This is a genomic window from Mycobacterium sp. (genome assembly GCF_002863225.1).
GTDB lineage: Bacteria > Actinomycetota > Actinomycetes > Mycobacteriales > Mycobacteriaceae > Mycobacterium.
The window spans coordinates 1-49,679 of sequence record NZ_PKEK01000089.1 but is presented as its reverse complement, the minus strand read 5'-3'; the positions used below and the strand labels follow the sequence as shown (position 1 = coordinate 49,679).

At 67.0% G+C, this 49,679-nt stretch carries 51 protein-coding genes and 1 pseudogene; 17 read left to right on the top strand and 35 right to left on the bottom strand.

The features are described 5' to 3' along the window. Positions 1-170: 170 nt before the first annotated feature. Positions 171-1,010 carry an alpha/beta hydrolase gene (locus CYU59_RS25255; RefSeq protein ID WP_293004022.1) on the bottom strand — a complete coding sequence of 280 codons (840 nt, stop codon included), beginning with the start codon at positions 1,008-1,010 and terminating at the stop codon, positions 171-173. Here CYU59_RS25255 and CYU59_RS25250 point away from each other — a divergent pair. The 5 genes and pseudogenes from CYU59_RS25250 (at position 958) to CYU59_RS25230 (ending at position 6,068) form a co-directional block, all read left to right on the top strand. Then, a pseudogene (locus CYU59_RS25250) lies at positions 958-2,047 on the top strand (sigma-70 family RNA polymerase sigma factor). The gene CYU59_RS25255 and the pseudogene CYU59_RS25250 sit on opposite strands and share 53 nt — an antisense overlap. Before the next feature lie 75 nt (positions 2,048-2,122). Next, on the top strand, positions 2,123-2,704 hold the full coding sequence (locus tag CYU59_RS25245) for a dihydrofolate reductase family protein (protein ID WP_293004021.1): 582 nt from the start codon (positions 2,123-2,125) through the stop codon (positions 2,702-2,704). 93 nt (positions 2,705-2,797) lie between these two features. Continuing rightward, a complete protein-coding gene (locus tag CYU59_RS25240) occupies positions 2,798-3,520 on the top strand; it encodes a pirin-like bicupin family protein (RefSeq protein WP_293004020.1) in 723 nt (240 codons plus the stop codon). A gap of 26 nt (positions 3,521-3,546) precedes the next feature. Beyond that, positions 3,547-4,872 carry an ABC transporter permease gene (locus CYU59_RS25235; RefSeq protein WP_293004019.1) on the top strand — a complete coding sequence of 442 codons (1,326 nt, stop codon included), beginning with the start codon at positions 3,547-3,549 and terminating at the stop codon, positions 4,870-4,872. A gap of 107 nt (positions 4,873-4,979) precedes the next feature. Further along, complete coding sequence (locus CYU59_RS25230) at positions 4,980-6,068, top strand: phosphodiester glycosidase family protein (protein WP_293004018.1); 1,089 nt, start codon at positions 4,980-4,982, stop codon at positions 6,066-6,068. On the opposite strand, the gene CYU59_RS25225 is transcribed toward CYU59_RS25230, so the two are convergent. From CYU59_RS25225 to fadD5, 13 genes are all read right to left on the bottom strand, one after another. Beyond that, the gene (locus tag CYU59_RS25225) at positions 6,065-6,841 is read right to left on the bottom strand and encodes a mammalian cell entry protein (protein WP_293004017.1); all 777 of its coding nucleotides are present in this window, start codon (positions 6,839-6,841) and stop codon (positions 6,065-6,067) included. The genes CYU59_RS25230 and CYU59_RS25225 overlap by 4 nt on opposite strands. Next, positions 6,808-7,413, bottom strand: a complete 606-nt coding sequence (locus CYU59_RS25220) for a mammalian cell entry protein (RefSeq protein WP_293004016.1) — start codon at positions 7,411-7,413, stop codon at positions 6,808-6,810. Before CYU59_RS25220 ends, CYU59_RS25225 begins: the two co-directional genes overlap by 34 nt. Next, on the bottom strand, positions 7,410-8,465 hold the full coding sequence (locus CYU59_RS25215; protein ID WP_293004015.1) for an RDD family protein: 1,056 nt from the start codon (positions 8,463-8,465) through the stop codon (positions 7,410-7,412). Before CYU59_RS25215 ends, CYU59_RS25220 begins: the two co-directional genes overlap by 4 nt. After that, a complete protein-coding gene (locus CYU59_RS25210; protein ID WP_293004014.1) occupies positions 8,462-9,175 on the bottom strand; it encodes an Mce protein in 714 nt (237 codons plus the stop codon). Before CYU59_RS25210 ends, CYU59_RS25215 begins: the two co-directional genes overlap by 4 nt. Beyond that, positions 9,145-10,710 carry an MCE family protein gene (locus CYU59_RS25205; RefSeq protein WP_293004013.1) on the bottom strand — a complete coding sequence of 522 codons (1,566 nt, stop codon included), beginning with the start codon at positions 10,708-10,710 and terminating at the stop codon, positions 9,145-9,147. The genes CYU59_RS25210 and CYU59_RS25205 overlap by 31 nt, the downstream gene beginning before the upstream one ends. Continuing rightward, positions 10,704-11,909: a virulence factor Mce family protein gene (locus CYU59_RS25200; protein ID WP_293004027.1), complete on the bottom strand. Its 1,206-nt coding sequence runs from the start codon at positions 11,907-11,909 to the stop codon at positions 10,704-10,706. Before CYU59_RS25200 ends, CYU59_RS25205 begins: the two co-directional genes overlap by 7 nt. Positions 11,910-11,911: 2 nt before the next feature. Further along, a complete protein-coding gene (locus CYU59_RS25195; protein WP_293004012.1) occupies positions 11,912-13,564 on the bottom strand; it encodes a virulence factor Mce family protein in 1,653 nt (550 codons plus the stop codon). Beyond that, the gene (locus CYU59_RS25190) at positions 13,561-15,144 is read right to left on the bottom strand and encodes an MCE family protein (RefSeq protein WP_293004011.1); all 1,584 of its coding nucleotides are present in this window, start codon (positions 15,142-15,144) and stop codon (positions 13,561-13,563) included. Before CYU59_RS25190 ends, CYU59_RS25195 begins: the two co-directional genes overlap by 4 nt. Next, the gene (locus tag CYU59_RS25185; RefSeq protein WP_293004010.1) at positions 15,141-16,181 is read right to left on the bottom strand and encodes a virulence factor Mce family protein; all 1,041 of its coding nucleotides are present in this window, start codon (positions 16,179-16,181) and stop codon (positions 15,141-15,143) included. The genes CYU59_RS25190 and CYU59_RS25185 overlap by 4 nt, the downstream gene beginning before the upstream one ends. Then, entirely contained in the window at positions 16,178-17,479 is a 1,302-nt protein-coding gene (locus CYU59_RS25180; protein WP_293004009.1) for an MCE family protein, read from the bottom strand. Before CYU59_RS25180 ends, CYU59_RS25185 begins: the two co-directional genes overlap by 4 nt. Before the next feature lie 7 nt (positions 17,480-17,486). Further along, positions 17,487-18,356: an ABC transporter permease gene (locus tag CYU59_RS25175; RefSeq protein WP_293004008.1), complete on the bottom strand. Its 870-nt coding sequence runs from the start codon at positions 18,354-18,356 to the stop codon at positions 17,487-17,489. Between the two features lies 1 nt (position 18,357). Further along, positions 18,358-19,137 carry an ABC transporter permease gene (locus CYU59_RS25170; protein WP_293004007.1) on the bottom strand — a complete coding sequence of 260 codons (780 nt, stop codon included), beginning with the start codon at positions 19,135-19,137 and terminating at the stop codon, positions 18,358-18,360. Between the two features lie 236 nt (positions 19,138-19,373). After that, complete coding sequence (gene fadD5, locus CYU59_RS25165) at positions 19,374-21,038, bottom strand: fatty-acid--CoA ligase FadD5 (RefSeq protein ID WP_293004026.1); 1,665 nt, start codon at positions 21,036-21,038, stop codon at positions 19,374-19,376. Between the two features lie 122 nt (positions 21,039-21,160). On the opposite strand from fadD5, the gene CYU59_RS25160 reads away from it, so the two are divergent. Beyond that, the gene (locus tag CYU59_RS25160) at positions 21,161-21,850 is read left to right on the top strand and encodes a GntR family transcriptional regulator (RefSeq protein WP_293004006.1); all 690 of its coding nucleotides are present in this window, start codon (positions 21,161-21,163) and stop codon (positions 21,848-21,850) included. A 15-nt stretch (positions 21,851-21,865) separates the two neighbouring features. Here CYU59_RS25160 and CYU59_RS25155 read toward each other — a convergent pair whose 3' ends face one another. Continuing rightward, complete coding sequence (locus CYU59_RS25155) at positions 21,866-22,303, bottom strand: SRPBCC family protein (RefSeq protein WP_293004005.1); 438 nt, start codon at positions 22,301-22,303, stop codon at positions 21,866-21,868. A 42-nt stretch (positions 22,304-22,345) separates the two neighbouring features. Next, complete coding sequence (locus CYU59_RS25150) at positions 22,346-22,822, bottom strand: thioesterase family protein (RefSeq protein WP_293004004.1); 477 nt, start codon at positions 22,820-22,822, stop codon at positions 22,346-22,348. 14 nt (positions 22,823-22,836) lie between these two features. Here CYU59_RS25150 and CYU59_RS25145 point away from each other — a divergent pair, with 14 nt between their 5' ends. Next, positions 22,837-23,946, top strand: a complete 1,110-nt coding sequence (locus CYU59_RS25145; protein ID WP_293004003.1) for an alcohol dehydrogenase catalytic domain-containing protein — start codon at positions 22,837-22,839, stop codon at positions 23,944-23,946. A gap of 22 nt (positions 23,947-23,968) precedes the next feature. On the opposite strand, the gene CYU59_RS25140 is transcribed toward CYU59_RS25145, so the two are convergent. From CYU59_RS25140 to CYU59_RS25100, 9 genes are all read right to left on the bottom strand, one after another. After that, positions 23,969-24,862: an alpha/beta hydrolase gene (locus tag CYU59_RS25140; protein WP_293004002.1), complete on the bottom strand. Its 894-nt coding sequence runs from the start codon at positions 24,860-24,862 to the stop codon at positions 23,969-23,971. Next, positions 24,859-26,322, bottom strand: coding sequence for an NAD(P)/FAD-dependent oxidoreductase (locus CYU59_RS25135; RefSeq protein WP_293004001.1), 1,464 nt, complete (start codon positions 26,320-26,322; stop codon positions 24,859-24,861). The genes CYU59_RS25140 and CYU59_RS25135 overlap by 4 nt, the downstream gene beginning before the upstream one ends. Further along, a complete protein-coding gene (locus tag CYU59_RS25130) occupies positions 26,304-27,032 on the bottom strand; it encodes an SDR family oxidoreductase (protein ID WP_293004000.1) in 729 nt (242 codons plus the stop codon). Before CYU59_RS25130 ends, CYU59_RS25135 begins: the two co-directional genes overlap by 19 nt. Next, on the bottom strand, positions 27,029-27,778 hold the full coding sequence (locus tag CYU59_RS25125; RefSeq protein WP_293003999.1) for an aldolase/citrate lyase family protein: 750 nt from the start codon (positions 27,776-27,778) through the stop codon (positions 27,029-27,031). The genes CYU59_RS25130 and CYU59_RS25125 overlap by 4 nt, the downstream gene beginning before the upstream one ends. Further along, complete coding sequence (locus CYU59_RS25120) at positions 27,775-28,746, bottom strand: zinc-binding dehydrogenase (protein ID WP_293003998.1); 972 nt, start codon at positions 28,744-28,746, stop codon at positions 27,775-27,777. The genes CYU59_RS25125 and CYU59_RS25120 overlap by 4 nt, the downstream gene beginning before the upstream one ends. A gap of 1 nt (position 28,747) precedes the next feature. Further along, positions 28,748-29,962, bottom strand: a complete 1,215-nt coding sequence (locus tag CYU59_RS25115; RefSeq protein ID WP_293003997.1) for a cytochrome P450 — start codon at positions 29,960-29,962, stop codon at positions 28,748-28,750. Next, positions 29,959-30,663: an NIPSNAP family protein gene (locus CYU59_RS25110; protein ID WP_293003996.1), complete on the bottom strand. Its 705-nt coding sequence runs from the start codon at positions 30,661-30,663 to the stop codon at positions 29,959-29,961. Before CYU59_RS25110 ends, CYU59_RS25115 begins: the two co-directional genes overlap by 4 nt. After that, positions 30,663-31,220, bottom strand: coding sequence for a hypothetical protein (locus tag CYU59_RS25105; RefSeq protein WP_293003995.1), 558 nt, complete (start codon positions 31,218-31,220; stop codon positions 30,663-30,665). Before CYU59_RS25105 ends, CYU59_RS25110 begins: the two co-directional genes overlap by 1 nt. A gap of 99 nt (positions 31,221-31,319) precedes the next feature. Continuing rightward, a complete protein-coding gene (locus CYU59_RS25100) occupies positions 31,320-32,501 on the bottom strand; it encodes a CoA transferase (protein WP_293003993.1) in 1,182 nt (393 codons plus the stop codon). 46 nt (positions 32,502-32,547) lie between these two features. On the opposite strand from CYU59_RS25100, the gene CYU59_RS25095 reads away from it, so the two are divergent. Next, positions 32,548-33,234: a DUF427 domain-containing protein gene (locus CYU59_RS25095; protein ID WP_293003991.1), complete on the top strand. Its 687-nt coding sequence runs from the start codon at positions 32,548-32,550 to the stop codon at positions 33,232-33,234. On the opposite strand, the gene CYU59_RS25090 is transcribed toward CYU59_RS25095, so the two are convergent. Genes CYU59_RS25090 through CYU59_RS25080 form a run of 3 tightly spaced genes read right to left on the bottom strand, consistent with a single transcriptional unit; the run spans position 33,213 to position 36,270 of the window. Next, positions 33,213-34,412, bottom strand: a complete 1,200-nt coding sequence (locus CYU59_RS25090) for an acyl-CoA dehydrogenase family protein (protein WP_293003989.1) — start codon at positions 34,410-34,412, stop codon at positions 33,213-33,215. The two genes, CYU59_RS25095 and CYU59_RS25090, sit on opposite strands and share 22 nt — an antisense overlap. A 5-nt stretch (positions 34,413-34,417) precedes the next feature. Further along, on the bottom strand, positions 34,418-35,299 hold the full coding sequence (locus CYU59_RS25085) for an acyl-CoA thioesterase domain-containing protein (RefSeq protein ID WP_293003987.1): 882 nt from the start codon (positions 35,297-35,299) through the stop codon (positions 34,418-34,420). A 50-nt stretch (positions 35,300-35,349) separates the two neighbouring features. Beyond that, the gene (locus tag CYU59_RS25080) at positions 35,350-36,270 is read right to left on the bottom strand and encodes an LLM class F420-dependent oxidoreductase (RefSeq protein ID WP_293003985.1); all 921 of its coding nucleotides are present in this window, start codon (positions 36,268-36,270) and stop codon (positions 35,350-35,352) included. 124 nt (positions 36,271-36,394) lie between these two features. Between CYU59_RS25080 and CYU59_RS25075 the strand changes: the two genes are divergently transcribed. The 3 genes from CYU59_RS25075 to CYU59_RS25065 are packed head-to-tail and all read left to right on the top strand — an operon-like array spanning position 36,395 to position 38,515. Beyond that, entirely contained in the window at positions 36,395-36,883 is a 489-nt protein-coding gene (locus CYU59_RS25075) for an SRPBCC family protein (protein ID WP_293003983.1), read from the top strand. Next, the gene (locus CYU59_RS25070; RefSeq protein ID WP_293004025.1) at positions 36,876-37,706 is read left to right on the top strand and encodes an SMP-30/gluconolactonase/LRE family protein; all 831 of its coding nucleotides are present in this window, start codon (positions 36,876-36,878) and stop codon (positions 37,704-37,706) included. Before CYU59_RS25075 ends, CYU59_RS25070 begins: the two co-directional genes overlap by 8 nt. Continuing rightward, positions 37,703-38,515 (top strand): thioesterase family protein, encoded by an 813-nt coding sequence (locus tag CYU59_RS25065; protein WP_293003981.1) that lies wholly within the window; start codon positions 37,703-37,705, stop codon positions 38,513-38,515. Before CYU59_RS25070 ends, CYU59_RS25065 begins: the two co-directional genes overlap by 4 nt. 18 nt (positions 38,516-38,533) lie before the next feature. On the opposite strand, the gene CYU59_RS25060 is transcribed toward CYU59_RS25065, so the two are convergent. Then, positions 38,534-39,160, bottom strand: coding sequence for an SDR family NAD(P)-dependent oxidoreductase (locus CYU59_RS25060; protein ID WP_293003979.1), 627 nt, complete (start codon positions 39,158-39,160; stop codon positions 38,534-38,536). A 145-nt stretch (positions 39,161-39,305) separates the two neighbouring features. Between CYU59_RS25060 and CYU59_RS25055 the strand changes: the two genes are divergently transcribed. After that, complete coding sequence (locus CYU59_RS25055; protein ID WP_293003978.1) at positions 39,306-39,842, top strand: TetR/AcrR family transcriptional regulator; 537 nt, start codon at positions 39,306-39,308, stop codon at positions 39,840-39,842. On the opposite strand, the gene CYU59_RS25050 is transcribed toward CYU59_RS25055, so the two are convergent. Next, the gene (locus tag CYU59_RS25050; RefSeq protein WP_293004024.1) at positions 39,839-41,179 is read right to left on the bottom strand and encodes an FAD-binding oxidoreductase; all 1,341 of its coding nucleotides are present in this window, start codon (positions 41,177-41,179) and stop codon (positions 39,839-39,841) included. The two genes, CYU59_RS25055 and CYU59_RS25050, sit on opposite strands and share 4 nt — an antisense overlap. Before the next feature lie 110 nt (positions 41,180-41,289). Here CYU59_RS25050 and CYU59_RS25045 point away from each other — a divergent pair, with 110 nt between their 5' ends. Beyond that, a complete protein-coding gene (locus CYU59_RS25045; protein ID WP_293003976.1) occupies positions 41,290-42,192 on the top strand; it encodes an alpha/beta fold hydrolase in 903 nt (300 codons plus the stop codon). A 5-nt stretch (positions 42,193-42,197) separates the two neighbouring features. Here CYU59_RS25045 and CYU59_RS25040 read toward each other — a convergent pair whose 3' ends face one another. Then, on the bottom strand, positions 42,198-42,845 hold the full coding sequence (locus tag CYU59_RS25040; protein ID WP_293003974.1) for a TetR/AcrR family transcriptional regulator: 648 nt from the start codon (positions 42,843-42,845) through the stop codon (positions 42,198-42,200). A 140-nt stretch (positions 42,846-42,985) separates the two neighbouring features. On the opposite strand from CYU59_RS25040, the gene CYU59_RS25035 reads away from it, so the two are divergent. Continuing rightward, complete coding sequence (locus CYU59_RS25035) at positions 42,986-43,117, top strand: hypothetical protein (protein ID WP_156751530.1); 132 nt, start codon at positions 42,986-42,988, stop codon at positions 43,115-43,117. 78 nt (positions 43,118-43,195) lie between these two features. On the opposite strand, the gene CYU59_RS25030 is transcribed toward CYU59_RS25035, so the two are convergent. From CYU59_RS25030 to CYU59_RS25015, 4 genes are all read right to left on the bottom strand, one after another. Beyond that, positions 43,196-44,638 (bottom strand): NAD(P)(+) transhydrogenase (Re/Si-specific) subunit beta, encoded by a 1,443-nt coding sequence (locus tag CYU59_RS25030; protein WP_293003972.1) that lies wholly within the window; start codon positions 44,636-44,638, stop codon positions 43,196-43,198. Then, positions 44,635-44,970, bottom strand: a complete 336-nt coding sequence (locus CYU59_RS25025) for an NAD(P) transhydrogenase subunit alpha (RefSeq protein WP_293003970.1) — start codon at positions 44,968-44,970, stop codon at positions 44,635-44,637. The genes CYU59_RS25030 and CYU59_RS25025 overlap by 4 nt, the downstream gene beginning before the upstream one ends. Then, positions 44,971-46,083, bottom strand: coding sequence for a Re/Si-specific NAD(P)(+) transhydrogenase subunit alpha (locus CYU59_RS25020; protein WP_293003968.1), 1,113 nt, complete (start codon positions 46,081-46,083; stop codon positions 44,971-44,973). Between the two features lie 119 nt (positions 46,084-46,202). After that, complete coding sequence (locus tag CYU59_RS25015; RefSeq protein ID WP_293003966.1) at positions 46,203-46,664, bottom strand: nuclear transport factor 2 family protein; 462 nt, start codon at positions 46,662-46,664, stop codon at positions 46,203-46,205. Between the two features lie 67 nt (positions 46,665-46,731). Between CYU59_RS25015 and CYU59_RS25010 the strand changes: the two genes are divergently transcribed. From CYU59_RS25010 to CYU59_RS25000, 3 genes are all read left to right on the top strand, one after another. Continuing rightward, positions 46,732-47,943, top strand: coding sequence for an acyl-CoA dehydrogenase family protein (locus tag CYU59_RS25010; protein WP_293004023.1), 1,212 nt, complete (start codon positions 46,732-46,734; stop codon positions 47,941-47,943). 1 nt (position 47,944) lies between these two features. Then, on the top strand, positions 47,945-48,766 hold the full coding sequence (locus tag CYU59_RS25005) for a tyrosine-protein phosphatase (protein WP_293003964.1): 822 nt from the start codon (positions 47,945-47,947) through the stop codon (positions 48,764-48,766). 230 nt (positions 48,767-48,996) lie between these two features. Next, the coding region (locus CYU59_RS25000) for a PE-PPE domain-containing protein (protein ID WP_293003962.1) at positions 48,997-49,679 on the top strand (683 nt) is incomplete at its 3' end.

Sequence of the window (49,679 nt, the reverse complement as noted above, 5' to 3'; positions counted from 1 at the left end):
CTCCTCCCCATCGCTGCGCTCTGCATCGTCGCCGGCGGTCATACCTGCGCCGCTCCTCCCCATCGCTGCGCTCTGCATCGTCGCCGGCGGTCATACCTGCGCCGCTCCTCCCCATCGCTGCGCGCACGAGACCAATTTAGGTGAATCGGACGACCTCGCGGCTCCGCCATTCACAGGCGCGCGTCGAGCCAGGACACCACGTCGTCGAGCACCTGCTCCTGCTCCGGCTCGTTGAACACCTCGTGGTAGAGGCCCGGGTAGATCTTCAGTTCGACGTCGCTGCTGCCGACGGCCGCGACGAGCTGCCGGCTGCCCTCCGCGGGGATCAACCGGTCGTCCGATCCGTGCACGACCAGCAGCGGCGCGGTGAGCGACGGGGCCCGTTGCGGCATCGTCTCGCCGACCAGGAACAGCGCGCGGGCAACACCGCCGGGAACTTTGCCGTGATAGACCAGCGGGTCGGTGTTGTAGGCGTCCACCACGGCCGGGTCGCGCGATACGGCGGTGGCGTCGAGCGCCTGCAGCGGGAAGCCCGGCGCAACGGCCCCGACGGTCTTGGCGATCCAGGCCAGCGGCGCCGACACGGCGAGTTGCGCGGCCACCGCCGGTCCGGACAACACCATCAGGTCGTAGTCGTCCGGGTGCTCGACGCCGTAGCTGAACACGATGCCGCCGCCCATGCTGTGGCCCAGCACGATGCGCTTCAGCCCGGGGTGTTCCCGGGCGGCGATCCCGACCAGGGTGTCGAAGTCGGAGGTGTATTCGGAGATGTCGCGCAGCAGCACGCGCTTGCCGCCCGAGCGGCCGTGTCCGCGGTGATCGAGCGCGTAGGTGATCAGGCCCGCGCGACCGAACCGCTCGGCCACGTGGTCGTAGCGGCGGGCGTGTTCGCCCAGGCCGTGGGCGAGGATCAGCACCGCCCTCGGCGTGGTGTCGGGGGTCCACACGTCGTAGACGATGTGCACATCGTCGACTCCGTCGAAGGACCGTTCGGCACGCGTGATTGTCATCGAAGGCAGCGTAAACCCGCTGTCGAAATGAGTCGGACTCAGTCCGTAAGCTCTCTGCGGTGAGTGTGCTCGCCCCCGAACTGGATGATGACGGCCAGACGGACTTCTCCGCGACCGCAGAGCCGTATCGGCGCGAACTGCTCGCGCACTGCTACCGGATGACCGGGTCGCTGCACGATGCCGAAGACCTGGTGCAAGAGACGCTGTTGCGCGCCTGGAAGGCCTACGACCGCTTCGAGGGGAAATCCTCGGTGCGCACCTGGCTGCATCGCATCGCCACCAACACCTGCCTGACGGCTTTGGAGGGCCGCAAGCGGCGTCCGCTGCCGACCGGGCTGGGAGCGCCGAGTTCGGATCCCACCGCGGAGCTGGTCGAGGGTGCCGAGGTGCCGTGGCTCGAACCGTTGCCCGATGCGGCGGGTGATCCCTCGACCATCGTGGGCACCCGCGAGTCGGTTCGGTTGGCCTTCGTGGCCGCCCTGCAGCATCTGTCGCCGCGCCAGCGTGCCGTGCTGGTGCTGCGCGACGTGCTGCAGTGGAAGGCCGCCGAGGTGGCCGACGCGATCGGTTCCACCACCGCGGCCGTCAACAGCCTGCTGCAGCGCGCCCGCGCGCAGCTCGATGCGGCCGGCCTCAGCGCCGACGACCGGTTGCCCGCACCGGACTCCGCGGACGCCCAGCACCTGCTGACGCGCTACATTGCCGCGTTCGAGGCCTACGACATCGAGCGGCTGGTGGACATCTTCACCAGCGAGGCCATCTGGGAGATGCCGCCGTTCGTCGGCTGGTACCAGGGTCCGCAGGCGATCATCACGCTGATCCACCAACAGTGCCCCGCCGAGTTGTCCGGCGACATGCGGATGCTCCCGCTGACCGCCAACGGGCAACCGGCCGCCGCGATGTACATGCGCGACGGGGACGGTCACGTGCCGTTCCAGCTGCACGTGCTGGACGTGCGCGCCGACGGGGTGTCACGGGTGGTGGCTTTCCTCGATTCCGGGCTGTTCGCCAAATTCGGCCTGCCCGAGCGTCTCTGACACCGGCGATGACTTTCGCCGCGGCCGGCGGTCTGTATCCCTGACCAGTCACCACCGGCACGCGAGGAGACCACCATGACGGCTACCTACACCTTCGACGTCTTTTCCAGCCTGGACGGCTTCGGCGGCGTCAATGGCGGCGATTGGGGCGGTTACTGGGGTAAGCAGGGCCCGGAGCTCCTCGCACGCCGTCTCGCCCTGTATGACGAGACACAGCGAATGGTGTTCGGCGCCAACACCTATCGGTTGTTCGCCCAGATGATCGCCGAGAGCACCGAGGACTCCGACGTGCACGACCCGTGGGTCACTCGGATGAGACAGCTACCCGCGACCGTGGTGTCCTCGACGTTGGCCGAACCACTCGACTGGCCCGACGCGACCGTCGCGAAGGGCGACGCCGTCGAGGTCGTCGCCCGCCTGAAAGCGGAGTCCGAGGTACCACTGCGCTCGCACGGCAGCCTGGCGATGAACCGGGCGTTGTCGGCCGCCGGGCTGGTCGACTTCGTCCAGGTCACGCTCTTTCCCGTGATCACCGGTCAGACCGGTGACGACCCGATCTTCAAGGGCGCCGCCGACTTCGACCTCGAGTTGGTCGAAAGCCGGACGCTGGACGGCAACATCCAGGAGTTGACGTACCGGCCCACCCTGCACGGCTAGCGTGTCGAGCGTGAAGCTGGCTTCACGCTGGTGACCGAACGTGCGGCTACCTTCACGTTCGGCGTGCAGCGCGCCGCGGAGTAGCGTGACAGCGTGCCCGCCACCGTCCAGATCCGGCGTGCCGCCGACCGGCCGGTCACCACGACGTCGTGGCTCAACTCGCGGCACTCGTTCTCGTTCGGCGACCACTACGACCCGGACAACACCCACCACGGTGTGCTGCTGGTCAGCAACGACGACGTCGTCGCCCCGGGTGGCGGCTTCGACACCCACCCGCATCGCGACATGGAGATCGTCACCTGGGTGCTGCAGGGTTCGCTGGCGCACCGCGACTCGACGGGCCACAGCGGCGTCATCTATCCCGGTCTGGCGCAACGGATGTTGGCGGGCAGTGGCATCACCCACTCCGAGCGCAACGCATCGAGCACCGAGCCGGTCCGGTTCGTGCAGATGTGGGTGCAGCCCGACGTGGCCGGGGTCGAGCCCGGCTACCAACAACACGCGATCGCCGACGAGGCGCTGACCGGACGCCTGGCGCTGATCGCGTCCGGAATGCCGGGCCACGACGCGGCGGTCGGCATCCACAATCGATCCGCGGCACTGCACGCCGGGCGGCTGCGCCCCGGCGACGACCTGACGTTGCCTGCCGCGCCCTACGTGCACCTGTTCGTCGCCCGCGGTCAGATCGAGTTCCAGCAGACCGTGTTGGACGAGGGCGACGCGGTCCGCCTCACCGCATCCGAAGACGTGCGCATCGCCGCCCGAAGCCCCGCCGAAATCCTGGTCTGGGAGATGCACACAGGCCTCGGCGACTAGGGTGGTGCGGACGAACAGGAGCCGGCATGTCTGAACCGCACGAGCCTCACGAGCTGGCTGAGCACACGTACGGGGACGACGGTTCGGATTCCGTGCGTTATCCGCGGACGAAACCACCTGCCACAGTTCGATTTTGGGCCATACCGATCCTGCTCACACTCGCGGTCACTTCGGCGCTGGCCGCGTTCTGTCTCGGCGGCATTCTGCAGCCGATGACCAACCTGCGGCACTTTCCGATCGCGGTGCTCAACGAGGACGCCGGGCCGACGGGCGCGCAGGTGCTCAAAGGCATGCTGGCCGGGTTCGACCACGACGCCTACGACGTTCGCGTGTTGACCCACGACCAGGCCAAGACCCAGATGGATACCGCGCAGGTCTACGGGGTGGCCGTGATCCCGCCGAACTTCTCCTCGAAGTTGCAGGCCTACGCCAAGAGCGCGTTGACACCCGGACGGGTCGAGCGGGCCGTCATCGTCGTCTCGACCAATCCGCGGGCCGGCACACTGGGCGCGAACATCGCCGGCCAGACGCTGCAGCGCGCGGTGGCGGCGATCGATCAGCGTGTTGGACAACGGCTTTCGCAGGAGGTGGCGGAACAGACCGGCAAAGCACCCGAACCCGGTGCCGTCGCGCTGATGCTGGCCAATCCCGTCGAGGTCAAATCGACCGTGCACAACGCCCTGCCGAACGGCACCGGAAATGGGTTGTCCGCCTTCTACTATTCACTACTGCTGGTGCTGGCCGGTTTCATCGCCAGCATCGTGGTCAGCCGGTCGGTGGACACGACGCATCCCGAACGGTCGGCGGTCTCGCCCCTGCGCATCCTGTTCATCAAGTGGGCAATGGTGGCCGCGCTGGCGCTACTCACCTCGGCGGCCTACCTGCTGATCGCCATGCAATTCGGCATGCCCATCCAAAACAGCTTGACGCTGTGGCTTTTCGGGGTGCTGGCGATCACCGCGGTCGGTGTCGGATCGACGTCGCTGATCGTGGCCTTCGGCCCGGTCGGGACGTTGGTCAGTTTGTTCGCCTTCGTGATCCTCGGACTGCCGTCGGCGGGTGCGACCGTGCCGTTGCAGGCCACTCCGGCCCTGTTCGAGTGGCAGGCGAAGTTCGAGCCGATGCACCAAGTGTTCATGGGCGCAAGGTCTTTGCTGTACCTGGGCGGCCAGGCCGGTTCGGGTCTGGTGCAGTCGCTGGAATGGGTCACCCTCGATCTGATGATCGGCCTGCTGATCGGCGTCGCCGCCACCCGCATCCACGACCGGCGGGGAGCACGTCGCGAACCCGCGACAAAGCCGGTGGTGGCGACGGTCGACCCGTCCGGCGGCGTCCCCTACCCGGGGCGGTAAACGCCAAGCGGCCGAACGTCATTGGACTGCCGCCGAACCGTCATTCCGCTGTTATACGCGTTGCTGTGTAATACCTGAGCAAGGATACTCGGGCCGAAGGGGCAACCGTGCCACATCTCGCTGCCGCCTTTCGGCGCATCGCGGCCTGCTGCGCCAGCGGCGCACTGTGTCTGACGCTGGCCACCAGCACGGGCCAGCCGGTGGCCCGGGCGGAGGCCCGTGAATTGCTGGCCGGTGCCATCGCCAACACCCAGGGCTCGTATCTGGTGTACAACTTCGGCGGCGGGCACCCGGCACCGATGCTCAATGCCGCCGGCAACTGGTACGACGGCGGCAGCGGCGGTCACCTGATGATCATCAAAGCCGCGTCGCAGCGGCTCGAGCCACATCTGTTGGTGGACAGCCACACTGGATCTCAGTCGCGCTGCGAACGAAATCCGCACGCGCGCACCGGCGACGGCCTGATGCAGGCCTCGGAGACCTACACGGCGGTGCAGGCCTGGCAGGTGCTGGGCCGACCGACCATCGCGATCAACGCGAACTTCTTCGACATCCGCGGCCAGAAGGGCGGCTCGTGGCGCTCGACGGGTTGCAGCTCGCCCCTGGGTACCTACGTCGACAACACCCGCGGGCAGGGCCGGGCCAACCAGGCGGTCACCGGCACCGTCCCCTACGCCGGCAAGCAGGGCCTGTCCGGCGGGAACGAGAACTGGAGCGCGCTGGCCACCATGATCCTGCCCAATCGCGGCGCACCGTCGATGCTGTGGCCGCGCGGTGGCCGCGACGGCCACGACTACGACGCCGCCACCGCCCCGGTCACCGGGTTGGTCGAACGCGGCGAACGGTTCGTCGCGGTGAGCGGACTCGGACTGCTGGCGCCCGGAAACACCGGTCAGCTCAACGACGGTGGACCCAGCGCCGCCCGGACCGCGCTGGCCTACTCCAAGCCGCGCGACGAGATGTACGTGTTCCAGGGTGGCAGCTATACGCCGGACAACATCCAGGACCTCTTCCGCGGATTGGGCAGCGACAGCGCGGTGCTACTCGACGGCGGCACCTCGTCGGCGATCGTGTTGCGCCGCGACACCGGTGGCATGTGGGCCGGTGCCGGTGTGCCCAAAGGCAATTGCGACAACTACGACGTGCTTTGCGACGCCCACGAGCGCTCGCTGCCGGGCTGGCTCGCGTTCAACTAGAACTTCGGCGTCAGGTCCAGCGAGGTGATCGTGGTCATCTTGGTGACCAGCCACTGCGCGTGATCCCGTTGCAGCACAAGCCGATACGACAGGTACTTCAGCGACGGGACGTCCTTGGTGGCCGGGCTGGTCGAGGCGGTGTTGGTGTACACGATCGCGGTCGCGTCCGATCCGCTCAGTGATTCCACGGCGGCACCGACCACCTGGGTGCTGTTGGTGATCTTGGCCTGTTTGTTGGGCGCCAGGAGTGCGTCGAGGTATTTGCGGTAGGCGGCCCTGAAGTCCCCGCTGAGATACTGCGACGCCCGATCGGCGAGCTTGTCGATGTTCTCCGGGTTGTAGGTCCACAGCGTCGTGATCGCGTTGGCCGCGGTGCGGGCGACGGTCAGTTTGGTGGCCACGGCGGCGCGGTCGGCGAGATACGGCTGCATCATCGCACCGGCGAATGCGCCGGCGCCGATGAACAACGCGGCGGCCACCGCCGCCACGATCACCGACCATCTGGTCGCGGGCCGTCGCTCACGGAAACGGACGGTGGTCAGGCCGAGGTCGTCGTCTTCGGTTGTGGCTTCGACGTTTTCGTCGTCACTCTCAGACTCGTCGTCGCCCTCAGACTCCTCATCGCTGGCGGATTCCTCGTCGCTACCGAAACCCTCGGCGTTCGACTCGTCTGACACACCATCCGCCGATTCGTCCACAGACGCGGTCTCAGCGGCGGTGTCGTCGGCCGACTCCTCGGTCAGATCACCTGTTGCAGGCTGCTGATCTTCCACTGGTTACCTTCCCGCTGGGCGGTGACCACCCAGCGATTTGTCGTCTCGATCTTCTGCTTTCCGTCAGGAGTCTTGGACGAAACGTCAGTCGCCACCATGACATTGGCGCTGCCGTCGTCGTTCCACCGCTCCACACCCACGGCGAGTGTGGTTCCTTTGGTCGGCTCGGCCCGGGCGATCTGCACCAGGATCTCGTTCTGCTTGTCGTGATACTGCTTGGCGAAATCGCCTGTCGCGTTGGCCAATACCCGGTCGAAGTAGGCGTTGGCGTGAAACGGGTCCAGCGTGGTGAACCCGGTCATGAAGGCCCGGACGTAACCGAGCACATCGACTTCCTGCATGGCCTGCCGGTGATGCGAGCGCTGGTCGACCAGAACAAGTGACGACGTCGCGATGGCGCCCGCGGTGAGCACGGCGGCACCGGTCACCGCTGCGGGAAGCGCCCACGCCCGCGACGGTTTCCACCACTGCGGCCGCAACGTCGGTCGCCATGGCAATCGTGCCCACAGCGTCGGCTTGGGCGTCCTCAGCAGCGGCTCCTCGCCGGGCTGAATTCGTCTGCGGGGGCTCACTTCGGACCCTTCGGCGGTGCCGGCGAGGCCGGCGGCGCTGACTGCTTGGGTGGGGCCGGCGCGTTGGGCGGCTTGGGCTGGGCGGGCTTGGGCTTGGTCACCACGTCGAGGTTGTCGACCAGCCACTGGCCGCTCTCGGCTTTGTCGAACGACACCCGGACCGTGGCGGTGATGAACCGTTGTTCGTCGCCACCGCCGCGGTGGCCCTGCATGAACAACAGCATCGTCGCGGTGTCCCGAGTTGCCGACAGCACCGTGCTGTCGGTCACCCAGTACTCGTTGACCGCGGGATGACCCTTCTGCACCGACTCCTGCTGCTTGACCAACTCGGGTCGATATTTCGCGGTGGTCAGCGACCGGGCGTGCTCGAAGTCCTGCTGCAGCGATTTGGGGTCGTAGGTGAGCATCTGCGCGACGATCTTGGGGCCTTCCGCGTTGACGGCGGCCCGGGTCTGCTCGGCGGCCCGAGCGGGCAGGTATATCGCGAAGACACTGACGGCGGCGCCGACGACGCACAGCGACACCGCCACCCCGGCGGTGATCGCGGCGTGCCGGCGGATGTCTGCAGGGCGCCGATCGGCTGCCGCGTAACGCACTTCGGTGCGCACCAGCAGGTCCGCGAACGTGCGCCGGCGCGAATCCCACAGTGGCCAAAGCCATCCCACGAACACCGACAGGGTGTCGAGCAGGTGCGCGAGTTCGCGCAACGTCAGCCGGCCGACGCCGACCGCGTCTCCGTCTCGGTGCACGACCTCGATACCGAGCAACGCTCTACCCAGGCTCCAGCCCAGGGTCGCCGGCAGCACCGCCCGGTTGACCAGCGTCGCAAGGGTCGTGAAGACAAGGAGCGCGATCGACCCCCACCACCAGAGGCTCTGGGGCGGCGCCGCCAACCAGACCAGCCCCATCGTCACCGTGGCGGCGGCACCGGGCAGCACGTCCACCGCCAGCGCGGCGGCGCGAACCTTCCACCGCGCCAACCCTTCGTTCGGTGTCGGCTCGTCGACTGCCGTGGCTGGGTTATCCGTGGTCTCCTCGACCAGCACCGTCACCTCGCCACCTGGTCGAGCTTGGAAATTCGGTACTTGCCCTCGTCCAGCACCATCGTCACCCGCAGGCGATAGCCCGCTTCCTGGTTCTGCGTCTCGGAGTTGGAGACCTTCACCCGCAGCGGCACCAGAATCTCGACCGAACCGTCGGGGTTGTCGCGTTCGACCGCGGCGCGCAGATCGGACACCTGAACGTGGGCGTTCGCGGCCTGATAGGCCTCGACCAGCAGCCCGCTGTACAGGATCGCCTGCGACCGGAAGGCCCCGGCGCCGCACTCGACGATCTTCTGCGCGCTGGAGGCCATCGCCCCGATGTCCGGCGCCTGGGTGGCCCCCACGCAGTCCTTGGCCGCTTCCACCGCGGCCGCGTCCCGGCGCGCGGTGGCCTGGCTGTCGTGATGTGCGCGCAGCGCGAACAACCCGCCGACTCCGAGGCCGCCCGCCAGCACGACAAGTGCGGCCGCGATGCCGATGAACCAGCCGCGGCCCAGTCGCGAACTGCCGCGTGGGTCTGCCTCGGGTTCGCCGGCCTCGGCTAGGTCCTCGGCGTCTGACTCGGCGACCTCGTGGTCGGCGTCGTCGGATTCCGTTGAATCCTCGGCAGTTTCCTCAGTGCTGAGATCGTCGGCGACCGTTTCGGGTTCGGGTTCCGACGAAGGATCGTGATCCGGGTCGTTCGGGGTCAGCCGGCTGGCGCCAGCATCTCCTTCCATCCGTCATCTCCTGTGTTGCGTGAGTTGTTGACGGAGTACTTAGAACCGTCGGGGCCCGCTACCTCGCCACTCATCGGACTATAGACGGCCGCCGGTGGGCCGCCCGGGGTGTAGATGCAGGGGTTGGGCTGTTGGCCGTTGCACTGGACCCCACCCGAGCCGGGTCGCTGCAACGGATCGCTCTTCGGCGGCGGCGTCTGCCCACCCGGTGGCAGGCGGTTGGCAGGCAACGGGTTGAGGCCGTTGTTGACCGATGGCGCCGGGATCACGAAGCCCGGCTTCACCGCCTGATCACAGCGCCCACCGGGGGCGGGGCAGTTGAGGATCTGGTTGGGGTCGCCGTACCACGGGTTGGTGCCCAGCGGCTCGTACGGCTTTCCGCTGCGGCAATCCTGCGGCGTGGGCGCCCGCTTGCCGGGGACATCCATACACGGCAAGTTGCGCGTCCCGCGGACCGCGTTGGCCTGGAAGTCCTGCGGGATCCGGCAGTAGTTGTTGTCCCGCAGCGGGGCGATGCTGGTGTCCGCCGGCGCGCGCCACTCCGGCGCCGGCCGGAAGCCGGTCAAACACGGTGCCGGGTAGTTGATCGCCAGTGTGAGGTCCAGCGCCGCCATCCGGTCTTTTTCGTACGGGGCGGAGATCGCCTGCACGATCGACCCGAGCTGCGGCAGCATCACCAGGGTCTGCTCGAGGCCGGGGTGGTACCGCTTGAGCATGTCGGCGATGATCTCGACGTTGGCCAGGGTCTGCGGCAGCGATTCACGAACGTCGCTGAACACCGAGTTCACCTGGTCAGCCGTCGGGGCAGCCTGCGTCAGAATGCTTTTCAGGTGTGAATCCTGGGCGGCGGCTTCCCCGCCCAGGATGTTGAGGTTGTGCGCCCAGCGTTCGATCGCATTGCTCGACACGACCTGGCTGTCCAGGATCGGCGCCGCGTTCTGAATGATGTCGTCGACCTGGTTGATGTTGGTCTTGAAGTCGCCGACGATCGCCTGGGTGGAGTCGACCAGACGCTGCAGCGCCGGGCCTAGGCCTCCGACCGCGTCGGCCGTCTCGTCCAGCAACTTGCCGATCTTCTCCTTCGGCAGCACCACCAGACCACGGTTGGCGGTGTCCAGCGCGGGGCCGATCTCACTGGGCACGGTTCCCTTGGTCATCCGCTGACCGGGCGAGAAGAAGCCCTGCGCTTTGCCCTCCGACACCAGGTCCAGGTACTGCTCGCCGACTGCCGACACCGAGTGCACGTTGGCCACCGCGTCGAGCGGGATCTTGAAGTTGCTGTCGATGCTCATCGTGGCTTCGGCGCCCTTTTCCGTCGGCTCGACGGCGGTGACCTTCCCGATTGTGATTCCGCGATAGGTCACGTTGGCTGTCGGGTACAGCCCGCCCGAAGCGGGTAGGTCGGCCTTCAGCTGGTACTGACCGACACCCATCAACGTCGGAAGACGCAGGTAGTAGACCCCCAGCACCAACAAGGCGACGGCAGTCAAGACGCCGAACACGATCAGCTGGCGCTTGATGACACGAGTCAGCATTGCCGGTCCGCCCTCTCCACAAGTGGTCCGCCCGGCGCGTCATTCGGGTTCGGCGTGAATCGCACATCCGGAATCATGGTGGCGGGATCGCGACCATACGACTGCTCCAGTGCCCGCAACGCGCCCGAGAACCCGGTGCCGGTGAGGAAGGCGTTGTCGACCGCCGACAGCGTCGTGTCCACCTCCAGCGAGGAGTTCATGAAGTCACCGCGGATCAGCTTCGGCGCGGTGTCCAGGTCGAACGGCGCGGTGAAGACCAGCTTCAACGCACCGAGCAGGTACGGCGATGCCTTGCCCAATTCCTTCAGCGGGCACTGCAGCGACAGCAGGTTCTGGTGCAGCGGAGCCCGTGCCTCGCCCAGGTACTGGGCCGCGGCCTGGCTGAGCGCACCCACCGACTGGACTGCGTCCACCAGATGCTTCTGGTACTCCGGAGCCGCGAGGTACTTGATCAGCGGCGGGAACTCGGTCAGCACCCGATCCAGCACGTCCGACCGGTTGCCGACGTAGGCCAAGAGCCGGTTCGTCGAGTCGATGGCGTGGGTGATGTCGTCGCTCTGCTCGTTGAGCTGGCGGGTGAAGGTGTCCAATTTGCCGAGGAACGCGCGGATTTGCGGGCCGCGGCCGGTCAAGATCTTGCTGACCTCGTTCTGCAGGACCTCGATGTTCTGCAGGCCGCCGCCGCGCACGACCATGGCCAGGCTCGCCAGGGTCTGCTCGGTGCTGGGGAAGGCCGACGCGTTCTTCAGCGGGATGGTGTCGCCGTTCTTGAGCATCTGCGACGACGGGTCGGCCGGTGGCGCCAATTCGATGTGCTGGGAGCCCAACAAGCTGGTCTGCCCGATCTTCGCGGTGGCGTTCTTCGGCAGCTTGACGTTCTTCTGCAGACCCAGCGTCAGGGTGGCCACCCAGTTCTTGGCGCGGTGGCCGTTGATCTCGAACTCCGGGGTCCGGAGCTCGATCTTGCGGATCGAGCCGACGAAGACGTCGGCCACCATGACCTTGCTGTTTCCGTCGATGGCCAGGGTGTCCGGCATCTGCACGTAGACGGTGTACGAGCCGGACGAGTCGCCCGGACCGCCGGGCAGCGAGACGTTGGAGACGCCGTGCCACCCGCACGAGCTCAACAGCATGGCGGCGACCAGCAACACCAGAGACTGCCAGACCCGGTGGCGGGCTTTGCTGAGCATCACGCGCATCATCAGTTGCCTCCAGGTGCGGCTGCTGCCTCAGCGGGCAACGCGGGTCCAGGCGGCGGCGCCTGCCCTGCCAGCGGCGACGGTGCGTAATTCGGCGGTGCGGCCGGGCCGGGAATCACGTTGGGACCCGGTGGCGGCGGCTGGATCGGCGCCGGGTTACCCGGCAATCCGATGTACGGAGCCGGCCCGAGAGGCTGCTCGTCGTAGGCGTTCTGGTATCCCGGGGGCGTTTGGTACTGCGCCTGCGCCGCCGGGTTGATGTCCGGTCCGCCCATCAGCTCGGCCAACGAGTCGGGAGTCAGCAGGCCCGACGTGATCGGGCCGACCTTGACGCCCTGCATGCCGGGCGCGGTGATCCAGCCGTGCTGGGTGTTGCGGTGTGAGGTCGGGGTGTCGGGCACCCAGATACCGGGCACGGTGGTGTCCTTGTAGCCGTTCGGCGGATGCAGCCGGTTCTCGGAGTAGGCGACTTCCTTGGGCAAGGTGGCCGCGAGGCTGAACGGGTTCAGACCGAACGGCAGGTAGTTGAACTTGATCGAGTCGAGGATCGGCGCCAGGTACTGCGCGCAGAGCTCGGCCGACTCTTGATAGCCCAGCCGGCTGCCGGCCTGGATGGCGCTGCAGAGGAATTCCATCGGGTTCGCGAAGCCCATCGTGCCAACCGTTCCGGCCGGTTGCCCGACGATGGCGCTGTGCGCCGGGTGGTAGATCAGGTTCGCGTTCGACAACGCCGTCGGCAGAATGTGCAGGCTGGTCTCCAACCCGGACAACGCCTCCGGCTGGACCAGCGTATTGGTCGTGTCGCCGAGGTTGTTGATGTCGTGCGTCAGCACCTCGCGGTTCTTGTCGAGGAATGGCTGCACGGTGCTCAGCAGCCCGTCGAACTGCTGCAGTGCGTTGGACAGGTCCTGGTCAGAACCGGTCAGGCTGTTGGTGAACTGAGCCAGGTTCTTGTTCAGGGCCACGAACTTCTGGTCGTCGGCGTGCAGCGCGTTGACGAACAGCGCGAGGCTGCGCACCACCGCAAAGAAGTCACCACGACCCTGGTTGAGCGCGGTCAACGCTCGCGACAGGTCGTTGAAGGTGGTGTTGATCTGCTTGCCCTTGCCGGCCAGGCCGTCGGCGAAGGATTCGATGACCTCACCGAACGGCCCCTTGGGCTGCTCCTTGGTGGGCCCCAACTTGTTGAGGATCTTCGTAACGGAGTTGCGCAGTTCGTCGTACTCGGTCGGCACCTGGGTGCGCTCGATCGGGATCACCGCATTGTCGGCCAGCACCGGCCCACCCTTGTAGACCGGTTCCAGCTGGATCAGTCGCGACGCCACCAGCGTCGGGTTCAAGATCACGGCTTGCGCGTTGGCCGGCACCTTGTACTTGTTCTCGTAGTGGAAGGTCACCCGCATCTTGTCGCCGGCCGGTTCGATCTTGTCGATCGCGCCGACCTTGACACCCATGATCTCGACCCGGTCGCCGTGGTAGAGGGCGTTGGCCACCGGGAAATAGGCCACCACGGTGTTGTTGGTCAGCTTCTTGTACAGCTCGAGACCGAAGTACCCCAGCACCAGAGCCGCCACCACTGCCAGCGAGCCGATGATGACGGCCGCACGTGACAGCTTCGGCAACCGGATGTTGCGGACGTTGAAGATGGTGCTCAATTCTGGCTACCTCCCTGGGCACCGCTGCCACCGGCGCCGCCTGTGTTGCCGATGTAGGGCGCCGGTACCTGGGGCCCTGGTCCGGCCGGTGCCTGCGGTCCGGCCGGCAACGGTCCCGGCGGCGGAGCCGCGGCGGGATTGGCCGGAGCCGGTCCGGGTAGCGGCCCCAGCGGCTCGGTGCGTCCGCCGACCGGTCCCGGCGCGATCGGCACCGGCGTGCCCGGCACGTTGGGTTGGACCTCTCCGGGTCGCCCGGCGATCGGGATTCCGGGAGTCGGAGGCAGACCGCCCGGGTTCGGCGGCGACGTGGCGACGTTCGGCAACGCCGGGTACGGGCCGTTGGGCCCGAATGGTCCCAGGTTCTGGTCGAGACCCGCACACGGCAGCGGGTTTCCGGGCCGCGGGAACATGTCCGGCGTCGGCGTGTACGAGCACGGCGATCCGGGTGCGACCGCCGGGTACGGGTGATCCGGGGTACCTTCCAGCGTCGTCGGCGACGGCGGCGGCGCACCGTTGGGGAACCGCGTGCCGTTCGGGTCGGGGAACCGGAAGGCCGGCAGCCCGGCACTGCGCCAGAATTCTTCGGGATCGATGCTGCGCTTCTTGAACGCGGCATCCACCCACGGCTGCAGGATCCAGTACGGCAGCAGGTTCACCAACTGCACCTTGAAGTACGGACCCGACGACACGGTCTCGTTCAGGCCGGCCGCGGTCTTGCCGAGTGTCTTCACGATGCCGGCCAGGTCGTCCTTGCGGGCGTCGAGCAGGTCGCTGACGGTCCGCAGCTGCTCGAGGACGTGGTTGAGGTTCGGGTTGTCGTTGATCAGGTTCTGCACCTGGGCCGAGAACGTGGCCACGTTGCTCAGCAGCGCGCTGATCGCCCGGCCGCGCTCGTTGAAGGCGGCCAGCAGGCTGTTGGCGTTGACGAACAGCTTGTCGACCTGCTGGCTGCGGTCGCCGAGGATGCTGGCGATCTGGTTGGCCTGCGCAAGCAGGTGAGTGATCTGCTCGTCGCGCTTGCCGATCGTGTCAGAGAACTTGGCCACCCCGTCGAGCGCCGCACTCAGGTGCGGAGCCGTCTGCTCGATGGTCTCGGACAACACGTGCAGCGACTCTTTGACGGTGTCGATGTTCCAGCCGGAGGCGGCCTTCGTGACGTCGAAGAATGCGTCGTAGATCTGGTACGGGGTGGTGGTCTGTCCGATCGGCAACGTGCCGTTCGGGCGCAGCGTCGTGGTACCGCGCGGCTCGATTTCGAGCACCTTCTTACCCAGAATGGTGTCGGTCTTGATCGCCAGCCGGCTCTCGGTGCCGATGGTGTTGCTCCCGGTGGAGAACTTCATCTGGACGTGGTCGCCGTCGATCGTGATGGCCTCGACGTCGCCGACGTCCACTCCGGCGATACGCACCTTGTCGCCCTTGCCGAGCTGACCCGAGTCGGTGAACAGGCCGTAATAGCTGGGCTGCGCGAACAACTGCGGAGTGCTGGTCAGGGTCTGGCCGACACCGACGACCATCACCGTCACGATCAGACCCATCAGGCCGATCCGCTTCCGGTTGGCGGGTTCTAGCGTCCTCATTGCGGTGTGCACCTACCCGTCGGTTGCGACCAGATCTTGACCGTCCGGACCGGCCCACCGGCCTGCAGTCCGTTGGTCTTGAGGGTGAGGTCGCACAAGTAGAAGTTGACCCAGTCGCCGTAGTTGCCGACGGCGTTGCCGACGATGTTCATCCCGATCGGCGTCCGCTTGATCTGGTCGTCGTACAGGTCACGTTGATCGATGATCGGCTGCTGGATCGGTTCGAGATAGTTCAGCGTCTTGTGCAGCAGGGTTCGGTTGTCGGCGAGCAGATCGCCGACCGTTCCGGCACCGTTGCTGATGTTCGCGATGCCGGCCGCGAACGGCTCGGCGTGCTCGTTGAGGCCGCTGATCAACTTCTCGAAGTTGTCGACGGTCTCGTCGAAGTCTTTGCGGTGCTTGACGGTGGTGTCCAACACGGTGTTGAGGTTCTTGACCACCTCGCCGATCGCCTGGTCACGCTCGGCGATGCGGGACGTCAGTTGCGCGGTCTGGTCGAGGATGTCGTTGATGGTGCCGCCCTGACCCTGGAAGACGGTGATGATCGACGTCGCGATGTTGTTCACCTTTTCGGGGTCGAGCGCCTGGAACAGCGGCTTGAATCCGCCGATCAGCGCGTCGAGGTCCAGAGCGGGCGACGTGTGGGACAGCGGAATGAACCCGTGGGCCGGAAGGGCCAGGTCGCCACCCTCACCGTCGCCGCGCTTGAGCTCGAGGTACCGGTCGCCGATCAGGTTGAGGTAGCGCACCTGGGCGGTGGTGGACTGGTACAGCGGCACCGAGCGGTCGACGTTGAACTCGACCCGCACCCGATGTCCACCGTCGATCAACTGGACGTCTTTGACCTTGCCGATCTCCACGCCCGAGGCCCGGACGAACTGCCCGGAGCGGAGTCCGCTGACGTTGTTGAACTCCGCGGTGTAGGAGATGGTCCGGTCGAAACGCATCTGACCGAATACAACGGTGATCAGCGCGGTGAAGAAGATCAACACCAACGAGACGATGCCGAGCTTGACGAGGGTTCCGGTCATTTTCATGGGTTGATCGTGTGGTCCCCCACTTGGCGGCCCCAGACGTACTCGATTGCATACGGGGAGCCGGTGTCGACATGGTTGTACGGAGCGAGGCTGTTACCGGTGTCCATGATCAGCGTTGGGGCGGGCCACAACTCGCGGGTGATGGTCTGCCAGCAACCCGGCGCGCCACCCGGACCGCCGTGACCGTTCACCCGGGGCAGGTTCTCCGGGTAGATGTAGGGGTTCGGTGCGCCACCGATCAGGCCTGTCAGCGCGGAGAGCCCCAGCGTGGCCGCGGTGATGCCCAGGCCGGGGAGGCTCAGCGCCAGTCCCAGTCCGGAGAAGATCTCGGTCTCCGACCGTAGCGAGTACGGGCTGGTGAACGCGGCGACCTTGGGTTCTCCGTCGTGCAGATTGCGGATGGCACAGAAGATTTCGGGGCTGTAGGTGTCGAGCAGCTGCGCCGTCGGCACCAGGTCCTTGCTCGCCCGCGCGAAATACGGCCCGCCCTTGTTGAAGATCTCCGCACCGGTCGCGCCGAAGCCGGCTGCCGCCAGCAGCGCCCGGTCCAGATCCTTTTCCTGGGCGTGCACGGTGTGCGCCGTCTTCGCCGCGTTGTTCAGGAAGTCGAACAGGTCTGGAGACGCGTTGGAGAAGGTGTCGCCCAGATTCGCCAGCTGTTGAATGTCGTGGCGGATGATGGGCATTCGCGGGTTGACCTCGTCGAGTGCCGCACTGCCGTTGATGATCGACTGCCCGAACTTGTCGCCGAGTCCGCTCAGTGCCTGCGCCGCGGCGCTCAGGGTCAGGTTGACCTTGACCGGGTCGATCTTCTCGGCGATCGAGGTGATCGTCTGGAACAGCGTGTTGACTTCAGTGGTCACCGACCGGGCGTCGATCACGTTCTTCGGTGTGATGCGTTGTGGCACCGGGTTTTCCGGAGCCTTCATCGACACGTACTTCTCACCGAACACGGTGGTGGCGACGATGCGGGCCTCCACGTTCGCCGGGATCAGGTGCATGTATTTGGGATACACGTCCAGGGTGAACTTGGCCGCGGGCTTGCCATCACGCTCGACCTCGTCGATGACGTCCACCCGGCCGATCTGCACGCCGTTGTAGGTGACCTTCGAACCGGGGTCCATCACCAGGCCGGCCCGGTCGGACAGCATGGTCAGCTTGGTCTTGTCGACGAAGTCGCCGCTGTATTGCAGGTAGACCAGCCACAGCACAAGCGCCGCAATGAGAAAGACGATGACGCCGGCGATCCGGAAGGGCTGAAACGGCGCCTTGTTTATTTTCCCGCGTGGGTGTGTCATAGCCCGCCTACACCGTGAAGTTGAAGTTGGGATTGACGCCGTAGAGCGCCATTTCGGCCAGCAGGATCACGACGGGTGTGGCAACCAGCGAGAAGCGCATCGACCGGCCGACCGCCTCGCCGACCCCGACCGGACCTCCGCTGGCGTTGTAGCCGTAGTAGCAGTGCGAGAGCATCACGACCGCGGCGATGATGATGATGTCGACAAACGACCAGAACACGTCATCGGGGCGCAGGAAGGTGCGGAAGTAGTGGTCGTAGGTGCCCGACGTCTGCCCGTACAGGAACGTCGTGACAACCTGCGGCGACAGGAAAGACAGGATCAGACCGACCGAGTAGAGCGGGATGATCACCACGAGTCCGGCCAGCATCCGGGTGGACACCAGGTAGGCGTTGGACTTGACGCCCATCACCTCGAGCGCGTCGATCTCCTCGCTGATCCGCATGGCACCCAGCTCAGCCGTGGCGCCGGCGCCGACGGTGGCGGCCAGTGCGATCCCGGTGACGATCGGCGCGACCAGGCGGACGTTGATGAACGCGGAGACGAATCCCAGGAGGGTCTCCAAGCCGACGTGGCCCAGCGACGCGAGGCCCTGAATGGCCACCAGCGAACCCGCGGACAGCGTCACGAAACCGATGATCACGGCGGTACCGCCGACCACGGCCATGGCGCCGGTGCCCATGCCGACCTCGGCGATCAGCCGCAGGATCTCTTTGCGGTAGCGGGTCAGCGCCCACGCCATGTCACGGACACCGAGAACCGTGAACCAGCCCAGCTTTCCAGCTTCGTCGAGCGGCTTGGTCGCCGTCTCTCCGAAGCGACGCAGGTCGTCGGAGAGCCGCGGAAAGCGGGAGCGAATTACCTGGGCAGTCGACATTTCAATGTCCCGTTCCGAATCGCACACCAATGGTGGTCAGCACCACGTTGACCGCGAAGAGCGCCACCACGCAGAGCACCACGGTTTCGTTGACGGCCGTTCCCAGACCCTTGGACCCGCCGCTGACCGTCAGTCCGCGGTAGCAGCCGACCAGCCCGGCGATCATGCCGAACGACAACGCCTTGATGGTCGCGATCACCACTTCGGGCAGCCCGGTGAGCTGGGTCAGCGTCGCCAGATAGGCCCCGGCCGATACGTGTTGGAGATAAACGCCGAAGACGAACCCGCCGACCAGCCCGACCATGCTGACCAACGCGTTGAGCAGCATTCCGACCAGGGAGCAGGCCAGTACGCGAGGCACCACGAGGCGGTGGATCGGGTCGATGCCAAGCACTTCCATCGCGTCGATCTCTTCGCGGATGGTGCGGGCGCCCAGGTCCGCGCAGATGGCGGTCGAGGCTGCGCCGGCAATGACCAACACGGTGTTCAGCGGGCCGATCTGGGTGATGACCGCGATGCCCGCGCCCGCTCCGGAGAGGTCCGCGGCGCCGACCTGGATCAGAAGAATGTTGAACGTGAAGATGAACAACGCCGTGATGGGCACCGAGATCGCCATCGTCGGCAGAATCGCGACCCGCAGGATGAACCAGCACTGCAGGATGAATTCTCTCCACTGAAAGGGGCTGCGGAACAACGCCTTTCCGGAGAGGACGCACATCCGGAAAAAGCCACCGACGAGGACCAGCGGTGGGCCCAGTTGGTCACGGATGTAATCAGTCACACGCGGCTGCGTCGTGCTCACTGCCACCCCCTCCCGTTGCAACCCTGCGCCTTGCGGGGGAGCGGCGAATAGTCTCGCACAGCTCCTCCTTGCCCCGTCCCAAGATGTGTGACCTCCGTCTCACTACTGGCAGGTAGTAAGCCGGACCACAGGACTGTACCCGATGGGCTCACGGGCGTGCATGGCATCGGCGTTATTAGCCTTTCGTCAATGTGACCTGCGGATTTTGCGTTATGTCAGCTTCCTCCGCTGTGCTCCGAATCCGTTGATATGGAGCCGCTTTGAGTCACCGTCGAGGCACCATAACGCGTCCGCAATTCGGTCTTTAATACTTTGCCGGCGGGGTTGCGCGGCAGCGCGTCGACGATCTCCAGGCCCTTGGGATGCTTGTAGCGCGCGAGCCGCTCACCGAGGAACTCGTCGAGGTCTTCGATGGTCAAATCTTGCGTCCAGCCGGCCGCCAGCGCGGCAACCGCGACGGGAACCTCTCCCCATTTTTCGTGCGGGCGGCCGATCACGGCGACTTCGACGATCGCCGGATGGCTCGCCAATACATTCTCTACTTCGGCGCAGTAGATGTTCTCTCCGCCGGAGATGATCATGTCCTTCTTTCGGTCGACCACCCAGACGTATCCCTCATCGTCCATCCGGACCAGATCGCCGGAGTGGAACCAACCGCCGTGGAACGCCTCGGCAGTGGCTTCGGGGTTGTTCCAGTAACCGCTCATCAATGTGGGTGCGCGATAGACAATTTCACCGACCTCGCCTCTTGCCACGTCGTTCATCTGCTCGTCGACCACCCGGGCAGCCACCGTCGGGATCACCTTGCCCACCGAACCGAGCTTTCTGATCGCGTCTTCGCCGAGCAGCATGCACGTCACCGGGGACATCTCGGTCTGGCCGAAGGCGGCCAGGATCTGGGCCCCGGGGAATGTTTCCGACATCTGACGCAGCAGGGTATCGGACGCCGGCGCTGCACCCCAGGAGATCACCCGCAAAGAGACGTCGCGTGGATTCGCCTGCTGCGCAGTACAAACCGCCTGCCACTGGGCCGGGACCAGGAAAATCCCGGTGACTTTTTCGGCGGCGAGGACGTCGAGCAGATGCCCGGGGTCGAAGGCGCCGAGCGGATGGATCACCGTGGGCAGGCCCATCAGCATTCCGGTCAGCAGGTTGCCGATTCCGGCGATGTGGAAGAACGGAACGCCGATGAAGCCGACGTCGTCGGCCGCGAACCCGTGGGTGTAGAGGTTGGCCGTCGTCTGACAGCTCAGATTGGTGTGGGTCAGCACGGCGCCCTTGGGTCGGCCGGTGGTGCCGGAGGTGTACATGATCAGCGCCGGTGAGTCGTTGGGGACGTCGACGGGTGTGGCTGGATCGCCGGGCTCGTTCACCAGATCCTCGAAGCCCAGTAGGCCGGAGTCGGCCAAGCCGGCCGAGTCGCCGGCGACCACGATGGTGCCCAGTATCGACGTGATGCCGCGGACACCGGCCGCCACCGGGGCCAGTACCGGCTCGGTGATCATCACCCTCGCCTCGCAGTCCTCGACCAGGAAGGCGATCTCCGGTGGTGTGAGCCGGAAGTTGACCGGGACGGCGATCGCCCCGATGAGGTTGGCCGCCAGCACCGACTCGACGAACTCGGTGCGATTCAGCATCAGGACCATCACCCGGTCGCCGCGCTCGACGCCGCGACGGCTCAGGGCGCCGGCGATCTTCGCGACCCGGTCACGCAGATCGGCCCAGGTGGTGGTGTTGCCCAGGAACCGCAGCGCGGTCGCACCCGGTTGCATGTACGCGTGCCGTTCGAGCTGGTTGACCCAGTTCTGTCGGCGCGCCAGATAGGGCTGCTCCGAATACGCCGCATCAGCGTCGGTGTCTTGGGCGCCGTGGCCGGTCAACTGTGCGGTCAACTGGTTGCTTCCCTTCTCGCGGTAAGCGCACTGGTTAAGTTGATATTTGATAAAACTTGGTGTTGTCTGGGTCACACTATGGTCTGGTCGTCCGGAAGACAACCCCGGTGGTGAGCGCGGTGAGCGCGCTCGCCGCGGCACGCCGTCCGCTTCGCAGAGCGCAGTTGTCCGACGAGGTCGCGGGCCATCTGCGGGCGGCGATCATGTCCGGCGCACTGCAGCCGGGGACGTTCATCCGGCTTGACGAGACCGCTGCCAAACTCGGCGTCAGCGCGACCCCGGTGCGGGAGGCGCTACTCAAGCTGCGCGGCGAGGGGATGGTGCAACTCGAGCCACATCGTGGCCACGTGGTGTTGCCGCTGAGCCGCCAGGACGTCGACGACATCTTCTGGGTGCAGGCGACCATCGCCAAGGAGCTTGCCACCTCGGCCGCCGAACGCATCACCGACACCGCGATCGACGACCTCGCCCACCTCACCGATGCACTGGCCGCCGCGGTGGACGCCTCCGACATCGAAGCGATCGCGGGATGCGAGTTCGCGTTTCACCGCGTCTTCAACCACGCCACCGGGCGGATCAAGCTGGCCTGGTTCCTCTTGCACGTGGCCCGGTACATGCCGTTGATGGTCTACGCCGCGGACCCGGAATGGGGTGCTGCCGCGGTGCGCAACCACCGCGACGTGGTCGCGGCGCTGCGACGCAGGGACACCGCCGCCGTGGTCGAACACACCACCTGGCAGTTCATCGACGGCGCCCGGCGGCTCACCGAGCGCTTGGAGAGCAGCGGGATCTGGGACTAGTTGCGAGCCGGATGACTAAGAAGCCAGTTCCTCGGCACGCTTCTTGAGGTTCTCGGCGAGGTAGTCGATGACGTTGCCGGCCAGTTGCTTGACCATCGGCGCCGGAATCGGCAGCGACGGCTCGACGTCGAGGTCCACCGTCAACAGCGACGATCCGCCGGTGTCCACCACGCTGAACAACTGCTCCTGCTTCTTGAAGAGGTTTCCCTGTTGCAGCACGGTCTGGATCTGAGTGGGGCTCGGGTAGTAGACGGCCTGGATCAAGCTGTCCTCGATGGATTCGAATTTGGCGTCGAGTCGCAGCTGGCTGGGACGCCCGTCGTCATAGCGGGCCAGCACCCACAGGCCCTGGACTCCGTCGTTCCATTCCGGGTAGCGCTCGAAGTCGGCGACGATGGCCAGAATCGAGTCGGCGTTGGCGGCAACCTCGACGGTCTTGCTGACAAAAGGCATTCGCCGAGCTTACCGAGAACGTTCGACCGCCAGATTCCCCAGTTAGACACAGGCTGTCGAGAGCAGCGCCCGGATCTCGTCGGGGATGGGCGTGGGACGCCGGGTGACCTTGTCGATGTAGACGTGCACCCAGTGCCCGACCGCGGCGACGGCCTGCGGCTCCGTTTCCTGGTCAGCGGACGAATGCTCGCCTTCCCGGAAAACACCGAGGCGGTACGTCACGCTGCTGTTGCCGAGCCTGGTCACCGCCAACCCGACGAAAAGGCGTTCAGGGAAGTGTAATTCGGAGAAGTAGCGGCAGCCCGATTCGGCCACGATGCCCTGCGCCGAGGTCGTCACCGGATCGAGCGCCACACTGGTGCCGATCCAGCCGTTGATCGCGGTGTCGAACAGTTGGTAGTACACCGCGTTGTTCAAGTGGCCGAACATGTCGTTGTCGGCCCACCGGGTCGTTACCGGCCAGTGCACCGGGAAATCGCGACTGGTGAGGCCGTCGGGTGCGGGCGGAATGGAGCTCATGGTTGTATTCGACCATGCTGGAAATCCGGGGTGCCGTACTGGAGCAGATCGGATCGCCCCGGCCGTACTCCCGATCTCGGCCCATCACCATTGCCGACGTCACCCTGGGTCCGCCCGGCGCGGAGGAACTGCTGGTCCGCATCGAAGCTGCCGGGGTATGCCATTCCGACTTGTCGGTCGTGGACGGCAATCGGGTCCGGCCGACGCCGATGCTGCTCGGTCACGAGGCGGCCGGAGTCATCGAGCGGGTCGGCGACGGCGTCAACGACGTCTCCGTCGGGCAGCGCGTGGTGATGACGTTCCTGCCGCGCTGCGGCCACTGCGCCGCCTGCGTCACCGACGGGCTCACTCCGTGCCGGCCGGGTAGCGCGGCCAACAACGCCGGATCGTTGCTGGGCGGCGGAATGCGCCTGACGCGCAACGGCGACAACGTCTTTCACCACCTCGGGGTGTCCGGGTTCGCGACGCACGCAGTGGTCAACCGGGCCAGTGTGGTCCCGGTGCCCGACGACGTCGCTCCCCCGGTCGCCGCACTGCTCGGCTGCGCGATGCTGACCGGCGGCGGAGCGGTGCTCAATGTCGGCAAACCACAGCCTGGGCAGACGGTCGTCGTCGTCGGCCTCGGTGGGGTCGGCATGGCCGCGGTGATGACCGCGCTGTCGTATGCCGGTGTGCACGTGATCGGCGTCGACCAGTTGCCCGAAAAGCTCACCGGCGCGCGCACTCTCGGTGCGCAGGAGGCCTACACCCCGCAGCAGGCCATCGATGCCGGCGTGAAGGCGGAGGTCGTCGTCGAGGCCGCCGGCCACCCTGCCGCTCTGGAGACCGCGATCGCACTCACCGGGCCGGGTGGTCGGACCATCACCGTCGGCCTACCGCGACCGGACGCCCGGATCAGTGTGTCCCCGTTGGGGTTTGTCGCCGAAGGACGTTCGCTGATCGGCAGCTACCTCGGATCGGCGGTGCCCGATCGCGACATCCCGCAGTTCGTCGAGCTGTGGCGGTCGGGCCGGCTGCCGGTGGAGTCGCTGGTGTCCGCGCGCATCGCCCTCGACGACATCAACACCGCCATGGATCACCTGGCCGACGGGACCGCCGTCCGTCAGTTGATCGAGTTCGACTAGGCGCCGGCGGAGCCCGGACCGCTCACGCCCCGTGGAACGCCCGGCGCAGCGCGCGGCCCTGCAGCGTGAACAGCTGCTCGGCCACCTCCCAGTCGGGCAGCAGCGAGTCGAACCCGTGGCAGGTGCCGGCAAAGACATGCAGTTCGGTCGCGACCCCGCCCCGCAGCAACCGGACCGCGTAGTCCAGTGCCTCGTCACGCAACGGGTCGATGTCCGAGCAGCTGATGAATGTCGCTGGCAGGCCGCGTAATTCGTCGTATCGGGCCGGCACTGAATCCGCAGACGGTTCGGCGGCTCCAAGGTAATGGCGCCACATCACCTCGGCGGCGGGCCCGTCGAACGCCGGCGTCGCATCGAACTCGTCCTTGGATCCGGTTGCACGGTCGTCGAGCACCGGCTGGTGCAGCAGCTGGAACACCAGGCTCTCCGAGCGACGCTGCGCCAGGCAGGCCGCCAGGGCGCCGCCGGCACTGCCGCCGGCCACCGCGACCCGTGACGTGTCGACGCTCAGCTCGCCTGCGGTGGCGATCACCCAATCCAGCACCGCGACAACGTCGTCGAGCGCGGCCGGATACGGATGCTCAGGTGCCAGCCGGTAGTCCACCGATACCACCGAACATCGGCCGCGGCGGGCCAGCTCCACGCATTGCCGGTGGTCGGTGTCCAGATTACCGAGGACGAACGCGCCTGCGTGGCAATAGATCACAGCCGGCGCCGGCGCCGGCGCGCCACGATAGATGCGCACCGGCACTCCGGAGGCGACCCTGTCGGTGATCGCGACACCGGTCGCGTCGACGTCCGCGACGGCCGCGCGGCGGCGTTCATTCAGCCCCGCGCGCACCGGGCCGACCTTCGACAGGTCGGTACGGGTGGTCGCGACGGCACCCAGCACCGGATCGAGCCGACCGTCGATCACGAAGGCTCGAAGCGGTAGTCAGCCGGCCTGAACCGGCGCGTCATCCCCCAGAACGCGCGGGCACTGCGCGGCCACTGCGTCACCACGCGACCGTTGGCGGCCCGAAAGTAGTTGCTGCACCGGGTCGTCCATACCGTGCCCTGCATCCAGCGGTCGATCTTGGCCAGGAAAGCCGCCATCGCCTCCGGCCGGACCGCGACGTAGGCCCGGCGGGTCCGGCGCAGGTAGCGCAACGCCCGCACGATGTAGCGAGCTTGGGCTTCGAGGACGAAGATCACGCTGTTGGACCCGACGTTGGTGTTGGGCCCGTAGAGCATGAAGAAGTTGGGGAAAGCGGGCACGGCCATACCCAGGTACGCCTGGGCGCCGTCCCGCCAGACGTCGCGCAAAGCCAGCCCACCCTCGCCGGTCACGTCGATCTCGCCGAGGTAATCGGCGGCCGCATAACCGGTCGCGCACACCACAACGTCGACTTCACGCTCGGTGCCGTCCTGCAGCACAATGGAATTGGACCGCAACGCTTGCGCGGGACTGCTCAGTACCTCGACATTCGGCTGGGTCAGCGCCGCCAGGTAGTCCGACGAGAACACCAGCCGCTTGCAGCCCATCGGGTGGTCGGGCGTCAGCGCGCGTCGCAACTCCTCGTCGGCGATCGAGTCTTGCAGCAATCGCTCGGCGATCGCGGTGAAGTCCCGGGTCTTGTCGCTGCCGTGTTCGATCACCGAGATGTTGGCTTCGCTGCGCAACCAGAGCCTGGTGCGGTAGATCTTCTTGGCGAATGGAACATGCTCGAAAACCCAACGCTCCCTGGCACTGTAGGGACGGTCGGGCTTGGGCAGTATCCAGGTGGGCGAGCGCTGCACCGAGTACACCCGTTCGGCGACCTTCACCAGCTCCGGCACCACCTGTGACGCCGTCGATCCGGTACCCAGGACCGCGACCCGTTTGCCGGCCAGCTCGACCGAGTGGTCCCACCGTGCCGAATGCATCACGGTGCCGCGGAACGGCTCCCGGTCGACCAGTTTCGGCAGCACCGGCTGGGTGAACAATCCGATCGCCGACACCACCACGTCGAAGACGTGCCGCTCCCCCGCCGCCGTCTCGAGGTGCCAGCGGCCGGAGTCGTCGTTCCAGTGCGCCGACCGGATTTCGGTGCCGAGCCGCAGATGCGGCTGCAATCCCTGCTCGCTCACGCAGCGCTCGAAGTAGCCGAGAATCTCCCGCTGGCCCGACCACAGCCGCGACCAGTGTGGGTTCAGGTCGAACGAATACGAATACAGGTGCGACTTGACGTCGCAGGCCAGCCCCGGATAGGTGTTGATCCGCCAGGTTCCGCCCACCCCGTCCTCGCGGTCGAAGATGGTGAAGTCGCGAAAACCCGCTCGCTTCAGCAAGATTCCCAGAGCTATACCACCCGGTCCGGCTCCGATGACGCCGATCTTCACTGAATCCTCAGGCATTGGCCGCCGTCGATGACCAGCTCCGAGCCGGTGATGAACGAGGCCTGGCCGGAGACCAGGAAAGCGACCGCATCGGCGACCTCCGAGGGTTTGCCGATGCGGCCCGACGCCGAGGTCGCCGCCAATCGCGCCTGGGTGTCGTCGTCGAGCATCGGTGTGGCGATGGGTCCGGGGAACACCGCGTTGACCCGGATTCCGGCCGGCGCGAGTTCAGCCGCGGCCGCCTGGGTGAGCCCTCGCAGCGCCCATTTCGCCGAGCCGTAGGCGGTGTGGTTGGGAAAGGGCCGGATCGCACCGGTGCTGCAGGTGTTGACGATCGCGGCGCCGTCGGCCGCGCGCAGCTGCCCGAGCGCGGTCCGGATACCCAGGAAAGCACCCAGACAATTGACCCGCCAGGACCTTTCGAAGGCCTCGGCGGTTTCGTCGGCGATCGGTGTGCGGTGCAGCACACCCGCGTTGTTGACCAGGGCGGTCAACGCGCCGAAGCGGTCGACGGTGGTTGCGACGGCCTGTTGCCAGCCGGCCTCGGAGGTCACGTCGAGCGGTATCCCGATCAACGCGTCGTCGCCGCGGCCGTCGACCACTGCTTCGAGTCCGGCCGTATCGACGTCGCAGGCCGCGACCGAGAAGCCATCGGCGCGTAGCCGTTCGGCGATCGCCCAGCCCTGTCCGCGCGCGGCCCCGGTGACCAGCGCGACCCGCGGCGTCATTCGGCACCCCTGGCTTCGTCGAGACCCGCGGCGGCGCCGCGCCGCAGCGCCTGGGATTCCGCAGCCAGCGTGATCACCTGAAAACCCAACTGCGCCATGGCCTGACCGACCCTTCCGTTACCGGCGTGGATTGCCGGGATCAGCCCGGCGGCCGACGCGGCGGCGTGGATGCCGACGATGGCCTGCTGCACCTCGGGGTCGGTGGTCGCCTTGGTCACGTCGACGCCCATCGAGATGGCGAGGTCGGCGGGTCCGACGTAGATCCCGGCGAGTCCCGGCACCGCGCAGATCGCCTCGACATCGGCCAGCGCCGCGGCGGTTTCGATCATCGCGAACACGCTGACCCGGCTCTCGAGTGCGGCGGTGTCGGCGCCGAGGCTGGCGCGCAGCGGACCGAAGCTGCGCTGTCCCCGGGGCGGGTAGCGGGTGGCGGCCACCGCGGCCGCCGCCTGCTCGGCGGACTCGATCATCGCGATGATGACGGCGTCCGCGCCGGCGTCGAGTACCCGTCCGATCGGTGCCGCATCGGCGTTGGGTAGTCGCACCGCCGTCGCGATCGGCACGTGCTCGATGCGGCGCAACATGTTCGCGATGTCGGCGTCGTCGATGTATCCGTGCTGGGCGTCGAAGCCGACGTAGTCGTATCCGGCGCGGGCGAACTCCTCGGGACCGATTGCGGTGGGTCCGGTGATCCACCCGCCCCACAGCGGCGCGCCCGAAGCGAGTGCCTGCCGAAAAGCCGTCACGGTGCCACGATCGCGATCTTGCCGCGGCCGCTGTCGGGTCGGGCGGCCAACTCGAATGCCGCTTGGACGTCGTCGATCCCGAAGGTGTGGGTCGAGTAGTCGGCAAGCAGGCCGGCGTGCTCGGCGGCGAATGTGCCGGCGAGCTCGAGCATCCGTGGGCGATCAAGCGCCACACCGGATTTCAGCGTGAGATTACGGCGCAGCATGGTGCGCATGCTGATCGGGTAGCTGTCGTCGTCGGGCACCCCGAAGTAAAACACGGTGCCACCGGGCGCGGTGGCTTCGATGGCGTGATTCAGCGTGGCCACCTGATGGCCGACGGTTTCGATCACGACGTCCGGGCGGTCGGCGGGTTCGAGATGGCTGACCCACCGGTCGCTGGTGGCCCGCACGTAGTCGTCGGTGCCGAACCGGGTGGCGATCGCGGCCCGGTCGATCGGGTCGACACCGGTGACCCGGCTCGCTCCCGCCGCTTTGGCCGCAGCCGAGAACAGCAGCCCGATCGAACCCTGACCGATCACGCCGACGTGGCGACCGGCGAGGTCGGGCAGTTGCCCGATCGCGTAGAGCACGCAGGCCAACGGCTGCAGCCCGACGGCTTGCGCCGGACTCAGCGCCGGGTCGTAGGACGCCACCTGATTGCCGTCCGTGACGACCCGCTCCATCAGGCCGTCGAAGCCGGATGCCCAGCCCACCAAGCGATCTCCGGTCCGATGGCGGTCGTTGCGGCTGGCGATCACCTCCCCGACGACTTCGTGGATCGGGAAACCGTCCTTCTCGGCACCGCTGCGCCCGTGGTCACCCGGCAGCAGGCCGCGCACGCCGCGGAATGCCGGCATGTCGCTGCCGCAGACACCGGCGGCCAGGAATCGCAGCAGCACCTGGCCGTCAGCCAGCGCGTCCGGCGTCGTGTCCGGGATCGAGCTCCGCTCGAATTGGTAGGGCGCGACGATCCGGTACGACCACACCTCACACCTCCACCGGCAGCCTGCTCCAGCCCCACTGGAAGCTGGACGGCGGGCGGAACGCCGCCTCGTCGATGATGCGATAGTCCGGCACCCGCCGCAGCCATTCGGTTACCAGGACGTTGAGCTCCAAGCGGGCCAGGTGATAGCCGAGGCAGAAATGCTGTCCGCGACCGAACGCCAACGACCGGCCTATCGGACGGTCCCAGATGAACTCATCGGGGTCCGGGTACTCGCGTTCGTCCCGGTTCGCCGACGCGAGCAGCGTGATGATCCGCTGCCCCGGTTCGACGGTGGTGTCGTGAATCTCGAACGGTTTGCGGGCGGTTCGGGCGAACCACTGCGCGGGGGCGCAGTAGCGAATCATCTCCTCGCGCGCGACGGGCACGTTGGCCTCCGGATCGGCCCGTACCACCGAGAGTTGGTCGGGATGGCTCAGTAACTCCCACAATCCGTGCGCGACGACCTTGGGTACGGTCTCGGTTCCGCCGATGAACACGCACAGCATCTGGGTCGCCACCTCGGCGTCGTCGAGGGCGCGGTCGTCGGGCAGTCGGTACCCGAGCAATCCGTCGACCACCGGCAGCGCGCCGTCGGTCGCATCGGCGCGTCGCCGCCGGACGGCCGGGATCAGGTGCTCCAGGAAGTTCGGCCGGGCGACCGCGGTGTCGACGCCGCTACCCGGTTCGGCGAGACTGCCGGCATTCACCGCGGCCAGCACATCTGACGCGAATTCGACAGGGATGCCCAGTAATTCGCAGACCACCGTGGCGACGACGATCCCGCCGTAGTCCTGGGTCAGATCGAAGGTCCCGCGGGGCAGCAGCTCGTCGAGCCGCTCGTTGGCCAGCTCGCGAATCCGGGCTTCCCACCCCGCGGCGGCCCGGGGCCGGAACGGCTGGCTGTGCGCCTTACGGACGCCGTCGTAGATCGGCGCGTCGAACACGGCGTGAAACGGCAGCGGCTGCAACGGCGGGTCGGCGACCGGCCCCTTGTTGTGCTGAGCCAGCACCGTCGCGGGGGGCAGCGTTCCCTCCGACGCGACGAACGTTCCGTCGTTGAGCGCCAGCACATCCCAGATGTCGGCGAACCGCGACAGCGCGTAGGTGTCCCACTTCGGCAGGTAGCACACCGGATGACGCTCCCGCAGAACGCGGTAGTACGGCAGCGGATCGGCCATCACGGCCGGATCGAACGGGTCGTAGCTGAACTCGCTCATTGCAGCGGCGAGGGTGGAAGTGCTTGCAGGATCGAGTCTTCCCAGCCGTCGCGCAGCGCCGGGACCACGCTCATCCAGGTGACGATTTCGGCGGGCGGACTCTCCTTCCACGACGGGTAATGCTCGGCGAAACAGTCCCAGCCGCCGTCGAGCGCCCAGTAGTGGATGACCTCGTTGAAGCGGAAGGTGGTGGTGAACGACCCGAGCCAGTGTTTACCGGTGCGCTCCGACCACGGCACGTAGAGCCGCTCCAGTTCCCGGATGTAGTCGTCCTGGCGACCCGGCTTGGTCTGCATGATCTCTTGAATCACCACCGCCGCACCGAATTTCGCTTCGGTCAGCTGGCTCAGCGTTCTGTTGCTCGGCCCCGGGTACATGATTCGTCCTTCGCCGGAGGCTCCGGTGCCGGCCAGAAACGCCGACCACCGCTCGGCTGCCGCCCGGTGGCTGCCACCGCGTGCCTGCGCCGTCCCGATCCGGGCATAGTCGGCGAACGTGTCGATCTCCCAGATGATCGTGACTTGCGGCCAGTGACCGTTGTAGGGCGTGCTCTCCCACAGCGCGAACAGTCGCGCGCCCAGCCCCTGCATCATCGGCGCGTAGATATCGGTGAAGGCCTGGGTGAACTCGTTGCTCGAGCCCGTTCCCAGCGCGATCGTCTCGTGCAGATAGAGCAGGGTGTGGCCGTGGTACTTGCGCATCAGCCAACCGGGATCAGTTCTGAGACCACCGGCAGGGAGGCTTTCATGTCGCTGCGCAACATTTCGGTCGGGCTGACCGCGGCCGGCAGACCCGCCGCGGCCAGCGCGTGACGTTTGAACGCCCGGGCGGCGCCGGAGAGCACGTGCTGCACCGTGGTGGTTCGGTGCCCGACCGACAGCGGCCAATCGTTCTGCCAGAGAGTCACTTCCGTCATCCAGCGATCCAGGGCCGCCAGTACTTCCTGCTGGATCCGGGTGTCGGAGGCGAACACGTCGGCGCTGACCGCCAGGCCGCGGGCCGTGCAATCGGCGCCTGCGGACAGAATGTGCGGGTCGAGTTCGACGGCCTGCATGCCGAGAATTTCCAGCGGGCGGTGGTCACACCCCCGTGCCAGTGCGACGTGCACGTCCCAACCGGCCCGCACCCGGTCGCAGAGCCACCCTCCGATCGATCCCACCACGTCGGCGGTATCGGATGCGACGACGTCGAGTCGATACGTGACCGAACCCTTGTCGTCGCGCTGCGGACCTGGTGGGCGCCGATGCCCGTAATCCACCATCGCATCCCTTCAGCAGATCGAACGCCTCGTCGCATTCGATGAACCGGCGGGACTCAGCGTGACACTTCTCGTCGAATCTGTAAAGTTTCGATTGGATCAAGGCCGGCGGCGCGCCTCGAGCTCGGCAACCACCTCAGCGGTGTGCTGTCCGAGTTCGGGGGCCACCGAACGCGGCGCCCACGGGGTGCCGTGAAAGTCCGCCGGGGTGGCCACCATGGCCACGCTGCCGGCCGCGGCGGTGTCACCCAGCGGCACGTCGACCATGCCGCCGGCGGCCTGGAACTGCTCGTCGGCGATGACGTCCTCGATCGTGTTGACCGGTGACCAGAAGAAGTCCGGTTCGCCGGCGAAGACCTCGGCCCATTCATCGAGCGTCCTGGTGGCGAAGATGCGGTCCAGCTCGCCGATCAGCTCCACGGCGTTGACGGCTCGCGACCGGGCGTCGACGAATCGCGGATCTTCCAGCCACTCGGGCTTGCCGACGGCGCGGCACAGCGGGGGCCAGTGCCGGTCGACCTCGAGGCCGACGATCCAGAACCGGCGACCGTCGGCGGTCGCGTAGTTGTTCATGCACGGGTTGAACATCTTCTCGCGCTGCCCGATCGCGATCGGCTGGCCGGACATCAGGTAGGTGTTCAAGTCGAAGCTGACCGTGTAGGCCCCCTGCCGGTAGAGCGACGTGCTGACCAGCTGGCCCGTTCCGGTGCGGGCGCGGGCGACCAGCGCGGCGCAGACCGCCGCGGCCAGCGTCATGCCGGCCGAGTGATCGCCCATTCCGCCCCGCTGGAACGGCGGCGTCTCCCCGGGCCGGGTCAGCAGGTGCGCCAGGCCGCCGCGGGCCCAGAATGCGGCAACGTCGTAGGCAGCCCGATCGGCGTCCGGCCCGGTCTCCCCATAGCCGGTGATCAAGCCGTACACCAGCCGCGGGTGCTCGTCGGCCAGCGACTCGTAGTCGAGGCCGAGGCGCCGCAACGCCGCCGGCCGGACGTTGGTGACGAAAACGTCAGCGTCGCTGATCAATTCGAGCGCGGTGTCGCGGCCGTCGGCGGTGGTCAGGTCGACCACGACGCTGCGCTTGGACCGGTTGTCCATCTCGAACGGCGGACTCACATCGACGTCGAGCCCGAGCATGCGGCCGAACATCCGGGCCGGGTCGCCGGTGGGCGGCTCGATCTTGATCACGTCGGCGCCCCAATCGGCGAGGATGCCTCCGGTCGCGGGCCCGGCCACCCACACGCCGAGCTCCACGACGTTGATGCCTTCCATCGGTCCGGCCATGCCAGACACCATGCCACGGCGGGCCGCCGGCGTACCCTCGGAGTCCATGAGCATGGTCACCGGACACGGACCGCTGAGCAGCGCTCCAGCCGGCTGGTTCTCGCCGACGCTTCCCTCCGACGTGGTCTACATCGAGCCGCATCCCCGTCGGGTGCAGGCGGTGAAGGACGGCCGTACGGTCATCGACACCGAGCAGGTGCTGCTGGTACACCGGCCAGATCGACCGCTCAGCTTCGCTTTTCGGGCCGAGGAGGTCGCCGGCCTGCCCAGCGCGCCGGTATCCGAGGCACCCGGATTCGTCCAGGTTCCGTGGGATGCCGTCGACTCATGGACCGAAGAGGGACGCACGCTCGTGCACTATCCGCCCAACCCTTATCACCGCGTCGACTGCCGGCCGACCCGACGCCGGTTGCGGGTCGAGTTGGGCGCCACGACGTTGGTCGACACCGACGACACGGTGATCCTGTTCGAGACCTCGCTGGAGCCGCGACTCTACGTCGACCCCGCGCACGTGCGCACAGAGTCTCTGCGGCAATCGAATACGACGACGTACTGCAATTACAAGGGCTGGGCTACGTACTGGTCGACGGCCGATATCGACGACGTGGCGTGGAGCTACCACGACCCACTGCCGGAGAGCCGGCCGATCACCGGGCTGCTCAGTTTTGACGAGACCCGGGTCGACGTTTTCCGCGCGGAGCTCCCGAAGTCTCAGGACCTCGGCGGGGAATAGTTCGGCTTCCCGAGCCCGAGCGCATGCTGGGCGATCATGTTGCGGAACACCTCGAGGGTGCCGCCGTAAATACCGACCGGTGAGGCCAGCCGGAAGATGTATTCCGCGCCGCCATTGTCGGCTCTGTCGGCGGCTCCCTCGGTGTCGACCGGCAACGCCGACGCCGCGCCCAGGATGTCCATCAGGTCGGGCGAGACGTCGCGCATGGTTTGTGCGTTGGCCACCCGGCCGAACATCCCTGGGGTTCCCAGCGCCGCCTCGGTGCGAGCGACGCTGCGACCCAACCGATATGCGACCGAAGAGTCTTCGATCAGGCGACTGCCATCGGGCCGCTCCCGGGTGACCAGCGCCGCCACCTCATCCATCGCCTCGGCCATCAGGACCAGATGCTCGTGCATCACCGCGATGCGCTGCAGGCCGTCGTCTTCTTTCTCGGTGGTGCCGTGCTCCTCGTCGAGCGCACCCCGCAGCACCCCCCAGCCGCCGTTGACCGGGCCGATGCGGTACCGGTCGTCGACCCGAACGTCGCTGTAGAAGACGATGTTGGTCCGGTCGCCGTCGACGGTGCGGATGGGCTGGATGTCGACTCCGGGAGTATCGAGCGGAACCAGGAACATGGTCAGGTTCTTGTGTTTTGGCCCGTCCGGGTCGGTGTTGGTGAGCAGGAAGACGTACCTGGCGTTGTGGGCGTTGGACGTGAACATCTTGGACCCGTTGACAACCCAGCTGGATCCGTCCGCTTCCCGGACCGCACGGGTTTTGCATGTCGCGATGTCCGAGCCGCCCTCGGGTTCGGTGTAGCCCAGGCACAGCCGAATCTCCCCGGACAGCACGCCGGGCAGCACCTCGTCGGTGAGTTCGGGCGGTCCGAAGTCGCGCATCATTCTCGCGACGACAGCCGTTGTGCCCCAGTGGAACCACGGCGTGTGGGCACGGCCGATCTCCAGGTCCCAGATCCGGCGGCGCAGCGCGCCGAACCCGCCGTCGGATTCGTCGTTGAAGTCGGCGGCCAGGTAGCCCTCGGCGCCCAGCGCCAGGTGCACGCCCTCGTCGAAGTTCTCCCCCGTCTCGCGGTCTCGGCGGATCACCTCGTCGGTGACGACGCCGGCCAGGAATGCCCGTAGCTTGTCGCGGAATTCCTGATCCTCGACCGACAACTCGACGCAGGAGAAGTCCATGAGAGTTACAGTCGCGCTTCGGTTTTGATCGCAGAATCGCTGGTGCGCAGCGGACGGATGAGCGCGTCCTGGGCGAACGAGGCGATCAACTCGCCTTCCTCGGTGTGCACGGCGCCGCGGATGTAGGACATGCCCGCCCCGGCCTGCGTGCTCTCGTGGCTGTAGAGCAGCCAGCCCGTCCACGACACCGGCTCGTGGAAGCTGACCGACACCGTCATCGGCGCGGTCGACACGGTCAGGTGCGACTGGGCGGTGCCGATGCCCTCATGGGCCCGCATCGCCGTCGAAATGCCAAGGTGACCGGTGAAATACGCGATCAACGCCTTCGCCAGGTCGTCACGGGCCGGGATCGGGTCATAGTGCAGCCAGGCATACAACTCCGGCGGGCCGACCTCATCCGGGCTGTTGACGTCGACCACGTCCACCAGTCGCAACTCCCGGCCGCCCATCGGCATCCGGCCGTCGTTGGCGTCCGCGGGCGCGGTCACCTCGGGCCGGGGCAGGTGGTGGCGGATCACGTCGTCGGACGGCACATCGAGCAACGCGGTCACCGTGATGGCGCGCCGCCCGTTCTGGGAAACACCGACCACCGCGGTCGCAGTCGAACGGCCCTCGGCGACGACGTCGATCTCGATCTCGACCGGTGGGCCGACCAGCACCGCACGGGCGAACACCGCATGTACCGAGCGCACCGACTTGGCCGGGAACCGCTTGGCGACAGCGACAATCACCTGCGCGAGCACCTGGGTGCCCTCTACCACCTGACGCTCGTCCTCGGCCGCGATGCCGGTCTCGGCACTGAACCGGTTATCGCCGGCTTCGCGCGCGTCGAACAAATCCAGGAGGCCGGCGACCGACCACGACGTCTGCTCAGAGTCTGTTGTCACCTAGCGAGAATGACATTCTCGTCAAAACTTGTAAAGCCTCGGCCGCGCCCTCACGAGGCGTCGATGACCAGCGTCTTGAATCGGTCGATCACCTCGAGCGCGTGGGCCAGGCTGTCTCCGGGCAGTCCCACCTGCGTCCAGGTGACGCCGAGCTCAGCCAGCCGATTCAGGCCGGCCAGGTAGGCGTCGGCGTTGAAATCGTCGTCGGCCGGACTGCCGCCCTCGAAGTTGCCGAAGACGATGTCGACTCCTGCGGGATCCCTTCCGGCGTCCTCGAGGCGGCGGCGCAGGTCGTCGATGCCGTCGCCGAGCGCCTCCACGGAATCCAGTGACGCCGTGCGGGCGGTCTGGGCCAGCGCGGGCGGCGCGGCGAACGGGCACCAACCGTCGCCCTTCTCGGCGACCCGGCGCCGCGCGGCCCCGGTGTTGCCGCCGATCCAGATGGGTGGGTGGGGATCACTGACCGGACGCGGGTGCGCGGTGATCCCCTTGGCGCTGAAGTGTCGCCCCTCGAAGGTGATGTCGTCGGCGGTCCAGATGCCCCGGATCACGTCGAGCGCCTCGTCGAACAACGCCGCCCGCTCCTCGAAGTCGACACCCAGCGCGGCGAATTCGCGTTTGAGATAACCGACCCCGACCGCCAGCGTGAACCTGCCGTCGGACAGCAGATCAAGGGTCGCACCGGATTTGGCCACTACGAACGGGTTTCGGTACGGCAGCACCACGATGTTGGGGATCAGCCGCAACGTGGAGGTGTGCGCCGCGGCGTAACCCATCGCGACGAACGGGTCCAGCGCGTCATGGCCGCCGGCTTCCAGCCAGCGCTGGCTCGGGGCGGGGTGATCGGTGAACCCGAAGCCGTGGATACCGGCGGCTTCGGCGGCAGCGGCCACCGCGGCGATGCCGTCACCCCTGACCAGCTCGGGGTTGTAGGGGTGGCTGTGCATCGGGTGGGTGATGGTGAATTTCATCTGCCGCTTTCCTTGGCTGAGCGCCGACGATCTCCCTGCAAGTTACCGCGTGACATTTGTACGATAATCTGTAAACCCGCCCGGTGTGCCGGCCGGGCTGTTTTCTGCCGCGAAGGAGCGACGAGTGGGCATCGTGACGACGAGCTCGGAGACCGCCTTCGCGCATGCGCCCGAGACCGTCTACGACTTCGTCACCAACCCGGCGAACTGGCCGAAGACCTATCCCGGTAGCGCACACATCGCGAACCTGCCCGACAAGCTGCCACTGCAGGTCGGTGACACCTGGCAGGAAACCGGGCCCGACGGCGGCCGGATTTTCACCTGGCAGCTGGCCATCGCGATGCGGCCGAGGTTGTGGATCTTCAATTCCGTTGGCCCGCTTGGTCACAACCAAGACGGCGGTGGCGGAATGGAGGGACGGATCACGGTCCAGTACCAGTTCACCCGGCCGGGTGAAGACATCACGCTGTTCACCCGGACGATGACGATCGAGGCCTACAAGCACGCGCCGTTGCCCGACGCACTGTTCCAGCAGGCCAACCCCGCCAAGATCGACGCCTACCACCAGGCCGTCGCCCGAGAATTGGATGCGCTCGATGACGGCAATGGTTGACGGGCTGACCCCGCTGGCCAGCGGGTTCTGCTTCGGCGAGGGTCCGCGCTGGTTCGAGGGCCTGTTGTGGTTCTCCGACATGCTCGGCGAGGCCGTGCACACCGTCACCGTCTGCGGCTCGATGACCACGCTGCCGCTGCCCGGGCACGCGCCCTCGGGTCTGGGCTTCCGGCCGGACGGGACGCTACTGATCGTCTCTGCCGAGAACCGCACGCTGCTGGCGTACGACGGCGAAACCGTCAGCGAGACAGCCGATTTGAGTGAGCTGGCGCCGGCGGACCTGGGCGATATGGTGGTCGACCGGCACGGCCGGGCCTACATCGGTTCGCAGGCGTTCGAGGGCGGGGTGATCCTGCGGGTCGACCCCGATGGCGCCGTCGACGTGGTGGCGACCGAACTGGACTTTCCCAACGGCATGGTCATCACCCCCGACCACCGGACCCTGATCGTGGCCGAGTCGACCGGTCGCCGGTTGACCGCCTACACGATCGGCGAGGGCGGCGACCTGACCGGCCGGCGCGTCTTCGCCGACGGGCTGGACGGCCCGCCGGACGGCATCTGCCTCGACGCCGAGGGCGGGGTGTGGACGGCGATGACGTTGGCCCACCAGTTCGAACGCATCGTCGAGGGCGGGCTTGTGACGCATCGGATCGACATCGGCGATCGCGCCGCGATCGCCTGCATGCTCGGTGGCGCCGCCGGCCGCACACTGTTCATGCTGTCGAGTAGCGATGCGTACCCCAAACGGCTTGTCGGCACGAAGCTCGCCCGGCTCGACACGGTGATCGTCGATACTCCCGGCACGGCGGTGGAGGACGAATGACCAGCGGTTCCTACTACCAGCTGGTCGACGCCGACGACCCGATCGGCGAAAAGTTCACTCCGACAGATCTGGTCCGCAGTACCTGGACCGCGGCCATTCAGCATGCCGCGCCGGTGTCGGCGCTTCTGGTGCGGGCGCTGGAGCACTGCGCGCCACGCGACGACGCCCGGTTGAGCCGGGTGGCGATCGACCTGTTGGGCCCGGTGCCTGCCGACGGCGACATGTGGGTACGCGCGAAAGTCGAGCGTCCGGGAAGGCAGATCGAGTTGATCAGCGCCGAGACGCTGGCGCTGGGGCCCGACGGCCGGCCGCGGCCGACGGCGCGGGCCACCGGTTGGCGGCTGCAGCAGCTGGACACCGCCGAACTGCTGCACGCTCCGGCAGCGCTGCCGGCCCCGCTGAGCGAGGGGCGCAGCCGCGATCTCGCCAAGAATTTCGACCGGAACTACGTGCACAGCCTCGATTGGCGCTGGCTGACCAAGCCGCTCAACGAAGGCCCCGGTGAGTCCTGGATCAAGCCGGTGGCCGCCCTGGTCGAAGGCGAGCCGATTACTCCCGTGCAGCGCCTGTTTTCAGTTGCCGACTGCGCCAACGGGATTGGTTCGAAGATCGACATCACCAAGTGGACGTTCCTGAACAACGACTTGGTCGTGCACCTGCACCGGGTCCCCGAGGGCGAGTGGGTCGGCATCCGCGCCGAGACCAGCTACGGCCCCGACGGCATCGGGACGACGGTGGGCACCCTGTTCGACGAGACGTCGGCGGTCGGCAGCATTCAGCAATCGGTGTTGGTGCGCAAACGTCCTTAGCCACCCGCGAGAGTGCAACTAGCGACGCATTTCTCGAGTAGCACCGTCGACAGTTGCACTTTCGCGGTAGGGCGGGATGACGTCGACGACGCGCAAGTGCATGTCGGGCGAGCCGATCGCCGCGGCGATCAGGCGGCCGGCGTCGTCGGCGGGCACGGCTTCGGTGGACCGCACAATCGACATCCGCACACCGGTGCCGACGAACTCGGCGTCGAGACCGTGTACCCACGCCTCGAGCATCCGGTCGGCGCCGGCCGGCGCGACTCCGTCGAGCGCCGGGCTGACCAGCACGACGTCACCTCGACCGCCGTCGATCATCGGCGGAATCAATTGCATCACAAGGTGTTGCGCGCCCGCCCAGGACCGGTCGGCGACTCCGGCGGTACTGATTAACACGTCGGCCTCACCCACCAGATAGTCGGCGGACTGCAGGAAGCGATCGATGGAGAACGGGTCGGCCAGGTCGAGGTGAGCGGCGAACACCGACATGCCCTGTGACCGCAACCGCGCCGCGGCCTCCTCGCACACCTGTGGCCGACGGCTGCCCATCAGAACCAGATGCCCGGCCACCGCAAGCCGGGTCGCGGTAGCCCGTGCCACCGGCGACGACGCTTCGGTGATCACCACCGTTCTGGCGTGGCTCACCGCAGACGCCCGTCTTCCTGGACTTGCCCAGCTAAGCTCATGTAGTCAGCTACCTCGGGCGGGGCACTCAGGACCCCGGCCAGGGAACATGGCAGTGGCACCAAAACAGCGTGACACTTCGGCCTAATTTTGTAAAGTTGCGGGTATGGACCAGACGTCGACCATCGAGGGCGACACCTCGACGCAGCAGCGGATCCTCGCGGCCACTGCTGAGATACTCGGCCGCAACGGCAAGCGCAAGCTCAGCCTGTCCGACGTCGCGGTCCAGGCGGGAGTGTCCAGGCCCACGCTGTATCGCTGGTTCGCCTCCAAGGAAGACCTGCTCTCGGCGTTCTCGAAGTACGAGCGGCACACCTTCGAAAGCGGCATGAGCCAGGCGACGGTCGGCCTCAAAGGCGTCGACAAACTCGATGCCGCGCTGCGTTTCATCGTCGACTACCAGCACTCCTACACCGGCGTGCGGATGGTCGACATCGAGCCCGAGCACGTCATCACCCAGTTCGCCAGCGTCATCCCGCAGATGCGCGACGGTCTGCAGCGGCTGATATCGGGCCCGAACGCTGCAGTCAAGGCGGCGACGGCGATCCGAGTTGCGTTCTCGCACTACATGATCCGCAGCGACGACGCCGACGAGTTCCTGGCCCAACTGCGGCACGCGGTCGGGATCAAAGCCGGCGGCTAGTCGAAGAGCACCGCGGCGTTCAGATACCCGGTCGGGTCGAACGCTCTCTTTAGAGTGCGCATCGCGGCGATGTCTCCCGCGTCGCGAGACATGCCGAGGTAGCGCCGCTTGCGGGTTCCCACCCCGTGCTCGGAGCTGACGTTGCCGCCGCAACCGGCGATCAGGTCCATCATTGCCGCGTAGAGCTCGTGTTCCTGCACTGCGCTGCAACGCAATACGTTCAAGTGCAGATTGCCCTCACCGATGTGCCCGAACAGCACGCCGATCGCATCGGCCGCGCGCTCCCGCAACAGCGTCTCGGCGTCGCGGGCGAACCCGGGCACCGCGGACAGCGGTAGCGAGACGTCGAACTTCAGCGGCGGGCCGTACACACCGACCAATTCGGCCAGTGATTCGCGGACCCGCCAAAGCCGTTGCTGCGCAGCCATATCGATACCCACGGCCGGCTCACCGGTTGCGCGCACGCCTTCCAGCGCATCAGCGAGCCGCTCGGTCGGATCGAGGTCGGACGCCAGCTCCACCAGCAGCAGCCAGCGGCCGGGTACCGGCGGCGGCAGGCCGAGATGCTCGCCGGCCAGCGCGCCGGCCCGGCCGTCGACCAGTTCGAGCGCCGCGATGCCGTCCAGGTCGCGAAACAGCCGCCCCGCGTCGACCAGGGCATCCAGCTCGTCGAAGCCGCAGACCGCGGTCACCCGGTGCGCCGGCTCCGGGTGCAGCCGCAGGTCGAGCGCGGTGATGACGCCCAGCGTTCCCTCGGCGCCGACGAACAGCGACGGAAGGTCGTAACCGGTGTTGTCGGCACGCACCCGCGAATGCCGTCGCACCACCGAGCCGTCCGGCAGCGCCAGGTCCATCCCGATCACCTGGTTGCCCATGTTGCCGTAGCGCACGGTCCGCAGCCCGCCGGCGTTGGTCGAGGCCATCCCCCCGACGGTCGCGGTGTCACGCGCGGCCAGATCGACACCGAACACCAGTCCGGCCGCACCGGCCGCGCGTTGCACCGCGCTCAGCGTCGCCCCGGCACCGGCCTCGACCCGGTTCTCGGTCGTGTCGACATCGCCGATCGCACAGAGCCTTTCGGTGGACAGCAGCACGTCGTCGTTCTCGGGGACGGTCCCGGCCACCAACGACGTGCGTCCGCCCTGCACGGTCACGTGCGTTCCGGCGTCGCGGCATACCCGCAAGATCTCGGCGACTTCGCCCGCCGAGCCCGGGCGCACCAGGGCGCAGGCCCGGCCGCGGTAGCGGCCGGTGTAGTCGACGCTACGGCCGGCCAGCACGTCGGGATCGGTGCTGAGATAGCTCGCGCCTACCAGGGACGACAGCTGCTGCAGCACGTCCAAGGCCATGCCGTGGGTCTATCACACGCCCGACGACGCTGCGGGCCGGACCGGGCCGAAGGGAGCCGGGCTACCGAATCCTCCGAACGACCATGCAGGATGAGGTCATGCAGCGTGAAGATGTCTGGTTCAACTCCGGCAGCGACCGGATCAGCGCGTGGCTCTACCGTCCCGACGGGGACGGCGACACGCCACTGCTGGTCATGGCGCACGGTCTGGGCGGGGTGCGCACAATGCGCCTGGACGCCTTCGCCGAACGTTTCGCCGCCGCCGGCTACGCCTGCCTGGTGTTCGACTATCGCAATTTCGGCGACAGCGAGGGCGCGCCCCGGCAGGTGCTCGACGTGAAGATGCAGTTACAGGACTGGACGGTGGCCGCGGCGTTCGCGCGCACCCTGCCCGGCATCGATCCGCGTCGAATCGGGTTGTGGGGCACGTCTTTCAGTGGTGGCCATGTGATCGCGACGGCGGCTCGGGTTCCGGGGATCGCGGCGGTCGTGTCGCAGTGCCCGTTCACCGACAGCGTCGCGTCGCTGGGTGCGATCAACCCGCTGGTCAGTGCGCGCCTCACGGCACTGGCGACCCGCGATATCGTCGCCTCCCGCTTCGGCGGCAACCCGGTGATGGTGAAAACCGCTGGGCTTCCGGGCGAGGTCGCACTGATGACCGCGCCGGACGCCTACCCGGGATTTCTCAAGCTGGTGCCCGACGGTGTGGAGTTGCGCAACGAGGTCGCCGCGCGCATCGGGGTGAAGTTGCTGGCCTACCGCCCGGGTCGACTCGCGGCCAAGGTGCCGTGCCCAATCCTGTTCTGCATCTGCGAGTCCGACACCGTCGCGCCGTCGGGACCGACCCGCCGCTACGCCGCGACGGCACCGCACGGTGAGATAAAGCTCTATCCGGAAGGGCATTTCGACATCTACGTCGGTGACGCCTTCGAGCGCGTGGTCGCCGACCAGCTCGAGTTCCTGCAACGCGTACTGCCCACAACCGGACTCAGCGCGACATAGGTCGGTTATGGCGCGACGGTCGCCGTCCTGGGTGTCCCGAGCGGGGAATGGACCCGGACCGCCTCGTCGCGAATCAGGCCACGAAGCAGCGCGGTGCTGAACTCAGCGGCGATCTCCTTGGCGCTGCGTCGTCCACTCGGCCGCAGCCACCGGTAGGCACCCAGCGTCATCCCGATGTAGCCCAGCGCCAGCACGTGTGAGTCGCTCTCGTAGAACTCGCCGCTGGCGATGCCGCGGTCGATGAGCCCGTGCACATGCTCGTACACCTGGGTCTCCTTCTCGCGTACCGCGGCGACCTGCTCCTCGGTGAACCACTCGGCGATGTAGGGCTGCTCCTGAAAGTAGACCGCGGCGCCTTCGGGGTTCGAGGCGATGTTGTTGAGCAGCCGCACGGTGTACTGGTAGAGCGCCTCGCGGGCCGACATCGTCGGGTCGTCGTGCACCGCGTCCAGGGTCCGCTCGGCGGCCTGCTGGTAGATGTCGTAGAGGATCAGCGCCTTGCTGGCGTAGTAGTGGTAGACGGTGGCCTTGTTCAGGCCGACCACGTCGGCGACGTCGTCCATCCGGGTGCCGTGATAGCCGCGCGCGGCGAATAGTTTGGTAGCCACTATCAGCAGCTCCTCGCGGCGGGTGAGCCCGTTCTCGGATGGCATGTCTTCTCGATTCGGCAGTCCGGGGGCCGCCCGGAGTCAATCAACTGGTGGGTAGTCTAGGCAACGCGACCGTTCGTTGTTGCGCGCTGCCCGGTGGGACTAGACTTCGAACGAACCACGTGCCGACTGGAGAGGTAGTCATGCAACCGGATCCCGATCCCAGCTACGACTTTTCCGACGAGCTCGAGTTCTACTTCAAATACCTGCCCTGGGGCCTGCGTGGTGTCACCGACGGCCAGGGCTACCCGCCGCCGGCCTACCCGCCCGTTTAGCCAGCTCACACCCTCCGAGATCGACGCCAGCGCGCGTTTGTGCGAGTAAGCACCACGCCGGCGTCGATCTCGATACGTCTATAGCGCTTTCAGCTCCTCGGCCACCTCGGTCACCGACTTCTTCGCGTCGCCGAACAGCATGGACGTCTGTGGCAGGAAGAACAACGGGTTCTCGATCCCGGCGTAGCCCGACGACATCGACCGCTTGAGCACGATCACCGCGCGCGACTCGTCGACGTTGAGGATCGGCATGCCGTAGATGGGCGAGCCCGAGTCGTTGCGGGCAGCGGGGTTGGTGACGTCGTTGGCCCCGATGACGACGGTGACGTCGGTGCGGCTGAACTCGCCGTTGACGTCGTCCATCTCCTTCATCGCGTCGTAGTCGACGTCGGCCTCCGCCAGCAGCACGTTCATGTGACCGGGCATCCGGCCGGCCACCGGGTGGATGGCGTACTTGACCTCGACGCCCTTCTCCTCGAGCAGCTTGGCCATCTCCTTGACGGCGTGCTGCGCCTGGGCGACCGCCAGCCCGTAGCCGGGCACCACGATCACCTGGTTGGCGTAGGCCATCTGGATCGCCACGTCGGCGGCCGAGGTGGACTTGACGGTGCCCTGCTCCGCACCTGCGGGGCCGGCCGCGTCGCCGGCACCGCCGAACGAGCCGAACACGATCGCCGGAATCGAGCGGTTCATCGCGACCGCCATCAGGTTGGTCAGAATCGAACCCGAGGCACCGACGATCATGCCCGCGACGATCATCGCGGTGTTGTTCAGCGCCAAACCCGCTGCCGCTGCCGACAATCCGGTCATCGCGTTCAGCAGCGAAATCACCACCGGCATATCGGCGCCGCCGATCGGGAAGACCACGAACAGCCCCATCAGACCTGCGAAGGCCAGCACCAGCACGATCCACCACACCGGCTTGCCCGGGTTCAGCCCCAGGTAGACAGCGACGCCGACGGCGCCGATCAGCAGCACGATGTTGGAGAGCTGGAACAGCTTGGCCGAGGCCACCAACCGCTTCTCCACGTTCTTGGGAATCGACTCCTGCAGCTTCAGGAAAGCCACCAGCGAGCCCCAGAACGACACCGAGCCGATGATCGCCGCGAACAGCGAGCCGACGACCAGTGCCACGGTGGGCGACTGATCGGGCCGGAACACCGAAAAGCCCTTGGTCTCAATGAATTCCGACCACGCGATCAGCGCGACGGTACCGCCGCCGACGCCGTTGAACAGCGCCACCAGCTGCGGCATGGCGGTCATCTTGGTCTTCTTGGCCGGTGGCACGCCGAGGGCCACACCGATCAGCAGGCCCGCGGCGATCAGGATCCAGTTGATCGACGCGGTATCGCGCACCTTGATCAGCGTCGCGACCACCGCGATGCCCATACCGACCGCAGCGATCCAGTTGCCGCGCACCGCGGTCTTCGGCCCGGTCAGGCCGGACAGACCATAGATGAACAGCGCGAAGGCCGCGATGTACAGAACATCCACGGCATAGTCGACGTTTTGCGTGCTCACTTGCCGGCCCCCTCGGCGCTGACCGCTGTGTCGGGCGCGGCCTTGCGCGACTTGAACATGCCCAGCATCCGGTCGGTCACCAGGAAGCCGCCGATCACGTTCAGGGTGCCGAAGATCAGCGCGATGAAGGTGATCGCCCGGACACCCCAGCTGGCGTCGGCGGGCAGCTCACCCAGTACCAGCAGCGCGCCGAGAACCACGATGCCGTGAATGGCGTTGGTGCCCGACATCAGCGGAGTGTGCAAGGTGTTGGGCACCTTGGAAATGACCGCGAAGCCGACGAAGCCGGCAAGCACCAGGATTGCCAGGTTGGCCAACAGTTGGTCGTACATCTACGAGTCCTTCCCCGCCTGCGCGGCGTCGCCGGTGCGGGTCACGCACGAGCCGGCCACCACCTCGTCCTCGAAATCCGGCGCCAGCTTGCCGTCGGTGATCAACAGGTCGAGCAGCGCGGTGATGTTCTTGCTGTAGAGCTCGCTGGCGTGCTCGGGCATGGTGGCCGGCAGGTTCAGCGGCGACACGATGGTGACGTCATGCTTGACGACGGTCTGACCGGGTTCGGTGAGTTCGCAGTTGCCGCCGGTCTCACCGGCCAGGTCGACGACGACGCTGCCGGGCTTCATCGCCTCGACCGCCGCGGCCGTCACCAGCCGTGGCGCGGGTCGGCCGGGCACCAGCGCGGTGGTGATGACGACGTCGAACTTGGCGATGGCGTCCTCGAGCGCTTTCTGCTGCTGCGCGCGCTCCTCGTCGGTGAGCTCGCGGGCATACCCGCCCTCGCCGGCGGCGTCGATGCCGAGGTTCAGCCACTGCGCGCCGACCGAGCGCACCTGGTCGGCCACCTCGGGACGGACGTCGTAGCCGGTGGTTTTGCCGCCGAGGCGCCGCGCCGTCGCCAGGGCCTGCAGGCCGGCGACACCGACGCCGAGCACCAGCACGGTGGCCGGCTTCACCGTTCCGGCCGCGGTGGTCAGCATCGGGAAGAACCGGGTCGACTCCGAAGCCGCGACCAGCACGGCCTTGTAACCGGCGACGTTGCCCTGCGACGACAGCGCGTCCATCGCCTGGGCCCGGGAGATCCTCGGAATGGCTTCGAGTGCGAACGCCTGCACACCGGCCTGCTGGAGCGCGCCGATCGCGTTCTCGGCGTTACGCGGCGCCAGAAAACCGACCAGGGTCTGCCCGCTGTGCAGCTTGGCGACTTCGTCGGCGGTCGGCGGCGCCACCTTGACCACGATGTCGGCCGCCCAGGCGTCTCCGATGGTGGCGCCGGCCTCGGTGTACAACGAGTCGGGCAGCAGCGCCCGCTCGCCGGCGCCCGCCTCCACGACAACCGCCACACCACTCTTCACCAGTGGCGCGATCACCTTGGGCACCAGCGCGACCCGTCGCTCGTCAGCTCCCGATTCGGCGACCACGCCGACCGTCGTCTGCGTTTCTGTCATGGCGTCCGCATCTACTTCCTGTACTTCCTACTCGCCGGTAGATCGGCACCAACCCTAACCTGACCGCCCGCTTCCACCGCCTGCCTCCCCGAGGCGGCCGGCGTCGCGGGCGGCCGAGCTCACCAAAGCGGAAAGTCCCGGCCGTGTTCCTCAGTTGACCGCGGCCCGAAATAGCGGCGCTGCGACTCCTCGATCGCGACGTCGTTGATGCTGGCTTCGCGACGGGCCATCAAGCCGTCCGCGTCGAACTGCCACAATTCGTTGCCGTAGCTGCGCCACCACTGGCCGTCCGCGTCCCGGCACTCGTACTGGAAGCGGACCGCGATGAAGTTGTCGTGGAAGCTCCACAGGCTTTTACGCAACGCGTAGTCGAGTTCGCTCTGCCATTTGCGGGTCAGGAACTCGACGATCGCCTCGCGGCCGACAATGTGTTCGCCGCGGTTACGCCATTGCGAGTCAACGGTGTACGCCCGGCTGACCCGGTCCGGATCCCGGGTGTTCCACGCGTCTTCGGCGGCCTGAACCTTCTCGGCGGCGGTCTCTGATGTGAACGGCGGCAACGGCGGGCGGATGTCGGTCATGACGTTCATCCTGCCCCCGGCGTGGTCCCGGGGCGGGTGGCTTATCGTGGCGGTTATGGACTTCGCAATGTCAGCCAAAGCCAGCGACTACCACAAACGGCTGAGCGAGTTCATCACCGAGCACGTCTTTCCCGCCGAGGCCGAGTACGACAAGTACCGCGAGGAAGCCGGTCCCAAGGATCACACCGTTCCGCCGATCATCGAGGAACTCAAGACCAAGGCCAAGGCCGCCGGGCTGTGGAACCTGTTCCTGCCGTCGGAATCCGGCCTGAGCAACCTCGACTACGCGTCGCTCGCCGAGTTGACCGGCTGGAGCCTGGAGATCGCCCCCGAGGCGACCAACTGTGCCGCGCCGGACACCGGGAACATGGAGACGCTGCACCTGTTCGCCACCGAGGAGCAGAGCAAGAAGTGGCTCGAGCCGCTGCTGGCCGGGGAGATCCGCAGCGGTTTCTCGATGACCGAGCCCGCCGTCGCCAGCAGCGACGCCCGCAACATCCAGACGTCGATCGTGCGCGACGGCAGCGACTACGTCATCAACGGCCGCAAGTGGTGGACCTCGGGCGCCGCCGACCCACGCTGCAAGATCCTGATCGTGATGGGCCGCACCAACCCCGAGGCGGCCAGCCACCAGCAGCAGTCGATGGTCCTGGTGCCGATCGACACCCCCGGAGTGACCGTGGTCCGGTCGACCACCGTGTTCGGCTACCACGACCAGCCCGGCCACTGCGAGATCATCTACGACAACGTCCGCGTGCCGCAGACCAATCTGCTCGGTGAAGAGGGCGGCGGCTTCGCGATCGCCCAGGCCCGCCTCGGCCCCGGCCGCATCCACCACTGCATGCGCGCGCTCGGCGGTGCCGAACGTGCGCTGGCGCTGATGGTCGACCGGGCCAACACCCGCATCGCGTTCGGCCGGCCGCTGGCCGACCAGGGTCTGGTGCAGCAGGCAATCGCCCAGTCGCGCAATGAGATCGACCAGGCCAGGCTGCTGTGCGAAAAGGCGGCCTGGACCATCGACCAGCACGGCAACCGGGCCGCGCACCTGCTGGTCTCACAGATCAAGGCAGTGGCCCCGCAAATGGCGTGCAACGTCATCGACCGCGCCATCCAGGTGCACGGCGGCGCCGGCGTCAGCGAGGACACCGTGCTGGCCCGGATGTACGCCTGGCAGCGCGCGATGCGCATCTTCGACGGCCCCGACGAGGTACACCTGAGGACCATCGCCCGGTACGAAATCGGCCGGGAGAAAAGCGTTTTCGCGGCGGCGGTCACCTAACGTGGTAACCGGCGTGCGAGATCTACAGGGAGCCTGGAACTTTCGCGACGTCGCCGACACCACCGGCGTGCTGCGCCCCGGCCGGCTCTTCCGCTCCGGAGAGTTGAGCGAGCTGGCCGATGAGGGCCGGGATGAGCTGCGCCGCTTGGGCATCACCGATGTCGCCGACCTGCGTTCCCGCAGCGAAGTGTTGCGGCACGGCCCCGGCCTGGTACCCGTCGGAGTGGACATCCACCTGCTGCCGATCCCGGATCTCGAACCCGACGAGGCAAATCCGGACGGCGCGGCCCCGCACGAGCACGCCTTCAAGCGGCTGTTCGAGGAGAAGCCGGACGGTGAATCGGTCAGCGACGCCGCCAGCCGCTACATGGTCGACGAATACAGCCGCTTCCCCACCTATCCCGGGGCCCGCGAGGCACTGCATCGCATGGTCACCCTGTTGGGCGAGGGCCGGACAGTGCTGGCGCACTGCTTCGCCGGCAAGGACCGCACCGGCTTCACCGTCGCGCTGGTGCTGGAGGCCGCGGGGGTCGGGCGCGAGGCGATCGTCGCCGACTTTCTGACCAGCAACCAAGCCGTGCCGCTGTTGCGCGAGCGCATCCTCGACACGATCCGGGAGCGGGCCGACGTCGACATGACACCCGAGCTGCTGTCGACCACCGAGGCCCGACTGTCTGAGGAAGTGCTCGGCGTTCGCGAGGAATACCTCGCCGCGGCACGACGGACCATCGACGACGACTTCGGCTCGCTCGACGGCTACTTCCGCAGCGCCGGTATCACCGACGCCGACGTCGACCGGCTTCGTAACGCGCTGCTCGGCTGACTCAGCCACCCTCGTCACACCCGCGTCGGACTCCCGGGGCGGTGCGCCGCGTTGCTTCCGCGCGGGGCCACTGGGGCTGATGCGGCCTGTGATACGCGTCCGACAAATTGGACTTCGACTTAAAATTCGCCAACAAAAACCTGTGTGTTTCTCAGACATATGAGTTCCATAGGCGTAGACATATGCCTAATACCCGCGCCGTCAGCCCCCGCTTGAAAGGTCGCACAACAATGTCTGCTCGCAAAACTCGCTTGATGGGTCTGGGAATGGTCGCCACCGTCGGTGCCGGCTTCTTGAGCCTGGCCGCCATGCTGAACGCCGGCCACGCGAACGCCGACGGTGAAGACATCGGTCTGGTGATGGGCGGCAGCGGGCTGCCGATCCCTGGTTCCGGTTACGTGCAGGCGGCCACCGGGCTCTACCTGAACCACATCTACCCGGGTGACATCACGAACTACTACGGAGCGACTGCGACCAACCCCTTCGGCGAGGGGCTCTTCACGCCCGAGGGCCTCTACCCGTTGACCGGCGTCCACACGCTGCCGCTCAACTACCCCTCCGGCGGCGAACTCGGTTTGCCAACCAACGCCACCTCGGTCGGCCAGGGAATCCAGATCCTTGCCAATCAGATCGAGGCCAATGCCGCGAACGGCGACGTCTCGACGGTGTTCGGTTACTCGCAGAGCTCCACGCTCGCCGGTCTGACCATGGAGCAGCTGAAGGCCGACGGGGTGAGCCCGGACATGGTCAAGTTTCTGTTACTCGCCGACCCGAGCAATCCGAACGGCGGGCTGCTGTCGCGTTTCGACGGCTTCACCGACATGTCCGGCAACACCCACTCCCTCGAGCTGAACCTGCCCAGCCTGGGCGTCTCGTTCGACGGCGCCACTCCGTCCGACGACTACGTCACCTC

Coding starts and splice junctions, on each gene's coding strand:
- CYU59_RS25255 (WP_293004022.1), bottom strand. CDS start 1,010: ATGACAATCACGCGTGCCGAACGGTCCTTCGACGGAGTCGACGATGTG.
- CYU59_RS25245 (WP_293004021.1), top strand. CDS start 2,123: ATGACGGCTACCTACACCTTCGACGTCTTTTCCAGCCTGGACGGCTTC.
- CYU59_RS25235 (WP_293004019.1), top strand. CDS start 3,547: ATGTCTGAACCGCACGAGCCTCACGAGCTGGCTGAGCACACGTACGGG.
- CYU59_RS25210 (WP_293004014.1), bottom strand. CDS start 9,175: ATGGAAGGAGATGCTGGCGCCAGCCGGCTGACCCCGAACGACCCGGAT.
- CYU59_RS25205 (WP_293004013.1), bottom strand. CDS start 10,710: ATGCTGACTCGTGTCATCAAGCGCCAGCTGATCGTGTTCGGCGTCTTG.
- CYU59_RS25200 (WP_293004027.1), bottom strand. CDS start 11,909: ATGCGCGTGATGCTCAGCAAAGCCCGCCACCGGGTCTGGCAGTCTCTG.
- CYU59_RS25190 (WP_293004011.1), bottom strand. CDS start 15,144: ATGAGGACGCTAGAACCCGCCAACCGGAAGCGGATCGGCCTGATGGGT.
- CYU59_RS25185 (WP_293004010.1), bottom strand. CDS start 16,181: ATGAAAATGACCGGAACCCTCGTCAAGCTCGGCATCGTCTCGTTGGTG.
- CYU59_RS25180 (WP_293004009.1), bottom strand. CDS start 17,479: ATGACACACCCACGCGGGAAAATAAACAAGGCGCCGTTTCAGCCCTTC.
- CYU59_RS25175 (WP_293004008.1), bottom strand. CDS start 18,356: ATGTCGACTGCCCAGGTAATTCGCTCCCGCTTTCCGCGGCTCTCCGAC.
- CYU59_RS25155 (WP_293004005.1), bottom strand. CDS start 22,303: ATGCCTTTTGTCAGCAAGACCGTCGAGGTTGCCGCCAACGCCGACTCG.
- CYU59_RS25150 (WP_293004004.1), bottom strand. CDS start 22,822: ATGAGCTCCATTCCGCCCGCACCCGACGGCCTCACCAGTCGCGATTTC.
- CYU59_RS25145 (WP_293004003.1), top strand. CDS start 22,837: ATGCTGGAAATCCGGGGTGCCGTACTGGAGCAGATCGGATCGCCCCGG.
- CYU59_RS25135 (WP_293004001.1), bottom strand. CDS start 26,322: ATGCCTGAGGATTCAGTGAAGATCGGCGTCATCGGAGCCGGACCGGGT.
- CYU59_RS25130 (WP_293004000.1), bottom strand. CDS start 27,032: ATGACGCCGCGGGTCGCGCTGGTCACCGGGGCCGCGCGCGGACAGGGC.
- CYU59_RS25115 (WP_293003997.1), bottom strand. CDS start 29,962: ATGAGCGAGTTCAGCTACGACCCGTTCGATCCGGCCGTGATGGCCGAT.
- CYU59_RS25110 (WP_293003996.1), bottom strand. CDS start 30,663: ATGCGCAAGTACCACGGCCACACCCTGCTCTATCTGCACGAGACGATC.
- CYU59_RS25100 (WP_293003993.1), bottom strand. CDS start 32,501: ATGGCCGGACCGATGGAAGGCATCAACGTCGTGGAGCTCGGCGTGTGG.
- CYU59_RS25095 (WP_293003991.1), top strand. CDS start 32,548: ATGAGCATGGTCACCGGACACGGACCGCTGAGCAGCGCTCCAGCCGGC.
- CYU59_RS25090 (WP_293003989.1), bottom strand. CDS start 34,412: ATGGACTTCTCCTGCGTCGAGTTGTCGGTCGAGGATCAGGAATTCCGC.
- CYU59_RS25080 (WP_293003985.1), bottom strand. CDS start 36,270: ATGAAATTCACCATCACCCACCCGATGCACAGCCACCCCTACAACCCC.
- CYU59_RS25070 (WP_293004025.1), top strand. CDS start 36,876: ATGGTTGACGGGCTGACCCCGCTGGCCAGCGGGTTCTGCTTCGGCGAG.
- CYU59_RS25065 (WP_293003981.1), top strand. CDS start 37,703: ATGACCAGCGGTTCCTACTACCAGCTGGTCGACGCCGACGACCCGATC.
- CYU59_RS25055 (WP_293003978.1), top strand. CDS start 39,306: ATGGACCAGACGTCGACCATCGAGGGCGACACCTCGACGCAGCAGCGG.
- CYU59_RS25045 (WP_293003976.1), top strand. CDS start 41,290: ATGCAGCGTGAAGATGTCTGGTTCAACTCCGGCAGCGACCGGATCAGC.
- CYU59_RS25040 (WP_293003974.1), bottom strand. CDS start 42,845: ATGCCATCCGAGAACGGGCTCACCCGCCGCGAGGAGCTGCTGATAGTG.
- CYU59_RS25035 (WP_156751530.1), top strand. CDS start 42,986: ATGCAACCGGATCCCGATCCCAGCTACGACTTTTCCGACGAGCTCGAG.
- CYU59_RS25025 (WP_293003970.1), bottom strand. CDS start 44,970: ATGTACGACCAACTGTTGGCCAACCTGGCAATCCTGGTGCTTGCCGGC.
- CYU59_RS25020 (WP_293003968.1), bottom strand. CDS start 46,083: ATGACAGAAACGCAGACGACGGTCGGCGTGGTCGCCGAATCGGGAGCT.
- CYU59_RS25015 (WP_293003966.1), bottom strand. CDS start 46,664: ATGACCGACATCCGCCCGCCGTTGCCGCCGTTCACATCAGAGACCGCC.
- CYU59_RS25010 (WP_293004023.1), top strand. CDS start 46,732: ATGTCAGCCAAAGCCAGCGACTACCACAAACGGCTGAGCGAGTTCATC.